The sequence below is a fragment of the Citreimonas salinaria genome, assembly GCF_900107235.1.
Classification (GTDB): domain Bacteria; phylum Pseudomonadota; class Alphaproteobacteria; order Rhodobacterales; family Rhodobacteraceae; genus Citreimonas; species Citreimonas salinaria.
The window spans coordinates 55694-110667 of sequence record NZ_FNPF01000003.1; the positions used below are offsets into that span (position 1 = coordinate 55694).

The 54974-nt window shown below is 68.1% G+C and carries 54 protein-coding genes and 2 tRNA genes (2 of these 56 running past the window's edge); 9 read left to right on the forward strand and 47 right to left on the reverse strand.

Annotated features, from left to right (window positions below; genetic code table 11):
• The 3 genes in view from BLW27_RS04510 to osmF are tightly spaced (at most 26 nt apart) and all read right to left on the reverse strand, a layout consistent with a single transcriptional unit that may run on beyond the window.
• On the reverse strand, positions 1-931 hold the 5' portion of the coding sequence (locus BLW27_RS04510; RefSeq protein WP_089879952.1) for an ABC transporter ATP-binding protein. 5 nt of this gene lie to the left of the window's left edge; only the first 931 of its 936 coding nucleotides appear in the window; the start codon lies at positions 929-931; its stop codon lies beyond the left edge, outside the window.
• Entirely contained in the window at positions 928-2088 is a 1161-nt protein-coding gene (locus BLW27_RS04515) for an ABC transporter permease (protein ID WP_089879954.1), read from the reverse strand. The genes BLW27_RS04510 and BLW27_RS04515 overlap by 4 nt, the downstream gene beginning before the upstream one ends.
• 26 nt (positions 2089-2114) lie before the next feature.
• Positions 2115-3023 carry a glycine betaine ABC transporter substrate-binding protein OsmF gene (gene osmF / locus BLW27_RS04520; protein ID WP_089879957.1) on the reverse strand — a complete coding sequence of 303 codons (909 nt, stop codon included), beginning with the start codon at positions 3021-3023 and terminating at the stop codon, positions 2115-2117.
• Between the two features lie 123 nt (positions 3024-3146).
• Here osmF and BLW27_RS04525 point away from each other — a divergent pair.
• A tRNA-Val gene (locus BLW27_RS04525) sits at positions 3147-3222 on the forward strand.
• Positions 3223-3378: 156 nt separating this feature from the next.
• Here the strand turns inward: BLW27_RS04525 and BLW27_RS04530 are convergent.
• The 4 genes from BLW27_RS04530 to tgt all read right to left on the reverse strand — a co-directional run bounded on the left by BLW27_RS04530 (position 3379) and on the right by tgt (position 8673).
• Positions 3379-3453, reverse strand: a tRNA-Val gene (locus tag BLW27_RS04530).
• Positions 3454-3621: 168 nt separating this feature from the next.
• Positions 3622-6033 carry an endopeptidase La gene (lon, locus tag BLW27_RS04535; protein ID WP_089879960.1) on the reverse strand — a complete coding sequence of 804 codons (2412 nt, stop codon included), beginning with the start codon at positions 6031-6033 and terminating at the stop codon, positions 3622-3624.
• 289 nt (positions 6034-6322) lie between these two features.
• Positions 6323-7441, reverse strand: coding sequence for a PRC-barrel domain-containing protein (locus BLW27_RS04540; RefSeq protein ID WP_089879963.1), 1119 nt, complete (start codon positions 7439-7441; stop codon positions 6323-6325).
• Positions 7442-7545: 104 nt separating this feature from the next.
• On the reverse strand, positions 7546-8673 hold the full coding sequence (gene tgt, locus BLW27_RS04545) for a tRNA guanosine(34) transglycosylase Tgt (protein WP_089879966.1): 1128 nt from the start codon (positions 8671-8673) through the stop codon (positions 7546-7548).
• A 166-nt stretch (positions 8674-8839) separates the two neighbouring features.
• On the opposite strand from tgt, the gene BLW27_RS04550 reads away from it, so the two are divergent.
• Both BLW27_RS04550 and BLW27_RS04555 read left to right on the forward strand, forming a co-directional pair.
• Positions 8840-9787, forward strand: a complete 948-nt coding sequence (locus tag BLW27_RS04550) for a glycosyltransferase family 2 protein (protein ID WP_089879968.1) — start codon at positions 8840-8842, stop codon at positions 9785-9787.
• Positions 9788-9991: 204 nt separating this feature from the next.
• Positions 9992-11710 carry a DEAD/DEAH box helicase gene (locus tag BLW27_RS04555; protein WP_089879971.1) on the forward strand — a complete coding sequence of 573 codons (1719 nt, stop codon included), beginning with the start codon at positions 9992-9994 and terminating at the stop codon, positions 11708-11710.
• Positions 11711-11795: 85 nt separating this feature from the next.
• Here BLW27_RS04555 and BLW27_RS04560 read toward each other — a convergent pair whose 3' ends face one another.
• The 37 genes from BLW27_RS04560 to BLW27_RS04735 all read right to left on the reverse strand — a co-directional run bounded on the left by BLW27_RS04560 (position 11796) and on the right by BLW27_RS04735 (position 45808).
• Entirely contained in the window at positions 11796-12221 is a 426-nt protein-coding gene (locus tag BLW27_RS04560) for an OsmC family protein (RefSeq protein ID WP_281242717.1), read from the reverse strand.
• A 133-nt stretch (positions 12222-12354) separates the two neighbouring features.
• Complete coding sequence (locus BLW27_RS04565; RefSeq protein ID WP_245710775.1) at positions 12355-13035, reverse strand: HAD-IA family hydrolase; 681 nt, start codon at positions 13033-13035, stop codon at positions 12355-12357.
• A complete protein-coding gene (locus tag BLW27_RS04570; protein ID WP_089879972.1) occupies positions 13032-14699 on the reverse strand; it encodes a ribonuclease J in 1668 nt (555 codons plus the stop codon). The genes BLW27_RS04565 and BLW27_RS04570 overlap by 4 nt, the downstream gene beginning before the upstream one ends.
• A complete protein-coding gene (locus BLW27_RS04575; RefSeq protein ID WP_089879975.1) occupies positions 14696-15469 on the reverse strand; it encodes a type III pantothenate kinase in 774 nt (257 codons plus the stop codon). The genes BLW27_RS04570 and BLW27_RS04575 overlap by 4 nt, the downstream gene beginning before the upstream one ends.
• A 13-nt stretch (positions 15470-15482) precedes the next feature.
• On the reverse strand, positions 15483-16223 hold the full coding sequence (locus tag BLW27_RS04580) for a biotin--[acetyl-CoA-carboxylase] ligase (protein ID WP_089880730.1): 741 nt from the start codon (positions 16221-16223) through the stop codon (positions 15483-15485).
• Positions 16224-16367: 144 nt separating this feature from the next.
• Positions 16368-17810 carry an NADH-quinone oxidoreductase subunit NuoN gene (nuoN, locus tag BLW27_RS04585; protein ID WP_089879976.1) on the reverse strand — a complete coding sequence of 481 codons (1443 nt, stop codon included), beginning with the start codon at positions 17808-17810 and terminating at the stop codon, positions 16368-16370.
• Positions 17807-19399: an NADH-quinone oxidoreductase subunit M gene (locus tag BLW27_RS04590; protein ID WP_089879978.1), complete on the reverse strand. Its 1593-nt coding sequence runs from the start codon at positions 19397-19399 to the stop codon at positions 17807-17809. Before BLW27_RS04590 ends, nuoN begins: the two co-directional genes overlap by 4 nt.
• Complete coding sequence (gene nuoL, locus BLW27_RS04595) at positions 19399-21552, reverse strand: NADH-quinone oxidoreductase subunit L (protein WP_089879981.1); 2154 nt, start codon at positions 21550-21552, stop codon at positions 19399-19401. The genes BLW27_RS04590 and nuoL overlap by 1 nt, the downstream gene beginning before the upstream one ends.
• A 4-nt stretch (positions 21553-21556) precedes the next feature.
• On the reverse strand, positions 21557-21862 hold the full coding sequence (gene nuoK / locus BLW27_RS04600) for an NADH-quinone oxidoreductase subunit NuoK (RefSeq protein WP_089879983.1): 306 nt from the start codon (positions 21860-21862) through the stop codon (positions 21557-21559).
• A 118-nt stretch (positions 21863-21980) separates the two neighbouring features.
• Complete coding sequence (locus tag BLW27_RS04605) at positions 21981-22583, reverse strand: NADH-quinone oxidoreductase subunit J (RefSeq protein WP_089879987.1); 603 nt, start codon at positions 22581-22583, stop codon at positions 21981-21983.
• Positions 22580-22990, reverse strand: a complete 411-nt coding sequence (locus tag BLW27_RS04610) for a carboxymuconolactone decarboxylase family protein (RefSeq protein WP_089879989.1) — start codon at positions 22988-22990, stop codon at positions 22580-22582. The genes BLW27_RS04605 and BLW27_RS04610 overlap by 4 nt, the downstream gene beginning before the upstream one ends.
• Positions 22987-23481 (reverse strand): NADH-quinone oxidoreductase subunit NuoI, encoded by a 495-nt coding sequence (gene nuoI / locus BLW27_RS04615; RefSeq protein ID WP_089879993.1) that lies wholly within the window; start codon positions 23479-23481, stop codon positions 22987-22989. Before nuoI ends, BLW27_RS04610 begins: the two co-directional genes overlap by 4 nt.
• Before the next feature lie 97 nt (positions 23482-23578).
• Entirely contained in the window at positions 23579-24616 is a 1038-nt protein-coding gene (nuoH, locus tag BLW27_RS04620; RefSeq protein WP_089879995.1) for an NADH-quinone oxidoreductase subunit NuoH, read from the reverse strand.
• Between the two features lie 7 nt (positions 24617-24623).
• Positions 24624-25019, reverse strand: a complete 396-nt coding sequence (locus BLW27_RS04625; RefSeq protein WP_425429274.1) for a hypothetical protein — start codon at positions 25017-25019, stop codon at positions 24624-24626.
• 4 nt (positions 25020-25023) lie between these two features.
• On the reverse strand, positions 25024-27021 hold the full coding sequence (nuoG, locus tag BLW27_RS04630; protein WP_089880000.1) for an NADH-quinone oxidoreductase subunit NuoG: 1998 nt from the start codon (positions 27019-27021) through the stop codon (positions 25024-25026).
• A gap of 199 nt (positions 27022-27220) precedes the next feature.
• Positions 27221-27625: a DUF5333 domain-containing protein gene (locus BLW27_RS04635; RefSeq protein ID WP_089880003.1), complete on the reverse strand. Its 405-nt coding sequence runs from the start codon at positions 27623-27625 to the stop codon at positions 27221-27223.
• 170 nt (positions 27626-27795) lie between these two features.
• Positions 27796-28167, reverse strand: a complete 372-nt coding sequence (locus BLW27_RS04640) for a hypothetical protein (protein WP_089880005.1) — start codon at positions 28165-28167, stop codon at positions 27796-27798.
• A 100-nt stretch (positions 28168-28267) separates the two neighbouring features.
• Complete coding sequence (gene nuoF, locus BLW27_RS04645) at positions 28268-29557, reverse strand: NADH-quinone oxidoreductase subunit NuoF (protein ID WP_089880008.1); 1290 nt, start codon at positions 29555-29557, stop codon at positions 28268-28270.
• A 3-nt stretch (positions 29558-29560) separates the two neighbouring features.
• Positions 29561-29779 (reverse strand): DUF5337 domain-containing protein, encoded by a 219-nt coding sequence (locus BLW27_RS04650; RefSeq protein WP_089880012.1) that lies wholly within the window; start codon positions 29777-29779, stop codon positions 29561-29563.
• Between the two features lie 9 nt (positions 29780-29788).
• Complete coding sequence (locus tag BLW27_RS04655) at positions 29789-30439, reverse strand: NADH-quinone oxidoreductase subunit E (RefSeq protein ID WP_089880015.1); 651 nt, start codon at positions 30437-30439, stop codon at positions 29789-29791.
• A gap of 150 nt (positions 30440-30589) precedes the next feature.
• A complete protein-coding gene (locus BLW27_RS04660; RefSeq protein WP_089880018.1) occupies positions 30590-31327 on the reverse strand; it encodes a hypothetical protein in 738 nt (245 codons plus the stop codon).
• Between the two features lie 47 nt (positions 31328-31374).
• Positions 31375-32496 (reverse strand): NADH-quinone oxidoreductase subunit NuoE, encoded by a 1122-nt coding sequence (gene nuoE / locus BLW27_RS04665; protein ID WP_089880738.1) that lies wholly within the window; start codon positions 32494-32496, stop codon positions 31375-31377.
• A 127-nt stretch (positions 32497-32623) separates the two neighbouring features.
• Positions 32624-32944, reverse strand: a complete 321-nt coding sequence (locus BLW27_RS04670) for a hypothetical protein (protein ID WP_089880020.1) — start codon at positions 32942-32944, stop codon at positions 32624-32626.
• Positions 32941-34158 (reverse strand): NADH-quinone oxidoreductase subunit D, encoded by a 1218-nt coding sequence (locus BLW27_RS04675; RefSeq protein WP_089880023.1) that lies wholly within the window; start codon positions 34156-34158, stop codon positions 32941-32943. Before BLW27_RS04675 ends, BLW27_RS04670 begins: the two co-directional genes overlap by 4 nt.
• Positions 34158-34331 carry a hypothetical protein gene (locus BLW27_RS21135; RefSeq protein WP_177177819.1) on the reverse strand — a complete coding sequence of 58 codons (174 nt, stop codon included), beginning with the start codon at positions 34329-34331 and terminating at the stop codon, positions 34158-34160. The genes BLW27_RS04675 and BLW27_RS21135 overlap by 1 nt, the downstream gene beginning before the upstream one ends.
• Positions 34331-34948, reverse strand: coding sequence for an NADH-quinone oxidoreductase subunit C (locus BLW27_RS04680; RefSeq protein WP_089880025.1), 618 nt, complete (start codon positions 34946-34948; stop codon positions 34331-34333). Before BLW27_RS04680 ends, BLW27_RS21135 begins: the two co-directional genes overlap by 1 nt.
• A gap of 42 nt (positions 34949-34990) precedes the next feature.
• On the reverse strand, positions 34991-35602 hold the full coding sequence (locus BLW27_RS04685) for a NuoB/complex I 20 kDa subunit family protein (protein WP_177177820.1): 612 nt from the start codon (positions 35600-35602) through the stop codon (positions 34991-34993).
• Positions 35593-35958, reverse strand: coding sequence for an NADH-quinone oxidoreductase subunit A (locus tag BLW27_RS04690; RefSeq protein ID WP_089880028.1), 366 nt, complete (start codon positions 35956-35958; stop codon positions 35593-35595). Before BLW27_RS04690 ends, BLW27_RS04685 begins: the two co-directional genes overlap by 10 nt.
• Positions 35959-36252: 294 nt before the next feature.
• The gene (locus tag BLW27_RS04695; RefSeq protein WP_089880030.1) at positions 36253-37044 is read right to left on the reverse strand and encodes a crotonase/enoyl-CoA hydratase family protein; all 792 of its coding nucleotides are present in this window, start codon (positions 37042-37044) and stop codon (positions 36253-36255) included.
• Positions 37041-37925 carry a hydroxymethylglutaryl-CoA lyase gene (locus tag BLW27_RS04700; RefSeq protein WP_089880032.1) on the reverse strand — a complete coding sequence of 295 codons (885 nt, stop codon included), beginning with the start codon at positions 37923-37925 and terminating at the stop codon, positions 37041-37043. The genes BLW27_RS04695 and BLW27_RS04700 overlap by 4 nt, the downstream gene beginning before the upstream one ends.
• Before the next feature lie 11 nt (positions 37926-37936).
• The gene (locus BLW27_RS04705; protein WP_177177821.1) at positions 37937-38605 is read right to left on the reverse strand and encodes a glutathione S-transferase family protein; all 669 of its coding nucleotides are present in this window, start codon (positions 38603-38605) and stop codon (positions 37937-37939) included.
• Positions 38602-40548, reverse strand: a complete 1947-nt coding sequence (locus BLW27_RS04710; protein ID WP_089880036.1) for an acetyl/propionyl/methylcrotonyl-CoA carboxylase subunit alpha — start codon at positions 40546-40548, stop codon at positions 38602-38604. The genes BLW27_RS04705 and BLW27_RS04710 overlap by 4 nt, the downstream gene beginning before the upstream one ends.
• 57 nt (positions 40549-40605) lie before the next feature.
• Positions 40606-42210 carry a carboxyl transferase domain-containing protein gene (locus BLW27_RS04715; RefSeq protein WP_089880038.1) on the reverse strand — a complete coding sequence of 535 codons (1605 nt, stop codon included), beginning with the start codon at positions 42208-42210 and terminating at the stop codon, positions 40606-40608.
• On the reverse strand, positions 42207-43775 hold the full coding sequence (locus tag BLW27_RS04720) for an AMP-binding protein (protein ID WP_089880748.1): 1569 nt from the start codon (positions 43773-43775) through the stop codon (positions 42207-42209). Before BLW27_RS04720 ends, BLW27_RS04715 begins: the two co-directional genes overlap by 4 nt.
• Positions 43775-44272: a lysozyme inhibitor LprI family protein gene (locus BLW27_RS04725; protein ID WP_089880040.1), complete on the reverse strand. Its 498-nt coding sequence runs from the start codon at positions 44270-44272 to the stop codon at positions 43775-43777. The genes BLW27_RS04720 and BLW27_RS04725 overlap by 1 nt, the downstream gene beginning before the upstream one ends.
• Positions 44273-44306: 34 nt before the next feature.
• Positions 44307-44639, reverse strand: a complete 333-nt coding sequence (locus BLW27_RS04730; protein WP_089880043.1) for a hypothetical protein — start codon at positions 44637-44639, stop codon at positions 44307-44309.
• A gap of 5 nt (positions 44640-44644) precedes the next feature.
• Positions 44645-45808: an isovaleryl-CoA dehydrogenase gene (locus BLW27_RS04735; RefSeq protein ID WP_089880046.1), complete on the reverse strand. Its 1164-nt coding sequence runs from the start codon at positions 45806-45808 to the stop codon at positions 44645-44647.
• 174 nt (positions 45809-45982) lie between these two features.
• Here BLW27_RS04735 and BLW27_RS04740 point away from each other — a divergent pair, with 174 nt between their 5' ends.
• Positions 45983-46450 (forward strand): pyridoxamine 5'-phosphate oxidase family protein, encoded by a 468-nt coding sequence (locus tag BLW27_RS04740; RefSeq protein ID WP_089880049.1) that lies wholly within the window; start codon positions 45983-45985, stop codon positions 46448-46450.
• A 116-nt stretch (positions 46451-46566) separates the two neighbouring features.
• On the opposite strand, the gene BLW27_RS04745 is transcribed toward BLW27_RS04740, so the two are convergent.
• Positions 46567-47229, reverse strand: coding sequence for an HAD-IA family hydrolase (locus BLW27_RS04745; protein WP_089880052.1), 663 nt, complete (start codon positions 47227-47229; stop codon positions 46567-46569).
• 104 nt (positions 47230-47333) lie between these two features.
• Between BLW27_RS04745 and glmU the strand changes: the two genes are divergently transcribed.
• Entirely contained in the window at positions 47334-48683 is a 1350-nt protein-coding gene (glmU, locus tag BLW27_RS04750) for a bifunctional UDP-N-acetylglucosamine diphosphorylase/glucosamine-1-phosphate N-acetyltransferase GlmU (protein ID WP_089880055.1), read from the forward strand.
• A 3-nt stretch (positions 48684-48686) separates the two neighbouring features.
• On the forward strand, positions 48687-50504 hold the full coding sequence (gene glmS / locus BLW27_RS04755; RefSeq protein WP_089880057.1) for a glutamine--fructose-6-phosphate transaminase (isomerizing): 1818 nt from the start codon (positions 48687-48689) through the stop codon (positions 50502-50504).
• Between the two features lie 21 nt (positions 50505-50525).
• Here the strand turns inward: glmS and BLW27_RS04760 are convergent, their stop codons facing one another.
• On the reverse strand, positions 50526-51011 hold the full coding sequence (locus tag BLW27_RS04760) for a hypothetical protein (RefSeq protein ID WP_342708042.1): 486 nt from the start codon (positions 51009-51011) through the stop codon (positions 50526-50528).
• Positions 51012-51127: 116 nt separating this feature from the next.
• On the opposite strand from BLW27_RS04760, the gene moaA reads away from it, so the two are divergent.
• Positions 51128-52135: a GTP 3',8-cyclase MoaA gene (gene moaA / locus BLW27_RS04765; protein ID WP_089880059.1), complete on the forward strand. Its 1008-nt coding sequence runs from the start codon at positions 51128-51130 to the stop codon at positions 52133-52135.
• 43 nt (positions 52136-52178) lie between these two features.
• Here the strand turns inward: moaA and BLW27_RS04770 are convergent, their stop codons facing one another.
• On the reverse strand, positions 52179-53231 hold the full coding sequence (locus BLW27_RS04770; protein ID WP_245710792.1) for an anhydro-N-acetylmuramic acid kinase: 1053 nt from the start codon (positions 53229-53231) through the stop codon (positions 52179-52181).
• 97 nt (positions 53232-53328) lie between these two features.
• Here BLW27_RS04770 and tyrS point away from each other — a divergent pair, with 97 nt between their 5' ends.
• The gene (gene tyrS, locus BLW27_RS04775; protein WP_089880068.1) at positions 53329-54579 is read left to right on the forward strand and encodes a tyrosine--tRNA ligase; all 1251 of its coding nucleotides are present in this window, start codon (positions 53329-53331) and stop codon (positions 54577-54579) included.
• A 249-nt stretch (positions 54580-54828) separates the two neighbouring features.
• On the forward strand, positions 54829-54974 hold the 5' end (the start) of the coding sequence (locus BLW27_RS04780; RefSeq protein WP_089880071.1) for a GNAT family N-acetyltransferase. The gene runs 745 nt beyond the window's last position; only the first 146 of its 891 coding nucleotides appear in the window; it begins with the start codon at positions 54829-54831; the stop codon falls past the right edge of the window.

Sequence of the window (54974 nt, forward strand, 5' to 3'; positions counted from 1 at the left end):
CGTGCCGTCCGACGCGGGTACGGATCGCGTTCAGCGTGACGCGGCCGATCACGGCGCCGTCTCGCGTCACCGGCACCGCGTCGCGTCCGGTCCACAGGCATTCCGACAGCGCGTCGCGCAGGCTGGCATCGTCGCGCAAAGGCTCGCCCGGCGCCGCGCCGTCCTCGACCAGCCCGCGCACCGGGATCAGCGAAAGCAGCCGCATGGGCCGCTCGGCGTCGCCCACCATCTCGGCCACGAAGCCGTTGGCGGGGCGGGCGACGATTTCTTCAGGCGGGCCGTGCTGGACCAGCTTGCCGCCGTCCATCACGCCAACGCGGTCGGCGAGCCTGATCGCCTCTTCCATGTCGTGGGTCACCAGCACGATGGTGGAGCCGAGTTTCTGATGGATCTCGCGCAGGTCCGCCTGCGCACGCGCCCGGATGATCGGGTCCAGCGCGCCGAACGGCTCGTCCATCAGCAGAAGATCGGGCCGCGACGCCAGCGCGCGCGCCACGCCCACCCGCTGCTGCTGCCCGCCCGACAGCTCGGCCGGAAAGCGGTCGCGGAAGGCGCCGGGCTCCATCCCGAAGAGCGCGAGCAGCTCGTCCACGCGCGCGGCGATCTTGTCCTTCGGCCAGCCCAGCAGGCGCGGCACCGCGGCGATGTTACGCCCGACGCTATGATGCGGGAACAACCCGTGCCCCTGGATCGCGTAGCCGATGCGCCGCCGCAGCAGGTGGGGTGCAATGTCGGACGTCGCCTCTCCGTTGATGCGCACCGAGCCCGAGGTCGGCTCGACCAAGCGGTTGATCATGCGCAGCAGCGTGGTCTTGCCCGAGCCGGACGTGCCGACGATCACGGTGATCGTCCCCGTCTCGATCGTCATCGAGACCGCGTCGACGACCGTGGTGCCGCCATAGACTTTGGTGATGCTGTCGATCTCGATCATGCGCTCTCTCGCTTCGGTGTGCGGCGGGCGAAGTCCACCAGGATGTCCATCACGATGGCCGAGACCAGTGCCAGCACCACGGTAGGCAGTGCGCCCAGCAGGATCAGGTCGGACGCGGTCTGGTTCAGGCCTTGGAAAACGAAGGTGCCGAAGCCGCCGCCACCGATCAGCCCGGCGATCACCGCAAGCCCGATATTCTGCACCAGCACGATCCGCAGCCCCGCCAGCATCACCGGCAGCGCGAGCGGAAGCTCGATCCCCCACAGGCGTTGGCGGTCGGTCATGCCCATGCCGCGCGCGGCCTCGACAGCGGCGGGCGGCGTGGCGTTCAGGCCCGCGACCGTATTGGCCACCACCGGCAGCAGCGAATACAGCAGCAGCGCCAGGAAGGCGGGGGCGAAGCCGATGCCGGCGATGCCGATCTCGGCCGCGCCGGGGACCGTCGCCGCGACCCAGGCCAGGACGGGGATCATGATACCGAACATCGCCAGCGACGGAATCGTCTGCAGGAAGCTCAGCACCGGGATCGCCGCGCCGCGCAGCCGCGCGCGGCGGTGACACAGGATGCCCAGCGGAAAGCCGATCGCCGCCGCCGCGCCAAGCGAGCCGAAGGCCAGCGCAACGTGGCGGATCGCGGCCCTGCGGAATCCCTCCGCGCGGGCGCGGTATTCCTGCATGATCGAAAGCTCGGACAGCGCGCCCGAGGTCAGCACCAGCGCCAACGCGCCCAGCACCGCGGCCAGCAGCACCAGCCGCAGCCGCGGGCCCGGCCGCAGCGTCGACAGCGCGTCGGCCATCAGCATCATCAAGACCAGAAGCAGGCACCAGAATCCTGCCGCCGGCGACACCCGCGCCAGATCGCCCGCCCCTTCGAGCAGGCGGCCGGCGCCGCGCGACAGAACGAGAACCAGCCCGGCGAGCCCGAGCAGGCTGCCGCCCAGCCGCCACCACGGCCTCGCGGCCTGCAGCCCCAGCGCCAGCCCCGCGATCATCGCGGCAAGCGCCACGGCCACCACGCCCGGCCCGGCCGCATCCCACAGGAACACGCCCTCGCCCGCGACGATGCGGTTGGCGCGCAGCGTGGCGAAGGGCAGCGCCAGCGCGACCAGCCCGAGCGCGGCGAACAGAAGCCCCGGAGGCGACAGCCCCCGGGGCATGCTTGCCGTTGCGATCCCGGCCGCGATCAGTCCAGCACCCCGGTCTGCGTCAGGTAATCGCGCGCCACCGCCTCGGCGGGCTCGCCGCCGACCTGGATGCGCCCGTTGAGCTGCTGCAGCGTCGCCATGTCCAGCTCCGAGAAGATCGGGTTCAGTACGTCCGGGATCGACGGGTACTCGTCCAGAACCTCGGCGCGCACGATCGGCGTCGGCTCGTAGACCGGCTGCACGCCCTCGTCATCTTCCATGACCACAAGGCCGGTCGCGCCCACGCCGCCGTCGGTGCCGTACACCATCGCCGCGTTGACGCCAGACGTGCCGCGCGCCGCAGCCTGGATCGTCGCCGCCGTGTCGCCGCCCGACAGGATCACGGTCTGGTTCTCGCTCAGGTCGAAGCCGTAGGTCTCCTCCATCGCCGGCAGCACGGCGGGGGACGACACGAACTCGGTCGAGGCGGCCAGCTTGACCTCGCCACCGCCCGAGACCCACTCGCCGAAATCGCTCATGGTCTGCAGGTCGTTCTCCTCGGCCACCGGGCCGGTCACGGCGATCGCCCAAGTGTTGTTGGCCGGTGCCGATTCCAGCCAGACAACGTCATTGGCCCCGGCATCGAGTTCGCGCGCGCGGGCCAGCGCCTCGTCCGCGTTCTTCCAGACGTCGCTGTCGGCTTCGTTGAAGAAGAAAGCGGCGTTGCCGGTGTATTCGGGGTAGATGTCGATCTGGCCGGCCAGCAGCGCCTCGCGCACCACCTGCGTGCCGCCAAGCTGCAAGCGACGCGTGACCGGCAGTCCAGCGTCTTCCAGCGCCAGCGCGATCATGTTGCCCAGCAGACCGCCCTCGGTGTCGATCTTGGACGAAACGGTGATGTCGGCCTGGGCCGCGGTGGCGACGAGGCCGGCGGCAAGCCCGCTGGCGAGAAGCACTTTGGTGAACATGGTACTGGCTCCGTGTCGGTTGATCCGACGTTCAACGTAGCCGCTGAAGCGCCTGCTGCAACCAACGATGCGCAGGCATGCCCTTGCGCCGCCGCGCGCGCGCCATTAATGAAGCCGCGCGAGGGGTGATTAGCTCAGTTGGTAGAGCGCTTCGTTTACACCGAAGATGTCGGCGGTTCGAGTCCGTCATCACCCACCAAGCCGCCGCGCCCGTCGCTTGCGCAGGTCGAGAAACGCGGCGCAACATCCTGAAAACATGACAAGAACCAGCTGATGCGTCGCATCCGGCATGCCTGCGGCGCGGGCAACTCGAAGCAGACCGCCGAGGGGCGCTTATCCGTCGATGAAGGAAAAATGGTGGGTGATGAGGGATTTGAACCCCCGACATCTTCGATGTGAACGAAGCGCTCTACCACTGAGCTAATCACCCGTTGGCGCGCTAATACCGCCCCGCCTGCCCATGCGCAAGAGGCCGATTGGCCGAATTTTTCGCCGGCCGGCGGCCGACGGCAACGTCAGCCCGGCACGGTGAAGCCTCCGAGACAAAAAAACGCGCGGCCGAAACCGCGCGCCTGTTGTCCTTGCGAAGGGACGCGCCTCAGTGGGCGCGTGCGCCCGGGGCCGTGTCGTCGCCTTGGATCGACTGAGCGGCGGCGGCTGCCTCTTCGGCCGCCTCGTCCCACTCGATCGGCTCGGGCTTGGAAACCAGCGCCAGTTCAAGCACTTCCGAGACGTGCTTGACGGGGATGATCTTCAGGCCCTGCTTCACGTTGTCGGGCAGCTCGGCCAGATCCTTCTCGTTCTCCTCGGGGATGAGAACGGTCGTGATCCCGCCGCGCAGCGCGGCCAGCAGCTTCTCCTTCAGGCCGCCGATGGCGCTTGCGTTGCCGCGCAGCGTCACCTCGCCGGTCATGGCGATGTCCTTGCGCACCGGGATGCGCGTCAGCACCGACACGATGGACGTGACCATCGCCAGACCCGCGGAGGGGCCGTCCTTGGGCGTGGCGCCGTCGGGGACGTGGACGTGGATGTCCAGCTTGTCGAACTGCGGCGGCTTCACCCCGATCTGCGGCGCGATCGACCGGACGTAGCTGGAGGCCGCGTCGATCGATTCCTTCATCACGTCGCCCAGCTTGCCTGTGGTCTTCATCCGACCCTTGCCCGGCAGGCGCAGCGCCTCGATCTGCAGCAGGTCGCCACCCACCGAAGTGTAGGCCAGACCGGTCACGACGCCGATCTGGTTCTCTTCCTCGGCCAGCCCGTAGCGGTGCTTGCGCACGCCCAGGAAGTCGTCGAGGTTCTCGGCCGTCACCTCGACGACGTCGGTCTCCTTCTTGACGATCTTCGTCACCGCCTTGCGCGCGGTCTTGGCGATCTCGCGTTCCAGGTTCCGCACGCCCGCTTCGCGGGTGTAGTAGCGGATGATGCTGGTCAGCGCCTCGTCGGTGATCGAGAACTCGGACTTCTTCAGGCCGTGCGCCTTCACCTGCTTGTCCAGCAGGTGCCGCTTGGCGATCTCCAGTTTCTCGTCCTCGGTGTAGCCAGACAGGGGGATGATCTCCATCCGGTCGAGCAGCGGCCCGGGCATGTTGTAGCTGTTCGCGGTGGTCACGAACATCACGTTGCTCAGGTCGTATTCCACCTCGAGGTAGTGATCGACGAAGGTGCCGTTCTGTTCGGGGTCCAGAACCTCGAGCATGGCCGACGCAGGATCGCCGCGGAAATCCTGGCCCATCTTGTCGATCTCGTCGAGCAGGATCAGCGGGTTGGTCGTCTTGGCCTTCTTCAGCGCCTGGATGATCTTGCCGGGCATCGAGCCGATATAGGTCCGGCGGTGGCCGCGGATTTCGGATTCATCCCGCACGCCGCCAAGGCTGATGCGGATGAACTCGCGCCCCGTGGCCTTGGCCATCGACTTGCCCAGCGACGTCTTGCCGACGCCCGGAGGGCCGACGAGGCACATGATCGGGCCCTTCAGCTTCTTCGAACGCGCCTGCACAGCGAGATACTCGACGATGCGCTCCTTGACCTTGTCGAGGCTGTAGTGATCCTCGTCCAGAACGGCCTGGGCGCGGCTCAGGTCCTTCTTGACGCGAGACTTCACCCCCCACGGGATCGACAGCATCCAGTCGAGGTAGTTGCGCACCACGGTGGCCTCGGCCGACATGGGCGACATGTTCTTGAGCTTCTTCAGCTCGGCATCGGCCTTGTCGCGCGCTTCCTTGGAAAGCTTGGTCTTGGCGATGCGCTCTTCCAGCTCGGCCACTTCGTTCTGGCCGTCCTCGCCGTCACCCAGCTCCTTCTGAATGGCCTTCATCTGCTCATTCAGGTAATACTCGCGCTGGGTCTTCTCCATCTGCGACTTGACGCGGGTCTTGATCTTCTTCTCGACCTGCAGAACGGACATCTCGCCCTGCATCAGGCCATAGACCTTCTCCAGCCGCTCCGAGATCGACAGCGTCTCGAGCAGTTCCTGCTTCTGGCCCACCTCGATCCCGAGGTGCCCGGCCACGAGATCGGCCAGCTTCGCGGCATCCTCGGCCTCGCCCACGGCGGACAGCGCCTCTTCGGGGACGTTCTTGCGAATCTTGGCGTAGCGCTCGAATTCCTCGGCGACGGTGCGGGTCAGCGCCTCGATCGCGGCCTCGTCGCCCGGCATCTCGGTCAGATACTCGGCGCTGGCCTCGAAGAAGGCGTCGTTCTCGATATAGTCGACGATGCGCACGCGGCTTTGCCCCTCGACCAGAACCTTGACGGTGCCGTCGGGCAGCTTGAGCAACTGCAACACGTTGGCCAGCACGCCCGCGCGGTAGATCCCGTCCGAGGCCGGGTCGTCGACGCCGGGGTCGATCTGGCTGGCCAGCAGGATCTGCTTGTCGTCGTTCATCACCTCTTCCAGCGCCCGCACGGACTTCTCGCGCCCGACGAAAAGCGGCACGATCATGTGCGGGAACACGACGATGTCGCGCAGCGGAAGCACCGGGTAAGAGGGATTGAGGGGATGTTTCATGCTCGTATCCTGTTCTTGGCAAGACGGTCCCGCCCCGATTGCGGCAGCTTCGGACCATCTCCGGTCATGGACGGTTAAATTGGGGTTCAGGACCGCCTTTTCAACCGGGCAGCCACCAGCATGACGGGATGTCACCGCAGGCGCAAGACCGCGCGCATGGCCGGCAACGGTCCGTCCCGATGGCCGCGTCGAAGCGCGGGCAGGCAAGCAGACAACGGAAAAGGGGCGCCCGAAGGCGCCCCCCTGTGCCCGCCGCAGGGCGGCGAACGAAAGCCAGCGGCCTGTCCGATCAATCGACGGTTACGAATTCGCCCACGGTCTGGTCGGGCTGACCAGGCTGGACTTCGGCCTCGTTGTATTCCGGCATCTGCTCGATCTCTTCTGCCGTCATGTCGTCGAGAACCAGGCGGCCCTCCACGATCGAGACGCGGTCCAGCGGCAGCGCGATGGTGCGCTCGCCCATGCCCAGGAAGCCGCCGACGCCGGTGATCAGCACGATGGTCTCGCCGCGCATGCCGACCTGCTCGACTTCACCGACGCGCTCGTCGTCGGCACTGGTGACCGGCTGCCCTTCGATGTCGGCAATGGCAATATCAGCCCAGGGCGACTCCTGGATGAATGCCACGTAGGCTACGCGATCCTCTTCCGAGGCCATCATGCCCATTTCGTCGGTCTCGTAAACCAGCTCGACCGTCGGCTCGGCCTGGCTGACGTTCACGTCCGCGGCTTCGGCATCCTGAACGGTGACCTGCGGCTCGGCCTGGCTGACCTGCACGTTCGCGTCGCCGGACTGCTGGATGTCAACCTGCGCCTCTTCCTGGTTCACGTCGAGATCGGCACCCTCCGAGCGCTGGATGTCCACGTTGGCGCTGCCGCTATCTTCCATGATCACGCGAGGCTCGGATTCCTGGATGTTGATCTGCGGCTCGGGGCGCACGAAGTTCACGATCGGCTCGGGCATCGCGACGTTCACGTCGGGGTTGTCCTGGTTGACATCGACCGACGGGCGCGGCACGCGGATCGTGATGATCGGCTCGGGGATGCGCACGGTGACCTGGGGCTGCGCCTGCTCGACCGTGATGATCGGCGCCTGCTGCTGCACGCGGACGTTGGGCTCGGGGACCAGCACGTCGATCTGGGGCTGCGGCTGCTCGATGTCGACCTGCGGACGGGCCTGGTCGACATCTACGCTGGGTTCATCGAGGGTCACCGTGACCCGGGGCTGGCCCTGCTCGACCATGACCTGGCCGCCCGCGACGTCAGCTGCCACTTCTGCTTCGCCTTCTTCGCCTTCGATGATGATGACCTCGTCGTTGGTCACGATGTCGTCGCTTTGCGCGAAGGCGGCGGTGCTCAGTGCAAGTGCGGATACCGTCCCGAGAGCGAGACCGAGAGATTTATTGAACATGGAATGTCCTCCGTTAATCCGTCCGGTGCCTAGACGCACCGGTCAGTCGCACAACGGCGGTAGTCATTCTGTGTTCCAGAAAATGTGAACTTTCGTCAGCGGACTCACCGCCTCTCGATGTCACCCTCCGCCCGCTCGGCGAAAAATCGGTTTTCGAACGCGGCGAAGGCGCCGGCCGCGATGGCCTCGCGCATCTCGTTCATTAGCTGCTGGTAGTAATGCAGGTTGTGCCAGGTCAGCAGCATCCCGGCGATCATCTCGCCAGCGCGCTGGACGTGGTGCAGGTACGCACGGCTGTAGTTGCGGCAGGCCGGGCAGGTGCAGTCCTCGTCCAGCGGACGGGGATCGTCGGCGTGGCGCGCGTTTTTCAGATTGACTTGGCCGCGCCGCGTCCAGGCCTGTCCCGTCCGCCCCGAGCGCGAGGGCAGCACGCAATCCATCATGTCGACGCCCCGCTTGACCGCACCCACGATGTCGTCGGGCTTGCCCACGCCCATCAGGTAGCGCGGCCTGTCCTGGGGCAGCTGGTCCGGGGCGAAGTCCAGACAGCCGAACATCGCCTCCTGCCCCTCGCCCACGGCCAGACCTCCGATCGCGTAGCCATCGAAGCCGATCGCGCGCAGGGCCTCGGCCGACTCCTCGCGCAGGTCCTGTTCCAGCCCGCCCTGCTGGATACCGAACAGCATGTGACCCGGACGATCGCCGAAGGCGTCGCGCGACCGCTGCGCCCACCGCATCGAAAGGCGCATGCTATCCTCGATGCGCGCGCGGTCGGCCGGCAGCGCAGGGCATTCGTCGAAGCACATGACGATGTCGCTGCCCAGAAGCCGCTGGTTCTCCATCGACGTCTCGGGCGACAGCACGTGTTTCGAGCCGTCGATGTGGCTCTTGAACGTGACGCCGGCCTCGGTCAGTTTGCGCAGCCCGGCCAGGCTCATGACCTGGAAGCCCCCAGAATCCGTCAGGATCGGCCGGTCCCAGTTCATGAAGCGGTGCAGCCCGCCCAGCCGGTCGATCCGTTCGGCCCCGGGGCGCAGCATCAGGTGGTAGGTGTTGCCCAACAGGATGTCAGCGCCGGTGTCGCGCACGCTTTCGGGCATCATGCCCTTCACGGTGGCCGCCGTGCCCACCGGCATGAAGGCCGGCGTGCGGATCGTGCCGCGCGGCGTGGTGATGGCGCCGGTGCGCGCGCGGCCGTCGCGGGCCAAGACCTGGAAATCCGTCAGTGCCATGTCATCCCTCGCCGGCATCCTTGCGCCTCCCCCTGCCATCCGGCCGCGCTCCGCGCAAGCGCATGCCCGGCGTCACGTCGCCGCTTGTGCGGCCCGCGCCGTGGCGACAAGGTGTGCGCATGAAAGCATACCGTCCCTCGCTGCTTCGCGCCCATGCGGTGGCGCCATGACCCGCTGGGGTCTCGTCGCCACGATCAGGGCGGCGCCCGACGCGATGCTCGATTTCGCGGCCTGGCACCTCGCGCAAGGGGCCGCGCGGCTGATGATCTACCTCGACGACCCCGACGGCCATCCCGCGCCGCCGCCCCTGATCGCGCACCCGGCCATCACCGTGACCGCCTGCGACGACGCCTGGTGGCAGGCGCGCGGCTTCCGCCCGAAGAAGCACCAGGTGCGCCAATGCGCCAACGCCAACCATGCCCTGGCCGCGGCAAGCGACCTCGACTGGCTGGGCCACGTGGACGTGGACGAATTCCTGCTGCCCGTGCCCGACGCGCCGCCGCTGGCCGCGCAACTGGCCGCCCTGCCCCGCGACGCGCTCTGCGCCCGCGTCCGCCCCGTCGAGGCGCTGGCCCCCGCGCCCGGAGCCGACCCGCAGGTCGCCGCGTTCAAGGCGCTGCACCCCGACCGCCCCGCCCGCGACCGCGCGGCGCGCGCCTGCTTTCCGCGCTGGGGCCAACACCTCGCGGGCGGGTTCCTCAGCCACGTCGCGGGCAAGGTCTTCGTCCGCCCCCATGCCGGTGCCTGGGACCTGCGCATCCACAACGCCTTCCTCGGCGAATCCCAGAACCCCGGAGAGGTCAAGCTCGCCAGCACGGAGTTGGGCCACTTCCACGCGTCGTCGTGGCCGCATTTCCGCGACGCACTGACCTTCCGGCTGGACCGCGGCTCCTACCGCGCCGACCTGCGCCCGCCCATGCGCCGCAACGGCGCGCCACGCCTGCACGACCTGCTGGGCGACCTGCGCGACGCCGAGGGCGAAGCCGGCCTGCGCGCCTTCTTCGACGAGGTCTGCACCGCCACGCCCGCCCTCTGCGACAGGCTGGAAGATCACGGCCTGCTGCGCCGCCACCGCATGGACCTGTCAGCCCTTCACGCCCTGCATTTCCCCTGAAACGGTTCCAGGGATGCCGCGCAGGCGCCCGAACCCGCCCGAACGCCGCGGATTCGCGACCAAAGCGGCGCTGTCGATTGACCTTGGCGCGTAAATTTCCTACCTAGCACGCAGGGTCGCGATGCGACGATACGCAGGGCCACCCGGGCCCGACCCGAAGCCAGCCGCGCGGGCCAAATCAGTGTCCGCTCTGAACGGACGCATATGACAAAATTCTCTGACCTCAATCTCAGCCCCAAGGTGCTCAAGGCCGTCGAGGAAGCCGGCTACGAGACGCCGACGCCGATCCAGGCGGGCGCCATTCCCCCCGCGCTCGAAGGCCGCGACGTGCTGGGCATCGCCCAGACCGGCACCGGCAAGACCGCCGGCTTCACTCTGCCGATGATCTCGATGCTGGCTCGCGGCCGCGCCCGCGCGCGGATGCCGCGCAGTCTGGTGCTGTGCCCCACGCGCGAGCTTGCCGCCCAGGTGGCCGAGAACTTCGACACCTATTCCAAGCACGTGAAGCTGACCAAGGCGCTGCTGATCGGCGGCGTGTCCTTCAAGGAACAGGACATCCTGATCGACAAGGGCGTCGACGTGCTGATCGCCACGCCGGGCCGCCTGCTCGACCATTTCGAACGCGGCAAGCTGATCCTCAACGACGTCAAGATCATGGTCGTGGACGAGGCCGACAGGATGCTCGACATGGGGTTCATTCCCGACATCGAGCGTATCTTCAACCTGACGCCGATGACCCGCCAGACGCTGTTCTTCTCGGCCACCATGGCCCCCGAGATCGAGCGCATCACCAACACCTTCCTCAACAGTCCCGCCCGGATCGAGGTCGCGCGCCAGGCCACCGCCTCCGAGACGATCGAACAGGGCGTGGTGGTGCTCAAGCCGTCCCGCAAGGACCGCGAGGCGGGCGAGAAGCGCGCCGTGCTGCGCGCGCTGATCGACGCCGAGGGCGACGCCTGCACCAACGCGATCGTGTTCTGCAACCGCAAGGTCGACGTCGACATTGTCGCGAAAAGCTTGAAGAAGAACGGCTACGACGCGGCTGCGATTCACGGCGACCTCGACCAGTCGCAGCGCACGCGCACCCTCGACGGGTTCCGCAACGGCGAGCTGCGCATCCTGGTGGCGTCGGACGTGGCCGCGCGGGGCCTCGACGTGCCGGCGGTCAGCCACGTGTTCAACTTCGACGTGCCCAGCCACGCCGAGGATTACGTCCACCGCATCGGCCGCACCGGCCGCGCCGGGCGCGCCGGCAAGGCCTTCACCATCAGCACGCCCCGCGACGAAAAGTACCTCGACGCGGTCGAGAAGCTGCTGCAGAAGCCGATCCCGCGCGTCGCCAACCCGCTGGGCCAGGGCGCCGAGCCCGAGGCCGAGGCGGATGCGCCCGAGGCCGAGGCCAAGCCCGCCCGCACGCGCAGCCGCACCCGGCGCAGCCGCTCGGGTGGCGACGCGAAGCCGGCCGAGACGCAGGAAGTCGACGCAGCCGAGGCACCCGCGGTCTCGCAAGAGGCCGGGGCGACGGCTGCCGACGCGCAGCCCGCCGAGGCCATGGAGAACCAGCCGGCCGGAGCGCCCAAGCGCAGCCGCAGACGCACCAGCAAACCCGCCGGCGCCCCCGCCGAGGAAGCTGCTGCCGAGGCGCCCGTGGCCGAGGAGGCCGTTGAGGCTTCGCAAGCGGCCCCCAAGGACGCGACACAGGAAAATCAGCGACCGGAGGCCGGCCAGTCCGAAGGGCGCGACCGCTCCGCACGCGGCGGCCGTTCGGGCCGTGGCAGTGGCGGCGGCCGTGGCCGACGGGAAGGCGCCGACATGCGCGCCGAGGACGTGCCCGTCATGAACAAGGGCGGCAACGTCGTCGGCATGGGCGAGCACATGCCCGAGTTCATCGCGCTGAGCTTCGAGGAACGCCGCGCAGGCTGAGCCGGCCGCCACCGCGCTGAAAGATCAAAAAGAAAGCCGCCCCGGACAGGGGCGGCTTTCGCGTTTCGTGCAGCTGGACGCACGCTCAGGCCAGCTTGGCGTCCATCGTGATTTCGGCGTTCAGCAACTTCGAGATCGGGCAGTTCGCCTTGGCCGTGTCCGCCGCCTTGATGAAGTCCGCCGCCGTGGCGCCCGGCACGCTGGCCGTGACGGTCAGGTGGCTTTTCGTGACCGCAAAGCCGTCGTCCTTCTTGTCGAGCGTGACCACGGCCTTGGTCGAGATGTCGTCGGCGGTGAAGCCGCCCTCGCCGAGGACCATCGACAGCGCCATCGAGAAGCAGCTGGCATGCGCCGCGGCGATCAGCTCTTCGGGGTTGGTGCCGGGCGCGCCCTCGAACCGCTTGGCAAAGCCGTAGTTCTCGGCGTCCAGTACGCCGGATTCGGTGGATACCGTGCCGGTGCCGTCCTTCAGGCCGCCCTTCCAGTTCGCCGATCCGCTCTTGTTGATCATGATCCGGTCCCTTTCCTTCAGATTGTTTCCGGGGACCAACTATTCCGCGCAGGCAGGGTTGCAAGCGCGCGGCGACGCCGGCAGAGCCTGCGACGGAGAGATACCGGACCGGGACAGACCGGGCGGCGGATCTTCAGGCGAAGGTCGCGCGGTAGAGCGCGGCGAGCCTCGCGAAGTCGTCGAAGGCGCGGTCGTGCGGAATGTCCGCCAGCGGCTCGTGCCGGATGCCCTCGGTGAACAGCCAGAAGGGTACGCCGGCGCTGGTCGCGGTCCGGGCATCGATGCCGTTGTCGCCCACGTAAAGGCCAAGCCCGCCCAGCAGATCGAAAGCGCGATGCAGCGGCGCCGGGTCGGGCTTGCGCACCGGCAGCGTGTCGCCCGCCACCACCGCGCCGAAGAGGCCGCGCAGGTCCAGCGCGTCCAGCACCGCATCCAGCGGCCCCGACGGCTTGTTCGTGCACAGCCCCAGCGGAACGCCCGCGTCTCGCAGGTCCTGCAACGCCTCGCGGGCGCCGGGGAACGGCGTCGTGCGATCCGCCGCCGCGCGGTAGAGGTCCAGCAACCGCGCCATCAGCGCCGCGTCGTCGGCCGCGTCCAGCCCGGCGGCCGCGATCAGCCGGTCGAGGAAGACGCGCTCGCCCAGTCCGACGAAGGTGCCGATCCGCGCCTGCGGCAGCGGCGCGTGCCCGCGTTCGGCCAGCAGCGTGTTCGCGGCCCAGGCGATGCCGGGCAGCGAATCCACCAGCGTGCCGTCGAGGTCGAAGACGACCGGGACGGTCGCCCTGCCGCGCCCCGTCACGGCCGCGCCGATCACGCCAGGCGGCTCACGACCACCGTCACCTCGGGCTTCTTGCCGATCTCGTTCATGCAGGTCTGGCGCACCACGCGGCGCAGCCCTTCCTCGAGCTTGGCATCGTCCTTGATCGTCTTGCCGTTCGCCCGGCCCATGAACTGGCTCAGATCCTCTTCCAGCACATCGACCAGCGGCACGCGCGAGCGGCCCTCCTCGGCCAGGCCCATCGGGTCGCACCAGGGATCGCCCAGCGGGCTGTCGTCCTCGTCGATGATGACCGTCACCGTGACGTGGCCGTTCAGCGCCATGCGGATGCGGTCGCGCAAGATGCCGTCCATTGCGCCGACCTGCACCGTACCGTCCAGGTAGGTGCGCCCGGTCTCGACGTATTCGACGATCCGGGGCTGCCTGGTCGACAGTTCGACCATCATGCCGTTGACCGCCAGGACGCCGGTGCGCCCGCGCGCCTGGGTCAGCTTGACGTGTTCGCGCAGGTGGCGGTGCTCGCCGTGCATCGGCACCACGACCTGCGGCTGCACGATGTCCTGCACGGTCTCGAGGTCGGGCCGGTTCGCGTGCCCCGAGACGTGGTACTCGCCATCGTTGTCGTCGACCACGTCCACGCCCTTTTCCGACAGCATGTTCATGATGCGGATCACGCCCTTCTCGTTGCCGGGAATGGTCTTGGACGAGAACAGGAACAGGTCGCCGTCCTTCAGTTCGATCCCGTTGTACTTGCCCCGCGCCAGCTGGGCCGAGGCGGCGCGACGCTCGCCCTGGCTGCCGGTGACGATCAGCATCAGGTTCTCGCGCGGGATGCCGGCGGCGTCCTCCATCGCGACCACCGGCGGAAAGTCCGCCAGCACGCCGGTCTCGACCGCAGCCTCGATCATGCGCCGCATCGCGCGGCCCATCAGGCAGACCGAGCGCCCTGCCCGCGCGCCCGCATCGGCCAGCGTCTTCACACGTGCCACGTTCGACGCGAAGGTGGTCGCCACGACCATGTTGCGCGCTTCCGCCACCAGCCGCTCGACCGACGGGCCGACGGTCGCCTCGGACCGTCCGGGGTGCTTGCTGAACACGTTGGTGGAATCGCAGACCAGCGCGATGACGCCGGGCTTGGACACCTCGGCCCACAGCGCAGGATCCCACGGCTCGCCCACCAGCGGCGTGGTGTCGAGCTTGAAGTCGCCCGAGTGGATCACCCGGCCGGCCGGCGTGTCGATCACCAGCGCGCTGCTCTCGGGGATCGAGTGCGAGATCGGCAGGAACCCGATCGAGAACGGCCCCACCTTGGTCACCTGCGGCCAAGCCGAGCAGGTGGTGACGGTCTTCGCCCCCAGCCCGTATTCCGCCAGCTTTTGCCGCGCAAGGTTGGCGGTGAAGGCGCGCGCGTAGATCCGCACGCCCAGCTGCTCGAACGTATGGCCCACGGCGCCCACGTGATCCTCGTGGGCATGGGTGATGAAGACCGCGTCGATGCGGTCCCGGTTCTCGCGCAGCCAGGTGATGTCGGGCAGGATCAGGTCCACCCCGGGCGTGCCGTCCATGTCCGGAAAGGTCACGCCCAGATCGACGACGATCAGCCGCTCCTCGCCGGGTTTTCCGTAGCCGTAGACGTAGCAGTTCATGCCGATCTCGCCGGCACCCCCGAGGGGAAGATAGATCAGTCGTTCACCGCTCATGCAGTCCTCATGTTGTAATCGTGGATGACGGTAAGCCCGTGCATCGTCAGGTCGTCGTGGAAGTGGTCGAAGAGGTCTTCGCTCTGCTGGAACAAAGGCGCCAGCCCGCCTGTCGCTATGATCTTCATGGGTGTGCCGCGCTCGGCCCTGATGCGTGCGCAGATCTCGCGCACGAGGCCGACATAGCCCCAGAACACGCCCGATTGCATGCAGGCGACGGTGTTGGTGCCCACCACGCGCTGCGGCTTGGAAATATCGACGTGCGGCAGCGCGGCCGCCGCCTGGTGCAGCGCCTCGAGGCTCAGGTTCACCCCCGGCGCGATCACCCCGCCCTCGTAGGCGCCGTCCTTGGCGACCACGTCGAAGGTGGTCGCGGTGCCGAAATCGACCACGATCAGGTCGCCGCCATGCAGGTCGAACCCCGCCACGGTGTTGACCAGCCGGTCGGGGCCCACCTGCGTGCCGGCATCGACGCGCACCGCCACCGGCAGCGCGCAATCGGGCTTGCCCACCACCATCGGCCGCGTGTTGAAATACCGGTCCGCCAGGACGCGCAGGTTGAACACCACCCGCGGCACGGTCGAGCTGACGATCACGTCCGTGATGTCGGCCTCGATCTTCTGCAGCTTCATCAGCGTCGACAGCCAGACATAATACTGGTCCGCCGTGCGCTGATGCTCGGTCGAGGTGCGCCAGGTCGCAAGGAACCGCGTCCCGTCCCAGATCGAGAACACGGTGTTGGTGTTCCCGCAATCGATGGCCAGAAGCATGCCCGCCGCCCCTTCAGAAAAAGATGTCGGCCGCGGCGATGGCGCGGCGACCTTGCGCGGTCTTTAGAACGATCGCGCCGCTCTCGTCCACCGTCTCGAAAATCCCCTCGATCCGGTCCTGCGGCAGCCGCGCGGTCACGACCTCGCCCAGCCGGGCGGCGTGCGACAGCCAAGCGGTGCGCACCGGGGCAAAGCCGTAGGTGACCAGGCGGTCCTCCCAGGCGGCGAAGGCGGTCGCCAGCGCGTCCAGCATCGCCTCGGGCTCGATGCGCAGCCCGGTCTCGGCCAGCAGGCTCACCGGCGGCACCGCCCCCGGCTCGACCGCGTCCGCCCCGGGCGCGGAAATCAGGTTCACGCCCACCCCGATCGCCAGCGACCCGCCGCGCGCCCCCACGGTCTCGAGCAATATGCCCGCCGCCTTGCCGCCGTTCACCAGCACGTCGTTCGGCCATTTCAGCGCGAGCGCCTCGGGCGCATGCGTCAGCGCGGCGAATGCCTCGCGCAGTGCCAGCGCCGTCGTGAAGGACCGCAGCGCCGCCTGCCCCGGCCCGCCCGGCGTCCGCATCACCAGGGTCGCCGCGAAATTGCCGCCCGGATCGCGCCAAGGCCGCCCGCGCCGTCCGCGCGCAGCACTTTGACGCCGTGCCATGATCCATTCCGGCCCGGCGAGCGCGTCGGCGACGCGCGCCGCCTCGGTCATGGTGCTGTCGACCTCGTCCAGCACCCGGCGCCCGTAGCCTGCGGGCCAGCTCATCAGCGGCAAGCCCCATACTTCTTCTGTTCCCAAATGGGATGAATACTCTGAAGGAGCAGAAGGGGCAGAGCCCCTTCACCCCTGTCCGAAAAAAAGCGACGCGCCGAAGGCGCGTCACCGTTTCGCAAGGCCTTGGCGCTCGTTTTAGCGGACAAGCGTCGCCGCCGCCGCCTGTGCCGCGCCCTCGATCCCGAACAGGTTGACCACGCCCACGACCATCACCACGGCCGAGGCCATCAGGAAGCCCCACAGGACCGGCGAACGCCCGCCGTCCAGCCCGTCCTCGCGCTCTTCACCGAAGTACATGTAGTAGACGATCCGCAGATAATAGTAGGCGCCGATGACGCTGGCGATCATGCCGGCGAGCGCCAGCCAGACCAGCCCGCCCTCGTAGGCGGCGCGCAGCACGTAGAGCTTGCCGAAGAAGCCCACCAGCGGCGGCACGCCCGCAAGGCTGAACATCAGCACCAGCACGGCCAGCGCCTTTCCGGGCGCTTGGCGGGCGTACATGTTCAGCGCGCGGATGTCGGTCACCGGCTGGCCGTCGCGCTCCATCGACAGGATGAAGGCGAAGGTGCCGACGTTCATCGCGACGTAGATCGCCATGTAGATCAGCATCGCCTGCACGCCCAGCAGCGTCCCCGCGGCCAGCCCCATCAGCGCGTAGCCCATGTGGGCGATCGACGAATAGGCCATCAGCCGCTTGATGTCGCGCTGGCCGATCGCGGCGATGCTGCCCCAGAACATCGACAGTACCGCGATCAGTGCGATCACCTGCTGCCACTGTCCGACGGCGCCGCCGAAGGCGTCGTGCAGCACCCGCGCCAGCAGCGCCATCGCCGCGACCTTGGGCGCCGTGGCGAAGAAGGCGGTGACCGGCGTCGGCGCGCCCTCGTAGACGTCCGGGGTCCACATGTGGAACGGCACCGCCGAGACCTTGAAGGCCAACCCCGAGATCAGCAGCACCAGCCCGATCAGCAGGCCGAGCGACATTTCGCCCTCCGTCGCGGTGCGCACGATGCCGATGAATGTCGTGGTGCCCGCGTAGCCGTAGATCAGCGACGCGCCGTACAGCAGCAGGCCCGAGCTCAGCGCGCCAAGCACGAAGTACTTCAGCCCCGCCTCGGTGGATTTCGGGCTTTCGCGACGCAAGGAGGCAATCACGTAGAGCGCCAGGGACTGAAGCTCGAGCCCCATGTAGAGCGCCATCAGGTCGCCCGCGCTGACCATGACCATCATGCCCACGACGGCAAGCGCCACCAACAGCGGGTATTCGAAGCGCAGCAGGCCCCGGCGGGCCATGTAGCCCTCGGACATCAGCAGGACGGCGGCGGCGGCGGTCAGGATCGTCACCTTGGCGAAACGGGCGAAGCCGTCATCGACGAACATGCCGCCGAAGCCCAGCCGCAAGCCCGAGCCGGTGGTGCCGATCCACAGCGCCAGCGCCAGGAAGACGGCCGCCGTGGCCCACAGCAGGACCGGCGCCAGCTTGTCCTTGCCGGTGTAGACCGCGACCAGAAGCGCCGCCATCGCGAACAGCGACAGCACGATTTCCGGCAGGATGATGGTAAGGTCGGCCGAGATCATTCGTGCGCTCCTTCTAGCTCGGCGGCGGCGTCGCCCGCGACGGCCTGTGCGACCTGCGTGCCGCGCGTGTCAACCCCGGCCTCGGCCAGCGCGGCGTCGTATGCGCCGACCAGCTGCGCCACGCTCGGCCCGATGCGGTCCAGGATCGGTGCGGGATAGACGCCGAAGAACAGCGTCGCGACGACCAGCGGCGCGAAGATCGCCTTCTCGCGGCGGGTCATGTCGGTGATGGTCTTCAGCGACGCCTTGATCAGGTCGCCCATCACCACCCGCCGGTACAGCCACAGCGCGTAGGCCGCAGACAGGATCACCCCCAGCGCGGCACCGGCCGCGACCCAGGTGTTGACCTGGAAGATGCCCACCAGCGTCAGGAATTCCCCGACGAAGCCCGACGTGCCCGGCAGGCCCACGTTGGCCATGGTGAACAGCATGAACACCAGCGCGTAGGCCGGCATCCGGTTCACGAGGCCGCCATAGGCGTCGATGTCGCGCGTGTGCATCCGGTCGTAGACCACGCCCACGCACAGGAACAACGCGCCCGAGATGAAGCCGTGACTGATCATCTGGAAGATCGCCCCGTCGATGCCCTGCTGGTTTGCCGCGAAGATCCCCATGGTGACGAAGCCCATGTGCGCGACGGACGAATAGGCGATCAGCTTCTTCATGTCCTCTTGCACCAGCGCCACGAGGCTTGTGTAGACGATGGCGATCACCGACAGCGTCCACACCAGCGGCGCCATCACCTCGGAGCCCACCGGGAACATCGGCAGCGAGAAGCGCAGGAAGCCGTAGCCGCCCATCTTCAGCAGGATCGCCGCCAGCACGACCGAGCCCGCCGTCGGCGCCTGCACGTGCGCGTCCGGCAGCCAGGTGTGCACCGGCCACATCGGCATCTTCACCGCGAAGCTCGCGAAGAACGCCAGGAACAGCAGCGTCTGCATCCCGCCCAGGACCTGCACGCCCAGCACCTCGATGCCCACGGACGAGAAGCTGTGGTTCAGCAGCAGCGCGATGTCGGTGGTGCCGGCGTCGGCATACATCGCCACCATCGCCACCAGCATCAGCACCGAGCCGAGGAAGGTGTAGAGGAAGAACTTGAACGATGCGTAGATCCGGTCCTTGCCGCCCCAGATGCCGATGATCAGGAACATCGGGATCAGCGAGGCCTCGAAGAACAGGTAGAACAGCACCAGGTCCAGCGCCATGAACACGCCAAGCATCAGCGTTTCCAGCATCAGGAACGCGATCATGTATTCCTTGACGCGGGTCGTGACCTCCCAGCTGGCGGCGATGACCAGCGGCATGATGAAGGTCGTCAGCAGCACGAAGAGCACGCTGATCCCGTCGACGCCCATCTTGTACTGCAGGCCCAGCAGCCAGTCGGCCTGCTCGACCATCTGGAAGCCCGGATTGCCGGCCTCGAACTGGAACAGGATGAACAGCGACACCACGAACGTCGCGCTGGTCGCGATCAGCGCCAGCCACTTCGCGTTGCGGTCCGCGGCCGCGTCGCCCCCGCGCAGGAACAGCGCCAGGATCAGCGCGGCCAGCGCCGGCAGGAAGGTGACGATGGAAAGCAGGTTGTCCATTAGTTGCCGCCCCCCGAAAGCGTCATCCAGGTGATCAGGATCGCGATGCCGATCACCATCGCGAAGGCATAGGTGAAGATGTAGCCGGACTGCGCCCGCCCCGCGAGGCGCGTGAAGAACGGCACCACGCCCATCGCCAGACCGTTGATCGACCCGTCGATCACGCTGCCGTCGCCGCGGCGCCAGAGCAGCCTGCCGAGCCCCTTGGCCGGCCGCACGAAGACGAAGTCGTAGATCTCGTCGAAATACCACTTGTTGAGCAGGAACAGGTACAGCGGCCGCTGGCTTTCCGCCAGCCGTCCGGGAACCGAGGGCTGAAGGATGTAGAACCACACCGCCACAAGAAAGCCGATCAGCATGGCGACGAAGGGCGACACCTTGACCCAGACCGGGGCGTGGTGCGCGTCGTCCATCACGTGGTTGTCGGGCGCCATGTAGATCGCGCCCTGTCCCGGCGCGGGATAATCGCCCGCGGCATACTCGCCCTCGCCGGCCGGACCGTGCGCGTCGGTGGGTTCGGCCACCGCTTCGCCCGCGCTTTCCAGGTCGCCTTCGGCCAGTTCCTCGATCGCCTCGCCCGGCCCCTCGCCGTGGTCGGCGGCGGCCTCCTCGGCATGGGCCACAGGCACGCCAAAGAACCGGTTCACCGACGCGTGGTCGCCGAAGAAGCTGTTGTACCAGACCATCCCGGCAAAGACCGAGCCCACCGCCAGCACGCCCAGCGGCACCAGCATGACCATCGGGCTTTCATGCGCGTGCTCGTGCGTGTGGCGATCGCCGCGCGGCGTGCCCCAGAAGGTCAGGAACATCAGCCGCCAAGAATAGAAGCTGGTGAACAGCGCCGCGATGACCAGCATCCAGAAGGCATAGCCGCCTGCGGTGCCGGCCCAGGCGCTCTCGATCACCGCGTCCTTGGACAGGAAGCCGGCAAAGCCGATATGCGTCAGCGGGATGCCCACGCCGGTGATCGCCAGCGTGCCGATCAGCATCGCCCAGAACGTGTAGGGCAGCTTCTTGCGCAGCCCGCCGTAGTTCCGCATGTCCTGCTCGTGGTGCATCCCGTGGATCACCGAGCCCGCGCCGAGGAACAGCATCGCCTTGAAGAAGGCGTGCGTGAACAGGTGGAACATCGCCACGGAATAGACGCCCACGCCCGCCGCCACGAACATGTAGCCCAGCTGCGACATCGTCGAATAGGCGATGACGCGCTTGATGTCGGTCTGGACCAGCCCGATCGTCGCGGCGACGAAGGCGGTGGTCGCGCCCAGCACCGTGACGAAGGCCATCGCGTAGGGCGCGAATTCCATCACCGGCGACATGCGGCAGACCAGGAAGACGCCCGCCGTGACCATGGTGGCGGCGTGGATCAGCGCCGAGACCGGCGTCGGGCCCTCCATCGCGTCGGGAAGCCAGGTGTGCAGGAACAGCTGCGCCGACTTACCCATCGCGCCCACGAACAGCAGGAAGGCCACCAGCTCGGCCGCGTTCCACGAGGTCCACAGGAAGGTCAGCTGCGTCTCGGCCAGTTCGGGTGCCGCGGCGAAGATCACGTCGAAGTTCACCGAATCCGTCAGGTAGAACAGAGCGAAGATCCCCAGCGCGAAGCCGAAGTCGCCCACCCGGTTGACCACGAACGCCTTGATGGCGGCGGCGTTGGCCGACGGCTTGCGGTAGTAGAACCCGATCAGCAGGTAGGACGCGACGCCCACACCTTCCCAGCCGAAGAACATCTGCACCAGGTTGTCCGAGGTCACCAGCGCCAGCATCGCGAAGGTGAAGAACGACAGGTAGGCGAAGAAGCGCGCGCGATAGCTTTCCTCGCCTTCGCGGAAGTTCTCGTCATGCGCCATGTAGCCGAAGGAATAAAGGTGCACGAGCGCCGACACCGTCGTCACCACGATCAGCATGATGCTGGTCAGCCGGTCCAGCCGGATCGACCAGTCGACCGACAGCGTGCCGCTCTCGATGAAGCGCAGGATGTTGATCGTCTCGGTCTCGGGTCCGTGGGTCAGGAACACGATCCACGACAGCGCGCAGGCCAGGAACAGCAGGCCGGTGGTTACCCACTGCGCGCCCTTGATCGAGATGACGCGCCAGCCGAAGCCCGCGATCAGCGCGCCCAGAAGCGGCGCGAACAGGATGATCGTCGCCATGCGCTCAGCCCTTCATCACGTTGATGTCTTCCACGGCGATCGTGCCGCGGTTGCGGAAGAAGCTGACCAGGATCGCAAGCCCGATCGCCGCCTCGGCCGCCGCCACCGTCAGCACGAACAGGGTGAAAACCTGCCCCACCAGGTCGCCCAGATGCGCCGAGAACGCCACAAGGTTAATGTTCACCGCCAGCAGGATCAGTTCGATGCTCATCAGCAGGATGATGACGTTCTTGCGGTTGAGGAAAATTCCGAAGATGCCGATGACGAACAGCACCGCCGCCACCGTCAGGTAATGTTCCAGTCCGATCATCGCTCGTCCCTCCGGGTTTTCCCCGTATGGTTATCAATTCATGAACGGGCCTCTGTAACCCGTTGATTTGTCTAGGCCGGATGCGTGTCCCACCGTGGGACACCCCTCCGGCGCCCGTTTACAGCCCCTGGCCGGGCTTCACGTCCCGCAGCTCCATCGCCTTCTTCGGGTCGCGATACATCTGCGCCAGCACGTCCTGCCGCTTGACGTCGCTCCGGTGGCGCAGGGTGAGCACGATGGCACCGATCATCGCCACCAGCAGGATCAGGCCCGCCAGCTGGAACAGCAGGAAGTACTGGTCGTAGAGGATCATCCCCAGCGCCTGCGTGTTGTGGATGCCCGGCACCATCGGCTGAGCGATCTGCCCCGCGGCCAGTTCCGATTCCGTCCAGGCGCCGAAGGCCAGTGCCAGCTGCATCAGGATCACCAGCCCGATCAGCAGCGCCAACGGCATGGTGCGCGCCATCTGGGCCCTGAGCGCCGAGAAGTCGATGTCCAGCATCATCACCACGAACAGGAACAGCACCGCGACCGCGCCCACGTAGACGATGATCAGCAGCATGGCGACGAACTCGGCCCCCAGCAGCACGAACAGCCCCGCCGCGGACAGGAACGCCAGGATCAGCCACAGCACCGAGTGCACCGGGTTGCGCGCGATCACGGTGAACAGCCCGCCCGCGATCACACCCAGCGCGAAGAGGTAGAAGGCGAATGCCATCATGTCTCGTCATCCTTCTTTCCGTCGGCCATCACCTCGCGCGCCATCTCCATGGCGCGGGTCATGGCGGGAATCCCGGCGAACATCGACATCTGCGCGATGGTCTCGGCGATCTCTTCCTCGGTCGCGCCGGCCTCGAGCGCGTGGCGCACGGTCATCCTCAGCGGCGTATCGGCCTGAGCACCCTGCATCGTCAACCCCGCAAGCGTCAGAAGCAGGCGTGTCTTGGCGTCCAGCCCGTTCTTGCCCAGCCCCTTGCCGAACCACATCTCCATGGCGTCCTTCGGCATGGTCGGCCAAAGGCTCTCGAAGCCCTTGGGATCGAAGGACGACAGCGCGGGATTGAAGGCCTTCGCCATCTCCTGCGCCTGCTCCATCATCAGCTCGAACGGGGTTTTCTGGCTGCTCATCGGTACGGCGCGTCCATCTCGAGGTTGCGGGCCAGCTCGGCCTCCCAGCGCTCGCCGTTCTCCAGCAGCTTGGCCTTGTCGTAGTAAAGCTCCTCGCGGGTCTCGGTCGAGAATTCGAAATTGGGGCCCTCGACGATCGCGTCGACCGGGCAGGCCTCCTGGCAGAAACCGCAATAGATGCACTTGGTCATGTCGATGTCGTAGCGCGTGGTGCGGCGGGAGCCGTCCTCGCGCGGCTCGGCATCGATGGTGATCGCCTGCGCCGGGCAGATCGCCTCGCACAGCTTGCACGCGATGCAGCGTTCCTCGCCGTTCGGATAACGGCGCAGCGCGTGTTCGCCGCGAAAGCGCGGCGACAGCGGGCCCTTCTCGTGCGGGTAGTTCAGCGTCGCCTTGGGGCCGAAGAAGTACTTGAAGCCCAGCCCGAGGCCCTTGAAGAAGTCCGTCAGCAGGAAATATCCCGCGGCGCGTCCGTAATCGATGGTCGCCATCTTGGTCTCCTGACGCGGGGGCGAGCCCCGCCATGCTTATGCGGCGGGCGCGTCCGCCCGCCTGAAGGATCGCCCGGCCCGCGCGGCCGGTATCGGCTCAGCCGGCCAGCGGCCAGCGGGCGTAGATGCCCCAGAACCAGTCGAATTTCGCCGCGAAGGCCACGAAGACCACCCAGACCAGGCTGAACGGCAGGAACACCTTCCAGCCCAGCCGCATCAGCTGGTCGTAGCGGTAGCGCGGGGTGATCGCCTTCACCATGGCGAACAGGAAGAAGAAGAACGCCATCTTCGCCACCATCCACAGCGCGCCGTCCGGCAGGCCCGGGATCGGCGACAGCCAGCCGCCGAAGAACAGCAGCGTGGTCAGCGCGCACATCAGGAAGATCGCGATGTACTCGCCCGCCATGAACAGCAGGAACGGCGTCGAGGAGTATTCGACCTGGTAGCCCGCCACCAGTTCGGATTCCGCCTCGGGAAGGTCGAAGGGCGGCCGGTTCGTCTCGGCCAGCGCCGAGATGAAGAACAGGAACACCATCGGCAGGTGCGGCAGCCAGTACCAGCCGAAGAAATGCGCCGACGTGTCCTGCGCGTAGACGATCGAGCCGAAGTTCATGCTGCCGGTCGAGATGATCACGCCGATGATGATCAGGCCGATGCTGACCTCGTACGAGATCATCTGAGCGGCGGAACGCAGCGAGCCGAGGAACGGGTATTTCGAGTTCGACGCCCAGCCGCCCATGATCACGCCGTAGACCTCGAGCGACGAGATCGCGAACACGTACAGGATGGCGACGTTGATGTTCGACAGAACCCAGGTCTCGTCGAAGGGGATCACCGCCCAGGCCAGCACCGCCAGCACGAAGGACATCATCGGCGCCAGAAGGAAGACCGTCCGGTCGGCGCCGGCGGGTATGACCACCTCCTTGGTCACGTATTTCAGCGCGTCGGCGACCGATTGCAGTATCCCGAAGACGCCCACGACGTTGGGGCCCCGGCGCATCTGCACCGCGGCCCAGACCTTGCGGTCGCCATAGACCAGGAACAGCAGGCTGATCATCACGAAGCCCAGCACGGCCAGGCATTGTGCGATGATGATCACCAGCGTGCCCACCGGCGTGATCAGGAACTCTCCCATCGGGACCTCATACCATCGGTATCGCGTTTTCGGTGCAGGCGCTGGAGACCACTTCCGCGTCGATGGTCTTCAGCCCGCGGGGCAGCGCCGGCGAGATGGTGTAAATCGCATCCGCCCGCCAGAGGCCACCCTCTTCGTCCACATTCGTGCGCAAATGCCGCGTAAAGCCGTAGCCCCGGATCAGCGTGTATTGCGCGGCGGCGCACTCGGCATAGTCCTCGACGTCGCGCGGCCCGCGGGCGCCGCGCATCTCGACGTGGAAGTTGACCAGGTCGCCATCCAGCAGCCGGGTCTTCACGCCCATGTACTCGGCCTCGAGCGGAGCGGCATAGACGTCCTGCGCGGGCGCGCAGGACGTGGCAGCCAGCACCGCCGCCAGCACCGGGATGAACCGCGACGGCACGGGCCTACTCCGCCGCCAGGGGCGCCTCGGCGCGCGCTTTCGCGCGGCGCGACAGATCGGCCATCAGCTCGGACGCGCGCGCGATCGGGTTCGTCAGGTAAAAGTCGCTCATCGCGTAGCGGAACGTCGCGTCGCCGAGGGCGCCCTGCTCCAGCGGCTGCCAGTCGTTTTCTGGGACCGTGTCGATCTCGGCCAGGTGCGGAACCGCCTCGACCAACTTCTGGCGCAGTTGCGCCAGGCTGTCCCAAGGCTGAGTCGCGCCGAGTTCGGCCGACAGGGCGCGCAGGATGGCCCAGTTCTCCTTGGCCTCTCCGGGGGCGAAGCCGGCGCGCAGCGCCAGCTGCGGGCGACCCTCGGTGTTGACGAACAGGCCCTGTTCCTCGGTGTAGGCGGCGGCGGGCAGGATCACGTCGGCACGGTGCGCGCCGCGGTCGCCGTGGCTGCCTTGGTAGATGACGAAAGGTCCACCGTCCGCGTTGCGGGCAGTCTCGACCTCGTCGGCGCCAAGGTTGAACAGCACGTCGGATTGGCCGATTGCCTCCATTCCGCCGTCGTTCACGGCGCCCACGTCCATCGCCCCGACCCGGGCGGCGGCGTTGTGCAGCACCAGCATCCGGCCGCTCAGGGCCATGGCCTTGGCCAGCACGGCGGCACCATCGGCCTCGCGCAGGGCACCCATGCCGACGACGACGATCGTCCCTTCGGGCGCATCGATCCCGTCGAGCGCCGAGCGCCCCTCGCCCAGTTCGACCACGTCATAGGTCAGGTCGCTGGCCGGCCCCACGCGCTGCACCGTCGCGCCGTTGATCCAGGCCTTGCGGATGCGCGCGTTCAGCACCGGCGCCTCGATCACCGGGTCGGTGCCGATCAGGATGATGTCGCGCGCCGTGTCCAGTTCCTCGATCGCGACGTTGCCGACATAGCCGCTGCGGTTGCCGGCGGGCAGCCTGGCGTTGTCGGTGCGGGATTCGACGATGCCGCCCTGCCCCTCGATCAGCTGTTTCAGCGCAAAGGCCGCCTCGACCGGGGCGAGGTCGCCGACGATGCCGGCCAGGGACTTCGCGCCTTTCATCGCCTCGGCCGTGCGCGCCAGCGCCTCGGGCCAGGTGGCCGGGCGCAGCTTGCCGTCCTCGCGGATGTAGGGCCGGTCCAGCCGCTGTCGACGCAGTCCGTCCCAGACGAAGCGCGTCTTGTCCGAGATCCATTCCTCGTTCACGCCGTCATGGTTACGCGGCAGGATGCGCATGACCTCGCGCCCTTTCGTGTCCACCCGGATCGAACTGCCGAGCGCATCCATCACGTCGATCGTCTCGGTCTTGCCCAGTTCCCACGGGCGCGCGGTGAAGGCGTAGGGCTTGCTGACCAGCGCGCCCACCGGGCACAGGTCGATGATGTTGCCCTGCAGGTTGGAATTCAGCGTCTCGCCGAGGTACGAGGTGATCTCGGCATCCTCGCCGCGGCCGGTCTGGCCCATCTGGTTGATGCCCGCCACCTCGGTGGTGAAGCGCACGCAGCGGGTGCAGGAAATGCACCGCGTCATGTGAGTCTCGACCAGCGGGCCGAGGTCCAGGTCCTCGGTCGCGCGCTTGGGCTCGCGGTAGCGGCTGAAGTCGACGCCGTAGGCCATCGCCTGGTCCTGCAGGTCGCATTCGCCGCCCTGGTCGCAGATCGGGCAATCCAGCGGGTGGTTGATGAGCAGGAACTCCATCACCCCCTCGCGGGCCTTCTTGACCATGGGCGAGTTGGTGCGCACGCGCGGCGGCTGGCCATCGGGTCCGGGGCGCAAGTCCTTGACCTGCATCGCGCAGGACGCGGCGGGCTTGGGCGGGCCGCCCACGACCTCGACCAGGCACATGCGGCAATTGCCGGCGATCGACAGACGCTCGTGGTAGCAGAACCGGGGAATCTCGATTCCCGCCTCCTCGCACGCCTGGATCAGCGTCATGGCCGAGGGGACCTCGATTTCGGTGTCGTCGATGATGATCGTGCGCGTGTCGGACATGGCCGAGCCCTTCGTTTCCCATGGCTGGCAAGGCCCGCCGGCATCGGGCGGGCCGCGATTGCCCCTCCCTTTAGCGCGCCCCGCGCAGCGTTGAAAGGCGTGATCGGCCCGGAACGGCAGGAAAAATCGACGCGTGGCAGGCACAACGCTGCGTCAGCATGCGATGCCTGTCCCGACGGTCTAACTAGAACACGGCCAATCAGTGCAGCAGGCGGCCGATGGCGCTGTTGCTGTCGATCTGGCGCTGGCCGAAACGGCACAGTTGCTCCGTGTCCGTGCCGTCGACGCCCTGCGCAGCAAGCCATGCCAGCGCCTTGCGCTTCATCCGCGCCTTTTCTTCCTTCGAGGTGACGTAGTCGTCGATCTCCTGATCGGAATAGCCCAGCGACTGCGCCTGCGACTTGAGGTTGTTGATCGTGATGTAGGCGCGCACCATGCGCGCGCCGATCCCGTCGCAGCGCTTGCGGATGTCGTCGGCGACGGCAATCACCATCAGCGCGTCGTCGATCTGCGGCACCTGACTGAGCGGCGGCTTGGACTGCGCCTGCACGGGTGCGGCCAGTGCCGCGGCGACCAGAAGTGGGAGGGTGAGTCGCTTGAACATGGGGCGGGCCTTTCGTCGGATTGGGGGTCTGCGGTGTCGGCTCGCGATGACAGATAGTCACTTTGACAGGCAATAACACCTACCGGCAAAGCCCGTTTCCGGCGAACCCTTGCCCGGTTTCCCGCAGTTCCGGCGGGGCTTCGCCCGTGGCAGGCCCCTTGCCCATGCCTTCAGTCGCGGCAGCGTCCCGCGAAACGCAGCGCACCGCCCTCGATCACCAGCGCGGCCGGATCCGTGTCGGGGCCGACGGTCCAGTCGATGTCGGAGGTGCCGAAAAAGTGGATGCAATGCTTCTTGCCGGCGTGATCGCCCGCAAGGATCGGGCCGCGAAGCGACTGCACGGCGCCCGGCACGCTGACGACGAAGGACTGCTTGTCGCGCCGTTCGACCGCGCGGGCGGTCGCGTTGAACCGCTGCCCCTCGAACAGGATCTCGGAACTGCCGGAGCCCGGCCAGCCCAAGCCGAACCGGCCGCAGCCCGCCAGCGCGAGCCCCATGCCCAGAACGAGGACGACGCGCGCAGCTTTCGTCTTCCGACCCATTCCGACCCGATCCATCACGCCCCCGTTTGCTGGCTGCCGGGCCTGCGCCCGAGCGCGCGAACCATCGCCGCCCGGCCCGCCAAGGTCAAGCCGCGCCACGTTATTCGGCGGCGACGGCGCTGACGCGCTTGTGCTTGATGCGGTCCTCGATCTCGTCGCGGAAGTTGCGGATCAGGCCCTGGATCGGCCAGGCCGCCGCGTCGCCCAACGCGCATATCGTGTGGCCCTCGACCTGCTTGGTCACGTCGAACAGCATGTCGATTTCTTCGACCTCGGCGTCGCCGCGCACAAGGCGCTCCATCACGCGCATCATCCAGCCGGTGCCCTCGCGGCAGGGCGTGCACTGGCCACAGCTTTCGTGCTTGTAGAACTTCGCCAGCCGCCAGATCGCCTTGATGATGTCGGTGTCCTTGTCCATCACGATCACCGCGGCGGTGCCCAGGCCGGACTGCAGGTCGTTGCGCAGGTAATCGAAATCCATCACCGCGTCGCGCATCTTCTCGCCGCGCACGCAGGGAACCGACGATCCGCCGGGAATGACCGCCTTGAGGTTGTCCCAGCCGCCGCGGATGCCGCCGCAATGCCGCTCGATCAGCTCCTCGAACGAGATGCTCATCTCTTCCTCGACAACGCAGGGGTTGTTCACGTGACCCGAGACGGCAAAGACCTTGGTCCCCGCGTTGTTGGGGCGGCCGAAACCGGCGAACCACTCGGCCCCGCGACGCAGGATCGTGGGCACGACGGCAATCGACTCGACGTTGTTGACGGTGGTCGGGCAGCCGTAGAGTCCCGCGCCCGCCGGGAACGGCGGCTTCATGCGCGGCATGCCCTTCTTGCCCTCGAGGGATTCGAGCAGCGCGGTTTCCTCGCCGCAGATATAGGCGCCGGCACCGTGGTGCAGGAAGATCTCGAAGTCCCAGCCCGAGCCGGCTGCGTTCTTGCCCACCAGGCCCGCGTCGTAGGCCTCGTCGATGGCCGCCTGCAGGGCTTCGCGCTCGCGAATGTATTCACCGCGGATGTAGATGTAGCAGGCATGCGCCTGCATGGCGAAGCTGGCGATCAGGCAGCCCTCGATCAGCGTGTGCGGATCGTGACGCATGATCTCGCGGTCCTTGCAGGTGCCCGGCTCGGACTCGTCGGCGTTCACGACCAGGTAGGACGGCCGGCCGTCGCTTTCCTTGGGCATGAAGGACCATTTCAGCCCGGTCGGGAAGCCCGCGCCGCCGCGGCCGCGCAGCCCGCTGTCCTTCATCTCCTGGATGATCCAGTCGCGCCCCTTGGCGATCAGGTCCTTCGTCCCGTCCCAGTGGCCGCGCTTCTTCGCGCCGTCCAGCGTGCGATCGTGCATGCCATAGAGATTGGTGAAGATCCGGTCCTTGTCAGCCAGCATGTCTCAGTCCTCGTGGTGTTCCCGGCGATCGCGCCAGAGCCCGTAAATCATCCAGATCGCCCAGCCGAACCCCGCGAGCACGATCAGGTCCAGTAGCGCGCGCACCCGCTGCGTCAGGTCCAGCGCCTCTCCGATCGCGATGATCGCGATCCAAGCAAGACCAAGCCCCGCCACGAACAGCGCGACGCGCCGTCCCCGGCGGGAATGGTCGGCCGACGACATGGCGCGTCCTCAGCCCTTGTCGCCGCGCGCCAGCGCCGCGGCCTGCTTCGCCCAGTCGTCACGGCTGGCACGCCCGCGCACGCCGCCGACATTCTCGTCGATCCAGGCGATCTCGCCCGGGGTCCAGTCGGCGATCTGGTCGAAATGGTAGATGCCGATCTCGTTCAGCGACTCCTGCAGCTTGGGGCCGAGGCCGGTGATGCGACGCAGGTCATCGGCGCCGGCGGCCCGCGGCGTCTTCAGGCCCGACGGCTTGCGCGAGATCACTGCGGCTTCGGCCGCCTCGGCATTGCCGGGCTCGACCGGCGTGCCGACCCGCGCCAGTTCGCCAGCCACGCGCGCGGGCTGTGCCGCGGTGTCGTCGGCGCGCGCTTCGGCGTCCGCCTTGTCCGCACCGACGTCGGCGTCGGCCGGCATGGGTTCGGCGCTGGACGGCTCGCCCGCGGGGGCCATCGCCGCTTCGGTCGCCGCGACGGCGGCGGGCATCATGCCCAGGTTGACGAAGCTGCGCGGCGAAAGGCCCATGGCTTCCCACGGCGCCATCGCGGCGCGCATCATCTGCAGGTTGAAGGTGAGCATCGCATTGCTTTGCTGGTGCCAGAAATCGACCATGGCGCCGAAATCGTAGACCGGCGGCATCATGGGAGTCGTCTTGGTCATGTCATCGCTCCATTCGCGTTGGCAAATCGGGGCGCACACGCGTCCCGCTCGACCCCGCCCTCCCCGCGGTGCCGAGCGAGGGGTCGCACAGCGCCCCGTGCCGCGCAAGCCCCCGTATCGTCGCAACGTGCCGTCAGCGCGCGCGTTCCGCTAGCCAGTCGCGAGCGTCCTGGCCTGCGCCACCCAGTCATCGCGGATGATCCGTCCCTTCGCGCCATCGACGTTGCGTTCGATCCACGCCACTTCATCGGCCGACCAACCCGCTATCTGGTCGAAATGATAGATCCCCGCGGCGTTGAGCTGGCCGGCGAGTTTCGGCCCCACGCCCTTGATCCGCTGCAGGTCGTCGCCGCCGGCGCCGCGGGGCGCGTCCAGCGTCTCGGGCTTGCGGCCGACCGGCTCCGACGCGGCGCCAGGTCCGGGCGCGCCGGCGGGCACCGGATCACGGGGCGGGATCGGCTTCGCCGGCTCGCGGGGCGCCTCGGCCGCGGGCCGTGCGTCGTCGGCCGGAACGGGTTCCGATTCCGCTGCCGGATCGGCGGGCGGCGTCGTGGCGGCCTGCGCAGTCGCGGGCGTCACCGCCGCGGCGCCGGCGGGTACCATCGCCTCGATCGGGCGCGGCGCCGTCGGGTCACGTTCCTGCGCGGGACGGTCCGTCGCGTCGGCGCGGGGCGCGGGCGGCATCGTCATCCTGCCCCCCATCGTGCCGCAGAACGCGTATTGGGCCAAACCCCCAAGCCCCAGCATGACCAGCGCCGCGAGAAAGAGCGCCCCAAAGAAGCCCCAGCCGCCGGGAACGAGCAGCAGCACGAAGACCAGCGCCCCCCCGGCCACCGCCAGCGCCCAGCATCCCGCCTTGCAACTGAAACCGTCCCTGTCGTCGCTCATCCGATCTCTCCCAAGCTTGTCGCCGGGACCGTTCTAGCACGTCGCGCTCAGTCCGTCTTGTCCTTCGCAAGCAAGGCCTTGGCCTGCGCCACCCAGTCGCCGCGGCTGGCAGGCGCGTCGCCGTCCAGATGCGCATCCAGCCACGTGACCTCGCCCGGCGACAGCGCCGCGAACTGGTCGTAGTGGAACAGCCCCAGCTTGCGCAGCGCGTCGTCCATGTCGGCATCGACGCCGGACAGGCGCGTCAGGTCGTCGGCCTTGCCGTCGCGGGGCGCGGTCAGGCCGTGCGGCTGGGGATGCGCGGCGCCTTCGGATTCCGCGGCCGTCGCCGGTTCGGTCTCGTCCGGCCGGCCTGTCGCGGGGGTGACCGCCTCGCGCTTGTCGATCCCGGTCTCATCGACCGGGTGGTCGCCCGCGACCTCCGGGCCGCGCTTGCCCTCGCCGCCGCCGCGGCGACCCGACTGGTCGCCCCAGGGCGCGCGCAGCGGCTCTTCGGTGCCGTCGATGCGCTTGATCGTATCGCCCAAGTCCACCGCCCGCTGAACCGAGGCGTTGTACTTGATCGAGGCGTTGGTGAAGTCGGTCAGCGAAGTCAGCCCCGACGCGGGTTCCGACGCGAAGCGGCCGGTCTGGCTGCCCGGAACCGGCACCTCGCCCGCGGCCAGCCGGTCGATCAGGCTGCGCAGGCTGTCGGCGGTCAGGTCCTCGTAGTAATCCTTGCCGATCTGGGCCATCGGCGCGTTGGCGCAGGCACCGAGACACTCGACCTCCTCCCACGAGAAGCGGCCGTCGGCGGATAGCTGGTGCGCCTTGGGCGCGATCTTCTCGCGGCAGACGGCGATCAGGTCCTCGGCACCGCAGATCATGCACGACGTGGTGCCGCAGATCTGGATATGCGCCACGCTGCCCACCGGCTGCAGCTGGAACATGAAGTAGAACGTCGCCACCTCGAGCGCGCGCATGTAGGACATGTCGAGCATCGTCGCCACGTGCTCGATCGCCGGGCGCGACAGCCAGCCTTCCTGCTCCTGAGCGCGCCACAGCAGCGGGATGATCGCGCTGGCCTGGCGGCCCGCCGGGTACTTGGTGATCTGCGCTTCGGCCCAGGCGAGGTTGTCGGGCGTGAAGGCGAAACTGTCGGGCTGGTCGGGATGCAGACGTCGCAGCATGGGATGACCCTTCGTCTGGCCCGGGCGGTCCGGGCGCATGTTCGTCTCGGGCGGTTTGCGCCGCCAATCATGTCAAGCGCCCGGCACCGCCAGTCGCATCCGGCGGCGCGTGTCGCCGCCCTTCGTATCAGGGGACGGGCGGCGCCTCGGCTGCCACCGGCGCTTCGGGCACCGGCGCGCAGGCCCCCGTCACCAGCCGGACACCGCCGTTCGACAGGCGGACGGCTTCATCAGTCGCGACGCGGTACTCCGCGATCTCGGCCAGCTTCGCACGCCCGATGCCGGTCTGCAGGCCGACAGCCTGATAATCCGCGTCCGACGCAAGGTCGCAGCCGATCGAGGCCACCGCCGCGTCGAACGCGGCCAGGTTCTCGTCGGACACGCCCCGGGGCGGCATAGCGCAAGCGGCGATCACGGGCAGCGCGGCAAGCGCCAGGAGCTTCTTCATCGGTCGACCTCTCCGAAAACGATATCCATGGTGCCGATGATGGCCGCCACATCGGCCAGCTGGTGACCCTTGGAAACATGATCCATCGCCTGCAGGTGCAGGTAGCCGGGCGCGCGCAGCTTAGCGCGGTAGGGCTTGTTGGTGCCGTCCGCCACCAGATACACGCCGAACTCGCCCTTCGGTGCCTCGACCGCGGCATAGACCTCGCCCTCGGGCACGTGGAAGCCTTCGGTGTACAGCTTGAAGTGGTGGATCAGCGCCTCCATCGAGGTCTTCATGTCCGTCCGCTTCGGCGGCGTGATCTTGCCCCGCGACAGGATATCGCCGGGGCCCTCGGCGCGCAGCTTCTCGATCGCCTGCAGGATGATCGAAGTCGACTGGCGCATCTCCTCCATCCGGCACAGGAAGCGATCGTAGCAATCGCCGTTCTTGCCCACGGGAATCTGGAACTCGAACTCGTCGTAGCATTCGTAGGGCTGCGCACGGCGCAGGTCCCAGGCCATGCCCGAGCCACGGACCATCACGCCCGAGAACGCCCATTCCTGGGCTTCCTCTGCGGTGACCACGCCGATATCTGCGTTGCGCTGCTTGAAGATGCGGTTCTCGGTCAGCAGCGAGTCGATGTCGTCCAGCACCTTGGGGAAGTGGTGCGCCCACTCCTCGATGTCGTCGATCAGCGCGGGCGGCAGATCCTGGTGCACGCCGCCGGGGCGGAAATAGGCCGCGTGCAGGCGCGATCCGCTTGCGCGCTCGTAGAAGATCATCAGCTTCTCGCGCTCTTCGAAGCCCCACAGCGGCGGGGTCAGCGCACCCACGTCCATCGCCTGCGTGGTGACGTTCAGCAGGTGGTTCAGGACGCGGCCGATCTCAGAGTACAGCACCCGGATCAGCGAGGCGCGGCGCGGCACCGGCGTGCCGGTCAGCTTCTCGATCGCCAGGCACCAGGCATGCTCCTGGTTCATCGGCGCGACGTAGTCCAGCCGGTCGAAATACGGCAGATTCTGCAGGTAGGTCCGGCTTTCCATCAGCTTCTCGGTGCCGCGGTGCAGCAGGCCGATATGCGGGTCACACCGCTCGACGATCTCGCCGTCGAGTTCCAGCACCAGGCGCAGCACCCCGTGCGCCGCCGGGTGCTGCGGACCGAAGTTGATGTTGAAATTGCGGATCTTCTGCTCGCCGGTCTGGGCGTCGTCGAATCCCTTGGAGCCGTCCATCAGTGTCTCTCCATGTCCTGCAGCTTCAGCGCCATGACCCACAGCAGGATCAGCGGCACGATCGGGATCACGGCCGCGAAGGCCCAGTACTTGTGGACCCCGAAATGCGGCAGCAGTTTCATCAGCGGGATGATCGTCGCGACGGTGACGGCGATCCAGATCAGGAAACCCATCAGCCCTTCGCCTTCTCTTCGGTCTTCTCGTCGCCGGGCAGCACGTATTCCGCGCCCTCCCACGGGCTCATGAAGTCGAACTGCCGATATTCCTGAACCAGGCTAACAGGTTCGTAGACGACGCGCTTCTGCTCTTCGTCGTAGCGGACCTCGGTGTAGCCGGTGGTCGGAAAGTCCTTGCGCAGCGGGTGTCCGCGAAAGCCGTAATCGGTCAGGATGCGGCGCAGGTCCGGATGGCCCGAGACCAGTAGGCCGAACATGTCGAAGATCTCGCGCTCGAACCAGCTGGCCGAAGGGTGGATCGAGCTGATCGACGGCACGGTATCGTCCTCGCGCACGGGCACGCGCAGGCGGATGCGGTGGTTCTGCCACATCGACAGGAAGTGATAGACCACGTCGAACCGCTTGGCCCGCTGCGGGTAATCCACCGCGGTGATGTCGACCAGCGTGGTGAAGCGGCAGGTCGCGTCGGTCTTGAGGAACTCGACCAGCCCGCGCAGGTTCGACAGCGCCACGTCGACCGTCAGTTCGCCATGCCGCGAAACCTGCCAGCCAAGTACGCAATCGGGGCGTCGCGCCTCGATGTGACTTCCCAACTCGTTCAGCGCCTCGGTCATCGCGCCTTCTCCTTCAGGGCTATCGTCTGCACCGTCATCGCCCTAGCGCACCAGCGTTCCGGTGCGGCGGATCTTCTTCTGCAGCGCCATGATGCCGTATACCAGCGCCTCGGCCGTGGGCGGGCAGCCGGGCACGTAGATGTCGACCGGAATGATCCGGTCGCACCCGCGCACGACGCTGTAGCTGTAGTGGTAATACCCGCCGCCATTGGCGCAGGAACCCATGCTGATCACGTAGCGTGGTTCCGGCATCTGGTCGTAGACCTTGCGCAGCGCCGGCGCCATCTTGTTCGTCAGCGTGCCCGCGACGATCATCAGGTCGGACTGGCGCGGCGAGGCGCGCGGTGCCACTCCGAAGCGTTCCAGATCGTAGCGCGGCATCGAGGCATGCATCATCTCGACGGCGCAGCAGGCCAGACCGAAGGTCATCCAGTGCAGCGATCCGGTGCGCGCCCAGTTGATGATGTCCTCGGTCGAGGTCAGCAGGAAACCCTTGTCCTGCAGCTCGCGGTTCAGCGTCTGGGTCGCCGGATCGCGCTGGTAGCCCGGCATGTCCGCTTCCAGCGGCACCTGCGCGGAGGCGCCGGACTTCACGCGCGGGGTCTGGTACCCCTCGCCCTGCACGCGGGTCACTTCGGGATCGTTCACTGCCATTCCAGTGCCCCCTTCTTCCATTCGTAGGCGAAGCCCACGGTCAGCAGCGCCAGGAACGCCATCATCGACCAGAAGCCCACCATGCTCACGTGCTGGAACGCGACCGCCCAGGGAAACAGGAAGGCGATTTCCAGATCGAAGATGATGAACAGGATCGACACCAGGTAGAACCGCACGTCGAACTTCATCCGCGCGTCGTCGAAGGCGTTGAAGCCGCATTCGTAGGCGCTGACCTTCTCGGGGTCCGGATTACGGACCGCCACCACCACGGCGGCGAGAATCAGCACCAGCCCCAGGCCGATCGCGACGGCCAGGAAGACGAGGATGGGAAGATATTCCCGAAGCAGTTCGTCCACGTGATTTCCCCTTGCTGGGTCGATGGAGTCCGGGTCGGCCGTGCCGATCGCCGTCCGTTGGGGCGGCGCTCCGTACCGATACCGGGCGCGCGGCGTCCCGCGACGCACCTTGCAGATGTGGCTTTACTCCTGGCGGATCAAAGGGTCAACCGGGCGCGAATACAAGGCCGCGGGCGAATATCCCACCATTTCAGAATGTTGGCCTTTCCGAGGCCTTGCGACAATTGGCTGCGCCGCGCAGACGTCACGCCTGACGCAGCGTCGACCGCCCCTTTGCGGGATCATGCCGCCGCTTCATTCCGCCGCGTCGTCCCACGGCGCGCGCCGTTTTTCAAGGAACGCCGCCACGCCTTCATGCGCCTCGGCTGTCTCCCATCGCAGGGCCAGCGCGTCGATCGCCATCTCGACGTCCGAGCCGCGGACCTCGCCGGCGAGATCGCGCAATAGCCGCTTGGCCTCGCGCACCGCGCCCGGCGCGCAGGACAGGTAGGGCGTCACCTCGGCCGCGACCGCGTCGTCAAGCGCGTCGGCCGGCACAACACGCGTCAGCAGGTTCAGGCGAACGGCCTCGGCCGCGTCGAACAGGCGCGCGGACATGAAAACCTCCTGCGCGCGCGTGGCGCCCATGCGCGCGATCACGTAGGGGCCGATGTTCGCCGGGATCAGGCCCAGCTTCGTCTCGGTCAGGCCGAAGCGCGCGCCGTCGACCGCGATGACGACGTCGCAGACCGAGAGCAGCCCGACACCGCCGCCGAAAGCGTTGCCCTGCACCCGCCCAATCAGCGGCTGCGGCAGCGCGTAGAGCGCCCCGAGCGCGCTGGCGATGCGCTTGGATTCGCGCCGCCGCGTACGGGTGTCCATGCCGAACTGCTCGCGCATCCAGGCGAGGTCGCCGCCGGCGCAAAAGCTGCGTCCTTCGGCGGTCAGCACGACGACGCGCGTCTCGGCATCCTCGGCCACGGCTTGGGCCACGCCCTCGAGCTCGGTCAGCATCTCGGCCGACAGGGCGTTGTGCTTGTCGGGCCGGTTGAGCGTTATTGTGGTCACGCCGCGTGCGTCGCGCGCCACGTCGATCAGTCCGGTCATCGTCCTGCCTCCTGCTGGATGGTTTCGCGCGGTGGCCGCATGGCGCACGCCATCGTGGCGGCGCGGGACAGCAACGCCCCGTCCAGCCCGGTGTCGTAGCCAAGCGCGGTCAGGCGGTCATGCACCGCCTCGGTCGCCACGTTGCCGGCCGCGCCGGGCGCGTAGGGACAGCCGCCGAGACCGCCCACGGCGGCGTCGAACACCCGCAGGCCCCGCGCCAGCGCCGCCTCGACATTGTCGAGGGCGCGTCCTGCGGTGTCGTGGAAATGCCCCGCCAGCTTTTCGGCCGGCAACTCCTTTAGAACCGCGGCCAGCATGGCATCTACCGCCTCGGGCGTCGCCTGCCCGATCGTGTCGCCGAGGCTGATCTCGTAGCAGCCCATGTCGCGCAGGGCCGCCGCGACCCGCGCCACCGCCTCGGGCGCCACCGCGCCGTCGAAGGGACAGTCGCAGACGCAGGACACGTAGCCGCGCACCGGCAACCCGGCCTCGCGCGCCGCCGCCGCCACGGGTGCGAAGCGTTCGAGGCTTTCGGCAATGCTGGCGTTGATGTTCGCGCGCGAGAACCCTTCCGAGGCCGAGCCGAAGACCGACACCTCGTCCGCCCGCGCCGCGATGGCGCGCTCCAGACCCTTCATGTTCGGCGTCAGCGCGGCGTAGGACACGCCCGGCGCGCGGCGGATGCCGGCCAGTACCTCGGCCGAATCCGCCATCTGCGGCACCCATTTCGGACTGACGAAGCTGGCGCATTCGATCCGGCGGAAGCCCGCGCTGGACAGGATGTCGACCAGCGCCACCTTGTCAGCGGTGGGAATCGCGCGCGTCTCGTTCTGCAGCCCGTCGCGCGGGCCGACCTCGAAGATCTCGACGGGTCCGGTCATGGCGTCCTCTCTCAGGCTTCGGGCACAGGATAGAAGTCGCGGTCGTAGAACCGCTGCGGGCCTTCGCGGCCGACCGCGCGGCGATGGGCATCGCGCGCCTCCATGCGGGCCTTGTAGGCCAGCAGGCGCGGGAATTCATCCATCTTCACGTAGTAGGGCGCCGCGAACAGGTTGAAGCCCATCATGATGTCGGCGGCCGAGAATCCCGACGGCAGCAGCCAGTCGCCGGCCAGCCGCTCCTCCATCCCGCGCAGGGTCTGGCGCAACCGCGCCACCGTCAGCTTGACCACTGTCGCGGGCGGTTTCGCCGGCGGGCGGAGAAAGACCATCATCAGGTTCAACTGCTCGATCAGGCTGGCCTGCGTCTCGGCGTAGTGGATCCATTGCAGGTAGGCAGGCCGTTCCGCATCGCCGGGCGCGCGGCCAAGCTGCGGTGCGTGAGTTTCGACCAGGTGCTGCACGATCGCTCCGGACTCGCTCATCTCCAACCCGTCATGCTCGATCGCCGGGATGCGCATGGCTGGCGAGACGCGCGGCAGCGCGCCCTCGCGCATGCCCGCGGTGCCGATGCGGTATTCCACCACGTCCAGCCCGCCGAAGCGGTCGACGCCGATCTCCTCGGTCAGCCAGAGCACGCGAAAGGACCGGCCGTACTGCACGTGATGCAGGGTGAGCGTCACGCAGTCTCCTCCACCTCTTCCAGCCGGATCAGCGGCGCGCCCGCCTCGACCTGTGCGCCTTCGGTGACCAGAACCTCGGCCACCGTGCCGTCGCGCCAAGCGGTCATGGCGTGCTCCATCTTCATGGCCTCGAGCACCACAAGCCGCTGGCCTTCGACCACGTTCTGCCCGGCCTCGACCGCCACCGACACGACGCGGCCGGGCATCGGCGCCAGCGTCAGCGAGTCGCCCGTCGCGGCCGCCGCCGCGCGTTCCAGCGGGTCGATCACGTCGAAAGCGACCGCGGGCGCCGCGAAGACCGTCACCCGGCCGCGCTCTGCGTGCACGGGTGCTGCGGGCTCGCCATCGATGCGCCAGATGCCGCCGCGGCGCTCGGCAAGCGAGGTCGCCTCGGGCAGCGCGATCTCGACCGAATGCGGGCCGCCGACGCGCAGGGTGCAGTCGATCTCGGTGCCGCCGGTGGACAGGGTGATGCGCCGCGCGAGCGGCTGCCACAGGGTGAACCCGGCATCCCAGCCATTGTCGCCATCCAGACCCGCCGCCGCCAGCGCCGCGCGCGCGACCACTCGCTGATGGGCCGCATCCAAGGCTGTCAGCGCGTCGAGATCGCGCGCGATCAGCCCGGTATCGACCTCACCGGCGGCAAAGCCCGGATGCGCCGCCAGCCGCGACAGGAAGGCGAGATTGGTGACGGTGCCGGCGACCTGCGTCCCCGCCAGCGCGCGCGACAGCTTGCGCAGCGCGATGGCGCGGGTCGGGCCGTGGGTGATGATCTTTGCGATCATCGGGTCGTAATGCGGGCTGATCACGTCGCCGCCGCGCACGCCGCTGTCGCAGCGGGCGTCGGCGGGAAATTCCAAGTGCGACAGCCGGCCGGTCGCGGGCAGGAAGCCCGCCGGCACGTCCTCGGCATACAGCCGCGCCTCGAAGGCGTGGCCGGAGATCGACAGGTCCTCCTGCCGCGCGGGCAGCGGCTCGCCTGCGGCGACGCGCAACTGCCATTCGACCAGGTCCACGCCGGTGATCGCCTCGGTCACCGGGTGTTCCACCTGCAGGCGGGTGTTCATCTCCATGAACCAGAACCCGTCGGGGCGTAGACCACGTGATCCGTCGACGATGAACTCGATCGTGCCCGCGCCGGCATATCCGATCGCCTCGGCCGCGCGCACCGCGGCGTCGCCCATCGCAGTGCGCATCTCGGGCGTCATGCCGGGCGCGGGCGCTTCCTCGATCACCTTCTGGTGGCGGCGCTGAAGCGAGCAGTCGCGCTCGAACAGGTGGACGGCGCGCGTCCCGTCGCCGAAGACCTGCACCTCGATGTGGCGCGGTCGGGTGACGAACTTCTCGATCAGCACTGCGTCGTTGCCGAAGGCGGTGCGCGCCTCGCCCTTGGCGGATTTCAGCGCGTCGGCGAAATCGCCCTCGCGCTCGACCAGCCGCATGCCCTTGCCGCCGCCGCCGGCGACGGCCTTGATCAGCACCGGATAGCCGATCGTCGCGGCCTCGGCCGCCAGCGTCCCGGCATCCTGATCGTCGCCGAGGTAGCCCGGCACGACCGGCACGCCGGCCTCTTCCATCAGGCGCTTGGCGGCGTCCTTCAGGCCCATCTTGCGGATCGCGGACGCCGAGGGACCGATGAACACCAGCCCCGTCGCCTCGACCGCCTCGACAAAATCGGGGTTCTCCGACAGGAAGCCGTAGCCGGGATGGATCGCCTGCGCGCCGGTGGCCAGCGCGGCCTCGATGATCGCCTCGCCGCGCAGGTAGCTTTCAGCCGGAGACGCGCCGCCCAGGCTGACGGCGCGGTCGCCCATGGCCACGTGCGCGGCGCCCGCGTCCACGTCGGAATGGACGGCGACGGTGGTCACGCCCATGGCCCGCGCGGTGCGGATGACCCGGCAGGCAATCTCGCCGCGGTTGGCGATCAGGATGGTGTCGAACATGCGCGTCCTCCGGGCCTTGCGCCCCTTGAAATCCTTCGTGCCGGCACGGGGCCGGCGCTACATCCGGAACACGCCAAAGCGCGTCTCCTCGATGGGCGCGTTCAGCGCGGCGCGCAGGCTCAGCGCCAGAACCGCGCGCGACTTGCGCGGGTCCACGATGCCGTCGTCCCACAGCCGGGCCGAGGCATAGAGCGGGTGCGACTGGCGCTCGAACATCTCGATCGTCGGGCGCTTGAACTCGGCCTCGTCCTCCTCGGACCAGCTGCCGCCCGCGCGTTCGATCGCGTCGCGTTTCACGGTCGCCAGCACCCCCGCCGCCTGCGGGCCGCCCATGACGCTGATCCGGCTGTTGGGCCAAGTCCACAGGAAGCGCGGCTGGTAGGCGCGTCCGGACATGCCGTAATTGCCCGCGCCGAAGCTGCCGCCGACCAGAAGCGTGATCTTGGGCACGCTGGTCGTGGCGACCGCGGTCACCATCTTGGCGCCGTGGCGCGCGATGCCCTCGTTCTCATATTTCCGGCCGACCATGAAGCCGGTGATGTTCTGCAGGAAGACCAGCGGGATGCGCCGCTGGCTGCACAGTTCGACGAAATGCGCGCCCTTCTGGGCGCTTTCGCTGAACAGCACGCCGTTGTTGGCGATGATGCCGACGGGCATGCCCTCGACATGGGCAAAGCCGGTCACCAGGGTCTCGCCGAAGCGGGGCTTAAACTCGTCCAGACGCGAGCCGTCGACGATGCGGGCGATGACCTCGCGGATGTCGTAAGGTGTCGTCAGGCGGTCGGGCACGACGCCCAAGATCTCGTCGGGGTCGTAGGCGGGCGCTTCCGGCGATTGCAGATCGACCACCGCGCTGCGGTCGGGGCCGAGCGAGCCTACCGCGCGTCGCGCCAGCGCCAGCGCGTGCGCGTCGTCCTCGGCAAGGTAGTCGGCCACGCCGGACAGGCGCGTGTGCACGTCGCCACCGCCGAGATCTTCGGCACTGACCACCTCTCCGGTTGCGGCCTTCACCAGCGGCGGGCCGGCGAGGAAGATGGTGCCCTGCTCCTTGACGATGATGGTGACGTCGGACATCGCCGGCACGTAGGCGCCCCCGGCGGTGCAGGAGCCCATGACCACGGCGATCTGCGCGATGCCCTTCGCCGACATGCGCGCCTGGTTGTAGAAGATGCGGCCGAAATGGTCGCGATCGGGAAAGACCTCGTCCTGGTTCGGCAGGTTGGCGCCGCCGCTGTCGACCAGGTAGAGGCACGGCAGGCGGTTTTCCTCGGCGATCTCCTGCGCGCGCAGGTGCTTCTTCACGCTCATCGGGTAGTAGGTGCCGCCCTTCACGGTGGCGTCGTTGCACACCACCATGACCTGCCGGCCCTGAACCAGACCGATGCCCGCGATGACACCGGCTGCTGGCGCGGCCCCGTCGTAGAGGCCATGCGCCGCCGTCGCGCCGATCTCGAGGAAGGGCGTGCCCGCGTCGAGCAGGTTTGCCACACGCTCGCGCGGCAGCATCTTTCCGCGGTCAAGGTGCCGCTGACGGGCCTTGGCACCGCCGCCCTCGGCGGCTTGCGCGGCCGCTTGCTGGATCTCGTGCAGAGCGTCCATGTGCGCGGCGCGGTTGCGGGCGAAATCCTCTGACCCGGTCAGGATTTGCGAGGCGATCTTCATGTCTTGCCTTCCGTGTCAGGTGAGGTTTCGGCGGCTGCCCGAGCCTTCAGTTCGCGGCGGATGACCTTGCCAGTCACCGTCATCGGCAGCACTTCCAGAAAAGCGATTTCCCTTGGGCAAGAATAGGTTGCGAGCCGATCCTTCACCCATGCCTTCAGCGCGTCGGCGTCGGGCGTGCTGCCCGTGCGCGGGACGACATAGGCCTTCACGATCTCGGTGCGCAGCGCGTCGGGCTTGCCCACCACGCCCACGTTGGCCACGTCGGGATGCGCCATCAGGCAATCCTCGATCTCGGACGGGCCGATGCGGTAGCCGGCGCTGGTGATCACGTCATCCTCGCGGCCGCGGAAGCGGATGAAGCCGTCCTCGATCGTGCCGCGGTCGCCGGTCACCAGCCAGTCGCCGCGGAACTTCGCGGCGGTCTCGGCGGGCTTGCCGCGGTATTCCAGCATCATCGACGCGGCGCCACGGCGGATGGCGATGTCGCCCTCGCCGTCGGTCGGATTGCCCTCGGCGTCGATCACGGCCACGTCGAAGCCCGGTACCGCGCGGCCGATCGCGCCGGGGCGTGGATCGAACAGCGCGGCGCAGGCGCTGGCGACCATGTTGCATTCGGTCTGGCCGTAGAACTCGTTTATCGTCACCCCGAACGCTTCGCGACCCCAGGCCAGCATCTCGGCACCCAGCGGCTCGCCGCCGCTGGCGACGCTGCGCAGGCCGGGAAGAGACGCGTCCGCCGCCTTCAGCATCCGCAGGGCGGTCGGCGGGAAGAATATGTTCCGGACCGAGGCTTCGCGGATGATCTTCAGGCACTCGTCGACGTCGAAGCGCGCCATGCGGGCGGCCACGACCCGCACGCCGAGCGCGAGGCCCGGCATCGCCACGTCGAACAGCCCGCCGATCCAGGCCCAGTCCGCCGGTGTCCACAGCACATCGCCCGGCTGGCCGAGGAAGTCGTGGCTCATCTCGACGCCCGGCAGGTGACCGGTCAGCATCCGGTGGCCGTGCAGCGCGCCCTTTGGTGCCCCCGTGGTACCCGAGGTGTAGATCAGGCAGGCGGGCGTTTCCGGCCCGGTCTCGACCGCCGGGCTCTCATCGGGTGCGTCGGGCAGGTCGGCGGCAGTCAGCGCCGCATGGCCCAGCCCCGATACGCGCGCGGCGCCCTCGTCGTCGGTGACGGTGACCTTGGCGCCCGCGTCACCCAGTCGCGAGCGCAGCGCGTCGTCGCGGAACAGCACGAACAGCGGCACCGAGATCGCGCCCAGCCGCCACGCGGCCAGATGCGCGGCCAGGCACAGCGGCGACTGCGACAGCAGAACGCCCACCGTGTCGCCCGCAGCCACGCCGCGCGCCACCAGCGCCGCCTGCACCCGGCGCGACAGATGCGCGAGATCGGCGTAGCTCCAGTCCACGCGCGCGCCGCCCGACAGGTCGATCAGCGCGAGGCGGTCAGGCTCGGACTTAGCGCGGTCGTCGCAGGCCTGCACCGCCATGTTGAGCCGCGACGGCAGGTCCCACGCGAAATCCGCCCGCTGCGAATCGTATGATCGGGCCGGCTTCAGCATCATTCGGCTCCGAGCTGTTCTTCGAGATACAGCGCCTGCTGCGCAGTCTGCGACATGAGGCACGCCAGCTGCGCCGGACCGCCGCCGGTGCCGCCGCCCCACAGGCTGCGCTCGTAGTCGCAGCGCCGGTCGCGATAGGTGATCCAGGCGCGCTGCATCTCGCGCAGCGCCTCGACCGAGGAAGGCACGGGCGCGCCAAGCTGGGCGTTCTCGGCGTCGAGAGTGGCAAGCCTGTCGCGCAACGCGCCGTAGGCAGTGTTGAGCGCCTCGTCCCAGTATTGAAGCTCGCTGTCGAAGCAGAAGCCCATGGCGACGGTGGAATAGCCGCCCTGGTTCTCGACCATGCAGGCCTGTGCGCTGGCGCCGATGCACGTGTCGCCCAGGCCGCCCGCGGCAAAGCAGTCGTCCGTGGCCTGCGGCGAAAAGACCAGGTCCTGCGCGGCGGCAGGTACGGTCGCGGCGGCAAGGCAGAAGACGGCAAGGGCGGCTTTCAACATGGCAGGGGACCCGGAAAGGGCTTCGGAGACAATGTCATGTGCGCGGCGCGCCGCCGGGCGCGCGCGGCGCTTCGTCCGGGCCGGTCATGCCCACCAATCCGCCCAGACGGTTCACGTCGAACCGCCAGCCCGGGCCGTCCGGCGGCGCGCAGATCACCGTGATCCAGACCCAGCCACCCTGCCCCGGCACAGCCACGCAATCCGCCGCGCGGGCCTGCGGGCCAGCCAGGGCGACGTAACGCTCGACATAGGCCAGGATCGCGTCGCCCTCGGTCAGGTTGGCCGCCAGCCAGCCCAGCCGGAACGCCTGCAGCGCGGCGAGCGAGACGATCAGGGCAAGCGGCAGGAACCAGACCCATCGCGGCATGCCCCTCAGGCGACCGAGGCCAGCAATTCGCGGCCGATCAGCATGCGCCGGATTTCGGACGTGCCGGCGCCGATCTCCATCAGCTTCGCGTCGCGGAACAGCCGTGCGACCGGTGCGTCGGCCATGAAACCCGCGCCGCCCATCGCCTGCACCGCCTGGTGCGCCTGCACCATCGCCTGTTCGGAAGCATACAGGCAGCAGGCGGCCGCGTCCTGCCGGGTCACGGTGCCGCGGTCGCAGGCGCGCGCGACCTCGTAGACATAGGCACGGGCCGAGTTCATCGCGGTGTACATGTCCGCCATCTTGCCCTGCATCAGCTGGAACGAGCCGATGGGCTGGCCGAACTGCTTGCGCTCGGCCATGTAGGGCATGATCTCGTCCAGGCAGGCGGCCATGATGCCGAGGCCGATGCCGGCCAGAACGACGCGTTCGTAGTCGAGGCCGGACATCAGCACCTTCACGCCGCGCCCTTCCTCGCCCAGCACGTTCTCGAACGGAACCTCGCAATCGTCGAAGATCAACTCGGCGGTGTTCGAGCCGCGCATCCCCAGCTTGTCGAAATGCGGCGAGGTGCTGAAACCCTTCATCGACTTCTCGACCAGGAAGGCGGTGATGCCCTTGGGTCCAGCGTTGGGGTCGGTCTTGGCGTAGACCACCAGCGTGTCGGCGTCGGGGCCGTTGGTGATCCAGTACTTGGTGCCGTTCAGCCGGTAATGATCGTTGCGCTTTTCGGCCGTCAGCTTCATCGACACCACGTCCGAGCCGGCGCCGGCCTCGGACATGGCCAGCGCGCCCACGTGTTCACCCGAGATGAGGCCCGGCAGGTACTTGCGGCGCTGCTCGTCGTTGCCGTTCAGGCGGATCTGGTTGGTGCACAGGTTGGAATGCGCGCCGTAGGACAACGAGACGGACGCGCTGGCGCGGGCCACCTCCTCGATGGCGACGGTGTGGGCGAGATATCCCATGCCCGCGCCGCCGAATTCCTCCTCGACGGTTATGCCGTGCAGGCCAAGCTCGCCCATCTCGGTCCACAACTCGGACGGAAAGTCGTTATCGGTGTCGATCTGCGCCGACATCGGCTTGAGGCGCTCCTGCGCCCAGCGGTGCACCATGTCGCGCAGGGCGTTGACGTCTTCGCCAAGGTCGAAAGTCATCGATTGCATGAACATTGGCCGAGGCGCCTCCCCACGCTGGTCCGGCTTATTGAACGCTCGTTCAAATACTACGCGCGGGCGTGCCCCCGGTCAAGCGTCGGCTGAACACTGCTGCGGCGCAGATCGGAACGGGGGCGCACCGTCTCGCGTTGGGCAGCCAAACGCAACGCTACGCATGGAGGAGACGACATGACCGCGCTCAAAGAGACATTCTGGAAACGCATGGGCAACGTTCAGGCCGGCCTGCTGGCCGCCGATGGCGAACGCCCGATCCCGATGACCCCGCAGGTCGACCCCGAAGCCAACGCGATCTGGTTCATCACCGCCGCCGGCACGGCTGCCGATCGCGCGTCGAAATCGGGCGGCGAGGCCAGCTTCCACGTCGCCGACCCCAAGGCCGGGCTCTATGCCAACGTCTGGGGCAAGGTCGACGAACACACCAACGAGGAAAAGCTGGACGAGCTGTGGAATGCCTTTGCCGCCGCCTGGTTCCCGCATGGACGCAAGGACCATGCCGTGCGGCTGGTGAAGTTCAGCCCGCACGAGGCCGAAATCTGGGCCAATGACGGCTCGGCCAGCTTCCTGTACGAGGTGGCGAAGTCGAATGTCTCGACCCACACCCCGGATGCCGGTGACCACGGCCGGGTGACATTCTAAGCGCTGACGGCGAAGGGGGCGTTGCCCCGATGCTTCGGATCTCCGTGGAAATGCACTCGGAGCAGAGAAAACTTCAGGCTCGGGCCATTCGGCCCAGGCCTTCAACGTGTCGGGCCCTAGCCGATGAGGCGCGTGACCGCGGGCGGAAGGTCCTCGAACCGCTCGATCACGGCCTCGGGGCTCAGCGCGTGCATCGGCGCCGTCCCGCCGACGAACCCGACCAGAACGCACGGCACCCCGGCGGCGGTGGCGGTGTCGCGGTCGGTATCGGTGTCGCCCACCAGCAGCGCCGTGCCGCGCCCGCCGCCCGCGCCGTCGACCGCGGCCCAGAACGGCGCGGGATCGGGCTTGCGCACCGGCAGCGTGTCGGCCCCGATGAGCGAGCCGAACAGGTCACGTACCCCGAGGCTGGTCAGCAGCGTCTGCGCCAGCGCGAAGGGCTTGTTGGTGCACACTCCCACCGCGTAGCCGGCGCGGCGCAGCCCCTCGATCGTCTCGATGGCGCCGGGATACATCTCGGTGTGCACGTGCAGCGCCTCGCCGTAATTCTCCAGCAAGCGGGGATACCAGGCCTCGACCAAGGCGGCATCCACGCGGCCATTGCGCGCCAGCCCCTCGGTCAGCATGGGGCGACCGCCGCGCAGCGCGATCGCGGCATCCGTCGCCGCATCTAGCCGCGCGTCGACGCCCATGCCTTCGAAACAGGCATTCGCCGCGGCCACCAGATCGCCAGATGTGTCGGCCAGCGTGCCGTCGAGGTCGAAAATCACGCAGCGCATGCGCTCTCCTGTCATATGCTGCAACGCGGCGTGAGGGGGCCACCTTGCTCTTGGACTTGCGACAGGTAAAACGGGCGCCAAGCGAACACAAACCGGAATAGCGCATGAGCACCGCCCTGATCGTCCTGGCCGCCGGCAAAGGCACGCGCATGATGTCCGACCGCGCGAAGGTCCTGCACGAGGTGGCACACGCGCCGCTGCTGTGGCACGCGCTGCGCGGCGGCATAGCGCTGGACCCGGAACGCATCATCGTCGTCGCCGGACATGAGGCCGAGGCCGTGACCGCCTCGGCGCAGGAGTATGCACCCGATGCGCATGTGGTCATTCAGGCCGAACAGCGCGGCACGGCCCACGCGGTGGTGCAGGCGAAGGACGCGCTGGCGGGCTTCGCCGGCGACGCGATCGTGCTTTATGGCGACACGCCGTTCATCGGCGAGGAGACGCTGGAGCGGATGGCCCGCGCGCGGGCCGATCACGATGTGGTGGTCCTGGGTTTCGAAGCCGGCAATCCTGCGCGCTACGGACGGTTGGTGGGCGACGGCGACGCGCTGGAGCGGATCGTCGAGTTCAAGGACGCGACCGAGGCCGAGCGCGCCATCACCCTGTGCAATTCCGGGGTCCTGGCGGCGGATGCGGCGACACTGATGTCGCTGATCGACGCGGTATCGGACGACAACGCCAGCGGCGAGTTCTATCTGACCGACGTGGTGCAGATCGCGCGTTCGCGCGGGCTGTCCGCGGGCGTCGTGCGCTGCGACGAGGCCGAGACGATGGGCGTCAATTCGCGCGCCGACCTCGCCCGCGCCGAAGCGGCGTTCCAAACGCGGGCCCGTGCGCAGCTGCTGGATGACGGGGTGACGCTGCAGGCGCCCGACGCGGTCATGCTGGCCTGGGACACGGTGGTCGGCCGCGACGTGGTGATCGAGCCCAACGTGGTCTTCGGCCCGCACGTGACGGTCGAGACCGGCGCGGTGATCCGCGCCTTTTCGCACCTCGAAGGCTGCCACGTCAGCCGCGGCGCCGTCGTCGGCCCCTATGCCCGCCTGCGCCCCGGCGCCGAGCTGGCCGAGGATGTCCGCGTGGGCAACTTCGTCGAAATCAAGAATGCCCAGCTGGCCGAGGGCGTGAAGGTCAACCACCTGTCCTACATCGGCGACGCCGAGATTGGCGCACGCACCAACGTGGGCGCCGGGACTGTCACCTGCAACTACGACGGCGTCTTCAAGCATCGTACCGTGATCGGAAGCGACGTCTTCATCGGCTCGGACACGATGCTGGTGGCGCCGGTCACGCTGGGCGACGGCGCGATGACGGGCTCGGGCTCGACGATCACCGAGGACGTGCCCGCCGGCGCGCTGGCGCTGGCGCGGGCGCGGCAGGTGACAAAACCAGGATTTGCAGAGAAACATTTCAGCATGCTGCGGGCCAGGAAGGCGCGCGGCGGAAAGGACTAGTCCATGTGCGGCATCGTCGGAATCCTGGGACGGCACGAGGTCGCTCCCGCCCTGGTGGAGGCGTTGCGGCGGCTCGAATACCGCGGCTATGACAGCGCCGGAATCGCGACGCTGCGCGACGGCAAGCTCGACCGCCGCCGCGCCGTGGGCAAGTTGGTGAACCTGTCCGACGCGCTGGTGCACGACCCGCTGCCGGGCAAGTCCGGAATCGGCCACACCCGCTGGGCCACCCACGGCGCCCCGACCGAACGCAACGCGCACCCGCATCGGGCCGGCTCGGTCGCCGTGGTCCACAACGGCATCATCGAGAATTACAAGGCGCTGCGCGACAGCCTTGCGGCCGACGGCTACGCCCCCGAAACCGACACCGACACCGAGACCGTGGCGCTGCTGGCGCAGCGGCACGTGGCGGCCGGGAAGGACCCCGTCGAGGCCGCGATGGCCACGATCGACGAACTCAAGGGCGCCTTCGCGCTGGTCTTCCTGTTCGACGGTCACCCCGACCTGATGATCGGCGCGCGCAAGGGCAGCCCGCTTGCCATCGGCCACGGCGAGGGCGAGATGTTTCTCGGCTCGGATGCGATCGCGCTTGCGCCCCTGACCGACACGATCACCTATCTCGAAGAAGGCGACCGCGCGATCCTGACCCGCGACGGCGTCGAGATCCGCGACGAGAGCGGCGCGCAGGTCTCGCGCGAGCCGCAGAAGATTCGCATGGACGCCGCCCGCGTCGACAAGGGCGGGCACAAGCACTTCATGGCCAAGGAGATCGCCGAGCAGCCTGTGGTACTCGCCAACGCGCTGCAGGCCTACCTGTCGGACGACGGCATCGTGCTTCCCGAGCCGGGAATCGACTTCGACAAGGTCGAGCGCATGGTCATGGTCGCCTGCGGCACCGCCTACTATGCCTGCGTCACCGCGAAATACTGGTTCGAGCAGCTGGCCGGAATCCCGGTCGAGGTCGATATCGCGTCGGAATTCCGCTACCGCGAGCCGCCGATCTCGAAGGGCACCGTGGCGCTGTTCGTCAGCCAGTCGGGCGAGACCGCGGACACACTCGCCGCGCTGCGCCACTGCACGGGGCGCGCCGACAGCATCCTGTCGGTGGTGAACGTGGAAAGCTCGTCCATCGCGCGGGAAAGCGATCTGGCGTTGCCGATCCATGCAGGCACCGAGATCGGCGTCGCCTCGACCAAGGCGTTCACGTGCCAGCTCAACGTGCTGCTGTTGCTGGCCCTACGCGCGGCCGAAGCTCGCGGAAAGATGAGCAATTCCGAAGTCGCGACGCTGCTGGACGAGTTGCGGCGGCTGCCCGGCGTGTTCAACGCGGCGCTGGGGCGCGACGACATCATTCGCGAAACGGCCGAGGACCTAGCCGACGCGCATGACGTGTTGTTCCTGGGCCGCGGGCTGATGTTCCCGCTGGCGTTGGAAGGTGCGCTGAAACTGAAGGAAATCAGCTACATCCATGCCGAGGCCTATGCGAGCGGAGAACTCAAGCACGGCCCCATCGCGCTGATCGACCATGCGGTGCCGGTCGTGGTCATGGCGCCGCGCGACCACCTGTTCGAGAAGACGGTCTCGAACATGCAGGAGGTCATCGCCCGCGGCGGCCCGGTGGTCCTCATCACCGACGCCGCCGGCGCGGCCGAGGCGGGTGACGACGCTTGGCGGACCATCGTCATGCCCGACGTCGACCCGCGCCTGACCCCGCTGCTATACGCCCTGCCGGCGCAGCTTCTGGCCTACCACGCGGCGGTCGCCAAGGGCACCGACGTGGACCAGCCGCGCAACCTGGCGAAGTCGGTCACGGTCGAATAAGCGGCGCGGCCCAGCCGCACCCTACTCGATCGAGTATACCGTCAGCGTCGGCAGATCGGTCAGCGGTATCTCGAGCAACCGCATCGCGGCCAAAGAGATCCGGCTGCCCGCGCCCTCCTCGGCCGGCTCCAGCGTGACCTTGGCCGAAGCACCTCCGGCGGTTTCGACCCGGCCCTCGGTCTCGATGCTGACCAGCGGCGTCTCCAGCCAGAAGCCCGTGCGCGCCACGTCGCCCAGCGACACCACGGTTTCGCCAAGCCGCGTCTCGCCGCCCGAGGGCGCCTCGGTCGCGGCGGCGCGATCGACCTCGGTCGAGGTGTCGAACTGCTCGGGCGTCGCGGCACCGGCCGGTGGTGGCGGGGTGCGCGGCGCAGCGGCGGTCTGGACGGCCGCGGGCGCGTCGGCGCCTGCGGTTTCGCTCTGGGCCGGGCCACCGGTCAGGCGTTCGACCTGGGCGCAGGCGGACAGCGCCAGCGCGAGGGGGAGAAGGGTGACAAATCGTATCATGGCGCCATGCTATGCGCGCGGCACACCGGTGGCAATCGCCGGTGCGGCGCTTTCCACCCACGACGGTCGTTGCCGCGGCACTTGCCCCACAGCCCCCCGGCCTTTATCTGTGGACCATGAGCATCCCGTTGATCGACCCGTTCCAGCGCCCGATCTCGTATCTGCGCGTCTCCGTCACCGACCGCTGCGATTTTCGCTGCGTCTACTGCATGTCCGAGAACATGCAGTTCCTGCCGAAGAAAGAGCTTCTGACGCTCGAGGAGCTCGACCGGATGTGCTCGACCTTCGTTGGCCTTGGCGTGGAAAAGCTGCGCATCACCGGCGGAGAGCCGCTGGTGCGGCGCGACATCATGACCTTCTTCCAGCGCATGACGCGGCACCTCGACAGCGGCGCGCTTAAGGAGCTGACGCTGACGACGAACGGCTCGCAGCTGGCGCGCTTCGCCGATGCTCTCTACGCCGCCGGCGTTCGGCGCGTGAACGTGTCGCTCGATACGCTGGACGAGAAGAAGTTCGCCGACGTGACCCGCTGGGGCCGCCTGCCGCAGGTGCTCAAGGGTCTGGATGCGGCGCAGAAGGCCGGGCTGCGGGTCAAGATCAACGCGGTGGCACTGAAGGGCTTCAACGAGGACGAGCTGGTCTCGATGACCGAGTTCTGCGCCGAGCGCGACATGGACCTGACCTGGATCGAGGTCATGCCGATGGGTGATATCGGCAACGAGGACCGGCTGGGCCAGTACTGGAAGCTGGACGACCTGCGCGCCACGCTGGGCGGACACTACACCCTGACCGACCTGCCCGAGCGCACCGGAGGGCCGGCGCGCTACGTCCGGCTGGAGGAGACCGGCCAGAAGATCGGCTTCATCACGCCGCTGACGCACAATTTCTGCGAAAGCTGCAACCGGGTGCGACTGACCTGCACCGGCGAACTGTTCATGTGCCTGGGTCAGGAAGACAACGCCGACCTGCGTTCGGCCCTGCGCAACCATCCCGACAGCGACGCACCGCTGGAGCAGGCCATCCGGGGCGCCATCGCGCGCAAGCCGAAGGGCCACGATTTCGACTATTCCCGTCAGTCCGTCGACGGGCGCGTGTCGCGCCACATGAGCCACACCGGCGGGTAAGTTCAGGACCGCAGCAGCCAGACCGCGCCGGCGGGGCGCAGCGTCAGGGACGGCTGATCTGTCCACCACCCACCGGCGCCGGAACGCCGGTCGTCGATGGCGCCGATGTCGGCAGGCCGCGCGCCACGCGCACGGCGAGATACGCGAAGGCCTGCGCCTCGAGCATGTCTCCGTCGAGATCCACGGCCTCCACCGGCTCGACCGGGCAGTCGAGACAGGCGCCCAGCATCCGCATCATCACCGGGTTGAGCCGGCCGCCTCCGGTCACCAGAACGCGTTCGGGCGGCTGCGGGCAATGTTCCATCCCGCGCATCACCGACGCGGCGGCCATCGCCGTCATCGTCGCCGCGGCGTCGGCATCGCTCAGCCCGCGCACGAGGTCGAGCATCACGGAAAAGTCGTCGCGATCGAGCGACTTGGGCGGCATGCGGGAAAAGTAGCTCTCGGCCAGGAAAAGCTCCAACGCGCCGTCGAGCACGCGGCCCTGCCGCGCCAGCGCGCCGTCGCGGTCGCAGTCGAGGCCGAGGCGCTGGCCCACCAGGTCGTTGATCGGCTCCGCCGGCCCGGTGTCGAAGGCCAGCAGCGCGCCTTCGGCCTCGGGCGCCTCGATGCGCGGGTCGACCCAGGTCAGGTTGCCGACCCCGCCGAGGTTCAGGAACGCGAGCGGCCGCTTCGCGCCGATGTGACGCGCGCAGGCGTGGTGGAAGAACGGCGCCAGCGGCGCACCCTCGCCACCCATCGCCACGTCGGCCGCGCGGAAATCCCACACCACCGGCACTCCCAGCGCGCGGGCGAGGGCTTCGCCGTCGCCAATCTGGTGCGTGCCGCGGCCGCGCGGCTCGTGCGCGAGCGTCTGACCGTGGAACCCGACAAGCTCCGCGTCCTCGAATTCGCCCAGAAGCGCCGCGTGGGCGGCCTGCACCGTGTCGGCCGCCTGCGCCACGTCGTCATCATGCCAACGGCCGAGCGCCGCCCGCAGGATCTCGCGTTCGGCGGGGGAGTAGGCGCGGTAGCCGGTCTTTCCGAAGGACTCGATCCGGTTTCCGTCGGTGACCACCATCGCCGCGTCGACCCCGTCCAGCGAGGTGCCCGACATCGCCCCCAGCGCCGGGATCGACCCCTGCCCGTTCTTGCCCTTCACCTTCCGCCTCGCCGGTTGTATGGCTTCGCCCGCTGTATAACGAGGTGGCCCCATGACCTACCATCCGAAATCGAGTTTCATGCGCGTGATGATCGAGCGCGGCTACCTGGCCGACTGCACCGATTACCAGGGGCTGGACGAGGCGCTGAACGCGGGGATGGTGACGGCATATATCGGCTACGATGCCACGGCGAAGTCGCTGCATGTCGGCCACCTGCTGAACATCATGATGCTGCGCTGGCTGCAGAAGACCGGGCACAAGCCGATCACGCTGATGGGCGGCGGCACGACCAAGGTGGGCGATCCGTCGTTCCGGGCGGATGAGCGCCCGCTGCTGACGCCCGCGCAGATCGACGACAACATCGACGGGATGAAGCAGGTCTTCGCCAAGTACCTCGACTACGGCGAGGCGGGCAACGGCGCGCTGATGCTGGACAACGCCGAGTGGCTGGACGGGCTGAATTACCTGGAATTCCTGCGCGACATCGGGCGGCATTTCAGCGTCAACCGGATGCTGTCCTTCGAGAGCGTCAAGTCGCGGCTGGACCGCGAGCAGTCGCTGTCGTTCCTCGAATTCAACTACATGATCCTGCAGGCCTACGACTTCCTCGAGCTGAACCGCCGCTACGGCTGCCTGCTGCAGATGGGCGGGTCGGACCAGTGGGGCAACATCGTCAACGGGATCGACCTGACGCGGCGGGTGCTGGACCACGAGATCTATGGGTTGACCTCGCCGCTGCTGACCACGTCCGATGGCCGCAAGATGGGCAAGTCGGCGGGTGGCGCGGTCTGGCTCAACGGCGACATGCTTACGCCTTACGAGTTCTGGCAGTTCTGGCGCAACACGACCGATGCCGACGTGGGCCGGTTCCTCAAGCTCTACACCGAGCTGCCGGTCGAGGAATGCGAGCGGCTGGGCGCGCTGGAAGGCTCCGAGATCAACGATGCCAAGATCGTGCTGGCCAACGAGGTCACCACCCTGTGCCACGGGGCGGACGCCGCCGCGGCGGCCGAGGCGACGGCGCGCGAAGTGTTTCAGAAGGGCGGCGTGGGTGACGACCTGCCGACGCTGGTCCTGTCGGCGGACGAGGTCGGCGAGGGCATCTCGATCGTGCAGGTGATCGTGCGGGCGGGGCTGGCGAAGTCCGGCAAGGAGGCCAAGCGCCTGATCGCCGAGAACGGCGCCCGGCTGGACGACGCGCCGCTGGAGGATGCCGGGCTGATGCTGGACCGGGGCGCGCTGGCCTCGCCGGTCAAGCTGAGCGCCGGTCGGAAGCGGCACGCGCTGGTCCGGATGGAGTGAGCGAGTTCCGGTGTCCCACGATGGGACACCGGGGCGCCTTAGCGAAATCAAGGGCTTGCAGAGACGGATTCACGAAGCGTTAAGCTTCGGCCCTAGATCGCCAGCGACGCCAAGGCCAAGATCGCGAAGGGCAGCGACAGGACGCAGGCCAGCAGGAGGGCCGCGGCGGCGGTGGGTTTCGGGCGTGGCGCGTGCGGAATCATGCCCGCGATTAACCACGCCGTAAGCAAACGGGCGGTTAATGCCCGCATGATCCCCCTGCCCCAGTTCCACGACTCTCAAGACGCCCTGCCCTGCGTGCCGTTGCCGCAATCGCGCGAATTCGCGCGCGCCCTGGCGCTGCTGGGCGCGCCGTTGCGGCGGCGCGAGGCCGGCGGCGTGACGTGGCAGGCGCG

Excerpts from the sequence above, each read along its gene's own strand:
- BLW27_RS04735 (WP_089880046.1), bottom strand. The coding sequence starts at position 45,808 with ATGTTCATGCAATCGATGACTTTCGACCTTGGCGAAGACGTCAACGCC.
- BLW27_RS04700 (WP_089880032.1), bottom strand. The coding sequence starts at position 37,925 with ATGACCGGACCCGTCGAGATCTTCGAGGTCGGCCCGCGCGACGGGCTG.
- nuoI (WP_089879993.1), bottom strand. The coding sequence starts at position 23,481 with ATGGCGACCATCGATTACGGACGCGCCGCGGGATATTTCCTGCTGACG.
- BLW27_RS04745 (WP_089880052.1), bottom strand. The coding sequence starts at position 47,229 with ATGCGCTGCGTGATTTTCGACCTCGACGGCACGCTGGCCGACACATCT.
- BLW27_RS04695 (WP_089880030.1), bottom strand. The coding sequence starts at position 37,044 with ATGACCGGACTGATCGACGTGGCGCGCGACGCACGCGGCGTGACCACA.
- BLW27_RS04680 (WP_089880025.1), bottom strand. The coding sequence starts at position 34,948 with ATGACCGAGGCGCTGAACGAGTTGGGAAGTCACATCGAGGCGCGACGC.
- nuoF (WP_089880008.1), bottom strand. The coding sequence starts at position 29,557 with ATGCTGGCTGACAAGGACCGGATCTTCACCAATCTCTATGGCATGCAC.
- BLW27_RS04725 (WP_089880040.1), bottom strand. The coding sequence starts at position 44,272 with ATGTTGAAAGCCGCCCTTGCCGTCTTCTGCCTTGCCGCCGCGACCGTA.
- BLW27_RS04760 (WP_342708042.1), bottom strand. The coding sequence starts at position 51,011 with ATGATACGATTTGTCACCCTTCTCCCCCTCGCGCTGGCGCTGTCCGCC.
- BLW27_RS04560 (WP_281242717.1), bottom strand. The coding sequence starts at position 12,221 with ATGATCAACAAGAGCGGATCGGCGAACTGGAAGGGCGGCCTGAAGGAC.
- moaA (WP_089880059.1), top strand. The coding sequence starts at position 51,128 with ATGAGCATCCCGTTGATCGACCCGTTCCAGCGCCCGATCTCGTATCTG.
- BLW27_RS04715 (WP_089880038.1), bottom strand. The coding sequence starts at position 42,210 with ATGAAGATCGCCTCGCAAATCCTGACCGGGTCAGAGGATTTCGCCCGC.
- BLW27_RS04575 (WP_089879975.1), bottom strand. The coding sequence starts at position 15,469 with ATGCTTCTGGCCATCGATTGCGGGAACACCAACACCGTGTTCTCGATC.
- BLW27_RS04650 (WP_089880012.1), bottom strand. The coding sequence starts at position 29,779 with ATGTCGTCGGCCGACCATTCCCGCCGGGGACGGCGCGTCGCGCTGTTC.
- nuoL (WP_089879981.1), bottom strand. The coding sequence starts at position 21,552 with ATGGCGACGATCATCCTGTTCGCGCCGCTTCTGGGCGCGCTGATCGCG.
- BLW27_RS04655 (WP_089880015.1), bottom strand. The coding sequence starts at position 30,439 with ATGACCAAGACGACTCCCATGATGCCGCCGGTCTACGATTTCGGCGCC.
- nuoK (WP_089879983.1), bottom strand. The coding sequence starts at position 21,862 with ATGATCGGACTGGAACATTACCTGACGGTGGCGGCGGTGCTGTTCGTC.
- glmS (WP_089880057.1), top strand. The coding sequence starts at position 48,687 with ATGTGCGGCATCGTCGGAATCCTGGGACGGCACGAGGTCGCTCCCGCC.
- BLW27_RS04515 (WP_089879954.1), bottom strand. The coding sequence starts at position 2,088 with ATGCCCCGGGGGCTGTCGCCTCCGGGGCTTCTGTTCGCCGCGCTCGGG.
- BLW27_RS04635 (WP_089880003.1), bottom strand. The coding sequence starts at position 27,625 with ATGTTCAAGCGACTCACCCTCCCACTTCTGGTCGCCGCGGCACTGGCC.
- lon (WP_089879960.1), bottom strand. The coding sequence starts at position 6,033 with ATGAAACATCCCCTCAATCCCTCTTACCCGGTGCTTCCGCTGCGCGAC.
- BLW27_RS04770 (WP_245710792.1), bottom strand. The coding sequence starts at position 53,231 with ATGTCGGGCACCTCGCTGGACGGGGTCGACGCGGCGATGGTGGTCACC.
- BLW27_RS04570 (WP_089879972.1), bottom strand. The coding sequence starts at position 14,699 with ATGAGCGGTGAACGACTGATCTATCTTCCCCTCGGGGGTGCCGGCGAG.
- BLW27_RS04540 (WP_089879963.1), bottom strand. The coding sequence starts at position 7,441 with ATGTTCAATAAATCTCTCGGTCTCGCTCTCGGGACGGTATCCGCACTT.
- BLW27_RS04640 (WP_089880005.1), bottom strand. The coding sequence starts at position 28,167 with ATGGGTCGGAAGACGAAAGCTGCGCGCGTCGTCCTCGTTCTGGGCATG.
- BLW27_RS04610 (WP_089879989.1), bottom strand. The coding sequence starts at position 22,990 with ATGAGCAGCCAGAAAACCCCGTTCGAGCTGATGATGGAGCAGGCGCAG.
- tgt (WP_089879966.1), bottom strand. The coding sequence starts at position 8,673 with ATGGCACTGACGGATTTCCAGGTCTTGGCCCGCGACGGCCGCGCGCGC.
- BLW27_RS04675 (WP_089880023.1), bottom strand. The coding sequence starts at position 34,158 with ATGGACGGCTCCAAGGGATTCGACGACGCCCAGACCGGCGAGCAGAAG.
- BLW27_RS04670 (WP_089880020.1), bottom strand. The coding sequence starts at position 32,944 with ATGAAGAAGCTCCTGGCGCTTGCCGCGCTGCCCGTGATCGCCGCTTGC.
- nuoE (WP_089880738.1), bottom strand. The coding sequence starts at position 32,496 with ATGCTGCGACGTCTGCATCCCGACCAGCCCGACAGTTTCGCCTTCACG.
- BLW27_RS04710 (WP_089880036.1), bottom strand. The coding sequence starts at position 40,548 with ATGTTCGACACCATCCTGATCGCCAACCGCGGCGAGATTGCCTGCCGG.
- nuoN (WP_089879976.1), bottom strand. The coding sequence starts at position 17,810 with ATGATCTCGGCCGACCTTACCATCATCCTGCCGGAAATCGTGCTGTCG.
- glmU (WP_089880055.1), top strand. The coding sequence starts at position 47,334 with ATGAGCACCGCCCTGATCGTCCTGGCCGCCGGCAAAGGCACGCGCATG.
- BLW27_RS04720 (WP_089880748.1), bottom strand. The coding sequence starts at position 43,775 with ATGCTGAAGCCGGCCCGATCATACGATTCGCAGCGGGCGGATTTCGCG.
- BLW27_RS04590 (WP_089879978.1), bottom strand. The coding sequence starts at position 19,399 with ATGGACAACCTGCTTTCCATCGTCACCTTCCTGCCGGCGCTGGCCGCG.
- BLW27_RS21135 (WP_177177819.1), bottom strand. The coding sequence starts at position 34,331 with ATGGGTTTCCTGATCTGGATCGCCGTCACCGTCGCGACGATCATCCCG.
- BLW27_RS04730 (WP_089880043.1), bottom strand. The coding sequence starts at position 44,639 with ATGCCGCGATGGGTCTGGTTCCTGCCGCTTGCCCTGATCGTCTCGCTC.
- nuoG (WP_089880000.1), bottom strand. The coding sequence starts at position 27,021 with ATGTCCGACACGCGCACGATCATCATCGACGACACCGAAATCGAGGTC.
- BLW27_RS04740 (WP_089880049.1), top strand. The coding sequence starts at position 45,983 with ATGACCGCGCTCAAAGAGACATTCTGGAAACGCATGGGCAACGTTCAG.
- BLW27_RS04555 (WP_089879971.1), top strand. The coding sequence starts at position 9,992 with ATGACAAAATTCTCTGACCTCAATCTCAGCCCCAAGGTGCTCAAGGCC.
- BLW27_RS04550 (WP_089879968.1), top strand. The coding sequence starts at position 8,840 with ATGACCCGCTGGGGTCTCGTCGCCACGATCAGGGCGGCGCCCGACGCG.
- BLW27_RS04685 (WP_177177820.1), bottom strand. The coding sequence starts at position 35,602 with ATGGCAGTGAACGATCCCGAAGTGACCCGCGTGCAGGGCGAGGGGTAC.
- osmF (WP_089879957.1), bottom strand. The coding sequence starts at position 3,023 with ATGTTCACCAAAGTGCTTCTCGCCAGCGGGCTTGCCGCCGGCCTCGTC.
- tyrS (WP_089880068.1), top strand. The coding sequence starts at position 53,329 with ATGACCTACCATCCGAAATCGAGTTTCATGCGCGTGATGATCGAGCGC.
- BLW27_RS04580 (WP_089880730.1), bottom strand. The coding sequence starts at position 16,223 with ATGAGCTGGCCCGCAGGCTACGGGCGCCGGGTGCTGGACGAGGTCGAC.
- BLW27_RS04660 (WP_089880018.1), bottom strand. The coding sequence starts at position 31,327 with ATGAGCGACGACAGGGACGGTTTCAGTTGCAAGGCGGGATGCTGGGCG.
- nuoH (WP_089879995.1), bottom strand. The coding sequence starts at position 24,616 with ATGGGAGAGTTCCTGATCACGCCGGTGGGCACGCTGGTGATCATCATC.
- BLW27_RS04605 (WP_089879987.1), bottom strand. The coding sequence starts at position 22,583 with ATGATGGCATTCGCCTTCTACCTCTTCGCGCTGGGTGTGATCGCGGGC.